This is a genomic window from Burkholderia sp. 4M9327F10, from assembly GCF_005503145.1.
GTDB lineage: Bacteria > Pseudomonadota > Gammaproteobacteria > Burkholderiales > Burkholderiaceae > Paraburkholderia.
The window spans coordinates 1-56,901 of record NZ_SCNV01000045.1 but is presented as its reverse complement, the minus strand read 5'-3'; the positions used below and the strand labels follow the sequence as shown (position 1 = coordinate 56,901).

The following is a 56,901-nucleotide window of genomic DNA, read 5'->3' as shown; positions in this document are numbered from 1 at the left end:
CCGGGCACGCTGTTTCGCGTCGAATGGCAACGCGCGGACGGCAAGATCGGACGTCAGGAAGGCGGGCCGTTTGCGACGGTCGCGTTCATTTCCGACGTCGAAATTCCCTGGACGGATGACGAAGACTGAGGCCGTCCTAGCGCATCATCCTGCGCCGGAACAGCACGGCTGAGATGCAGAACGGCACCACCACGTAGGCGGCCAGCACCGCCACGTGCAGCGTCACGTGATCGAGCGGCCGGCCGAGCATGGCCGGCCGGATCAGATCCACGGCGTGCGCGAGCGGCAGCAATTGCGTGATGAACTGCGCGAGCGGCGGCAACTGCGCAATCGGAAAGAATACGCCGGAGAGCAGCAGCATCGGCGTGAGCGCGAGCGTCTGATAAAACATGAAGAAATCGTAAGACGGGGCGAGCGCGGTCACGATCATCGCCACTGCCGCAAATGCGAGGCCGGTCAGGGCAATCACGGGCAGCGCCAGCAGCATCGACGGGAAGTTCGCATAGCCGAGCGCGCCGGCCACCAGCATGATCGCCGCCCCGGACAGCATCGACTTGCTGCCCGCCCACATCACCTCGCCCAGCACGATATCGCCTAGCGTAAGCGGTGTGTGCATGATCGCCTCCCACGTGCGCTGCACGTGCATGCGCGAGAAGCCCGAGTACATCGATTCGAAACTGGCCGACATCATCACGCTCGAAGCAACGGTGCCAGCCGCGAGAAAGGCGATATACGACACGCCGTCGACGTGTCCGACCATCAGGCCAAGCCCGAAGCCCAGGCCAAACAGGTAGATCATCGGATCGGCGAGATTGCCGAACATCGAGGCAAGCGCGAGCTTGCGCCACACCAGATAGTTGCGGCGCCATACCGCGATCCAGTTGACGGCGTTGGCGGGCAGGGCGGCGAAGGGTTCGGTGGCCGCGGTGGCCTGGCCGGGGGTGTCGTAGCTGCGTGCGTCCATGATTGTTATGTCCTGCTTCAGTCCTGCATTTCACGGCCGGTGAGCCGCAAGAACACGTCTTCGAGATTGGCCGGCCGGTGCAGGTAGCGCAGGTCCGAGCGTTGCTTCAGTCGCGCATGAATGGGTTCTGCATGAGTGACATAGCAGAACAGCGTTTCGCCGCTGATCTCGGTGCGTTCGGCAAGCGGCGCCAGTTCGTCGCGTAGCGCGACGGGGTCCGGCCCATAGATCTCGATGACGTCGCAGCCGATCTCCGAGGCGATCAGGTCATTCGGTGCGCCTTCCGCAATCTTGCGCCCTTCTTCTATGACGCATAAGCGATGGCAAAGCCGCTCGGCCTCTTCCATGAAGTGGGTGGTCAGGAGAATGGTCTTGCCGCGTGCGAGCAGCGAGCGCAGCCGCTCCCAGATCAGATGGCGCGCCTGCGGGTCGAGCCCGGTCGTGGGTTCGTCCATGATCAGCACGTCCGGATCGTTGACGAGTGCGCGGGCCAATGTCAGACGCCGCTTCATGCCGCCAGACAACTCGCCGACCCGTGCGTCGGCCTTGCTTTCGAGGCGGGCGAATTCGAGCAGCGAGGGCACCATCGCATGCGTTTGCGCCGAACTCAGTCCGAAGTAGCGGCCGAACACCAGCAGGTTTTCGCGGACGGTGAAATCCGGATCGAGGTTGTCGAACTGGGGCACCACACCCACGCGCGCCCGTGCAAACCGCGAGCGCACCGGGATCGGCTCACCGCACAGGCGGATCGTGCCCGCATCGGGTGCCGCGATGCCGAGCAGCATGCGCAGCGTCGTGGTCTTGCCGGCGCCGTTCGGGCCGAGCAGGCCAAAGCATTCGCCGCGCCGCACCTGGAACGACAGGCCGTCGACCACTGTCTTATTGGCATAGCGCTTGTGGACTTGCAGGAATTCGATGGCGGCTTCAGACATGGGGTCGTTGGGGATTCCGAAGGACGTTAAAGGCCGGTGCGGCTGCCCATTCTAGGGCATCGGCGGCACCCTGTCGGCGCTCGTGCACCCGCTTTGGCACTGGCAGGGTGCGGGTTCTTGCACTGCCGCATACGCGGTGCGCCGGGCGGAATGTAATGGGCGCGTACTTTGCACGCGGTTAGCGTTTTCCATCCCTTGCAAGCTGAATTGCGGCGCACCATGATTCAGGACACAACCGCGATTGGCGCGGTAGGGAGAACCTCATGGCGAGCTACAAAAAAATCCTGCTGTGTTACGACGGCTCGCGCGAAGGCCGCAAGGCATTGCGTTGCGGGGCCGACCTGGCACTGGACCTGAAAGCGGAAACGCATCTGCTATCAGTGGTCGACATGCGCTCGAGCATTGCACAGAGCGCAGGCCTGCTGACCGATGTGGCTTGCGGCAGCTTCGAGAAAACCGCCCGCGACATTCTCCAGGAAGGGGTCGACTGGCTGACTGAGCGCGGTGTGAGCGCTCAGGGCCATTTTGCATTCGGCCATCCTATCGACGAAATTGCCAACCTCGCTAACGACTTGCATGTGGACCTGGTCGTGGTCGGCCACCGCTGCCGCACGGGCTTGTCACGTTGGTGGATGGGGGCGGGTAATACGCCGTTGCTCGATCGCGTTTCGTGCAGCATCCTGGTGGCGTGCTCGTCGGTTCAGGAGCAGCAGGCCGCTGCGGCCGATGCCGCTGCAGCGACAACTGTCTGACAAGGGGCGCAGCGGCCCGGCTTGCGTGCCGGGTCACTGCGTGCGTAGTACAGGGTTGCTGCGTGCCGGGTTACTACGTGCCCACTCACGCGGGAACCGGTCCCGCCACGCCATAGCACACCGCGTGCCGCCTAGCCGTTCAGATTCACCGCGGCCAGCTTCCACGAAAACAGCCCTTCGCGCCGCAGGATCGCGGAGTAGCGCGTATCGCCCACACCATGCTGATACGTGACTACAAATTCGTTGATGCCGCGATAGCTCGCCGTGGTTTGCGGCGGCTGGGGCGGTGCGTTTGTTCCGGCCGTTTCTGCCGTTGCGGCCGTCTGTGCGGTCGAAGGCGCCGGTGCGGGCGTCACCGCGGCCGGTGTTGAATTCGCGGAATCGCCTGAACTACTTGCTGCCGTATCTTGTGGCACAGGCGGGCGCTGGGTAGGGTCGCCGCGTGGCGGCATGCCGTTCAGCAGCGCAGCGACGCCATCAGGCGTGGCATAGGCATCGACCAGCGGACCGATCAACGCCACGCCGATCATCGCCCCGAGTGCGGCGAGCGGATTGCCGTTGGCGCGCGCCTCGAGCTTGCGCGTGAGCAAAGCGGAAACCTGCTCCTTCAGACTTTCGCGCAGTGCAGGATAGTCCACGTATTCGCTGACGGTTTGCGCATCGCGGGCGTCGGCGGCACGCTTGAGGCGATCCAGTGCGAGATAGGGCGAGGCATAGCCGTAGCCCAGTACGGCCACAATCGCAATCACAAGCAGTGCGACGATCAGCGGCCGTGCGATACCGCCTTTGGCGCGGCGTTTAGAACCGCCTTTGATGCCATGTCTGGCACGTTTTGCAGGTGTGGAAACAGCCATCGGGCGAAGCTCTCCATGAGATGTGATCCTGAATGGACCACATTTGCGCGGAAACGATCCCTGCGTAATCGCCATGCGTCCGCACCCTTGCACTCATTCCACCTGCTTATTCAAACAGCGCGTTCTGCGCCCCGGCGCGTTCTTCAGCGATACAACGGTCGATCATGCGGCACACCGCGTCCACGGTACCCACCATGATGAGGCGCGACGGGCCGTGATAGACCCGCACCGGCGCACGCCGGGCCGGCTCCGCCGTATTGAGCCCGGAATTCAGCGACACCCGTGCGAAAGCCGGCAGCGCCGACGGCAAGGTCGAGCTTTGCGGCTCCGGGGTGTCGAACAACGAAGGAGTAGTGCTGGACGCCTCGATCGGTGCGCAGGGCACCAGATTACGCAAATGGCGCAGACGACCGAACTGGCGGAAGGGCAGCAGGCGGGCAAGGCGTTCCATGAATCTCTCCAGTCTTGTTCAGGGCAGGGTTCAGAACTCGGTAGGGCGAATCAGCCCCACCGCGATGCCTTCCAGTGCGAACTCCGCACTGCCGGCCTGAACGAAGATGTTTTCGTAATCGGGGTTCTCGGCGATCAGCTCGATGCCATTCGGCCGGCGCTTCAGACGCTTGACCGTGACGTCGTCGCCCAGGCGCGCAACGATGATCTGGCCGTCTTTCGCTTCGCTTTTCTTCTGCACGGCGAGCAGGTCGCCGTCGAAAATGCCCGCGTCCCGCATGGACAGCCCGCGCACCTTCAGCAGGTAGTCCGGCTTGCTCGAGAAGAGCGCCGGGTCACAGGCGTAGTGCTGCGAGATGTGCTCCTGCGCGAGGATCGGACTGCCTGCGGCCACCCGGCCGACCAGCGGCAGCGATAACTGCATGATGCTGGGATGCGGCAGCGTGAACTGATGCGGCGCATCGTCCTGATCGGACAGCAGCAGCCGGATGCCGCGCGAAGCGCCTGCCGCGAGCTCGATCACGCCCTTGCGGGCGAGCGCGCGCAGATGCTCTTCTGCCGAGTTGGCCGAACTGAAGCCCAGTTCGGCGGCGATCTCCGCGCGGGTGGGCGGAAAGCCGGTGCGTTCGATGGCCCGGCGGATCAGGTCGAAAACCTCTTGCTGTCGTGCGGTGAGTTTGGTCATAGCGCCACTGTATGGATAGACAGGTGACTGTATTTTTATACAGTATCGAGCGCAATTCAAGCTTTACTTTAAGTTCGTGACCCTGGGTGCCGCTCCAGTGCCGCTGACGGGCGCTTTGGCAGTCGTTTGCACGCCACAGCACCGCGTCCGGCTGTCATTACCACTTTTGGGTATTAAAGAATAAGGAAACATTATTTTTAATGATGAAAGCGGTTCGATAGACTGGCCTCCACGCTGGCGCCGGCAAAGGCGCGGCGCATAACGGACAACACACAGCACACCACATCGGACGCAAGGCGTCTGAACCAACCACAACGCGGAGAAGGTGGATGATCGATCAGGGCACGGGGTTCGCAGGCAAGACCAGAAAACTCATCGCGGCATGCGCGTTCGGCGCAGCCGCGCTGCTTGGCGTCGCGGCGCAAGCCCATGCCGCGGATACCACGCTCCTGAACGTGTCCTACGACCCGACCCGCGAGCTCTATCAGCAGGTCAACGACGCGTTCGGCAAGCAATGGAAGGCCCAGACCGGCGAGAGCGTGACCTTCAAGCAGTCGCACGGCGGCTCGGGCGCCCAGGCGCGCTCGGTGCTCGACGGGCTGCAGGCGGACGTGGTGACGCTGGCGCTCGCCTACGACATCGACGCGCTCGCCAACAAGGGCCTCGTCGACAAGAACTGGCAAAAGCGTCTGCCGGATAACGCCTCGCCGTACACCTCGACCATCGTGTTCCTCGTGCGCAAGGGCAATCCGAAGCACATCAAGGACTGGGACGATCTGGTGAAGCCGGGCGTGTCGATTGTCACGCCGAATCCGAAGACCTCCGGCGGCGCGCGCTGGAACTATCTGGCAGCGTGGGCCTACGCCGAGCATCAGCCGGGCGGCAACGACCAGAAGGCGAAGGACTTTGTCTCGAAGCTCTACAAGAATGCCGGCGTGCTCGATTCGGGGGCGCGCGGCGCGACCACGAGCTTCGTGCAGCGCGGTATCGGCGATGTATTGATTGCCTGGGAAAACGAAGCGTTTCTTTCGGTGAAGGAATTCGGCCCGGACAAGTTCGAGATCGTGGTGCCGTCGGTGAGCATTCTGGCCGAGCCGCCGGTGGCGGTGGTCGACAAGGTGGTGGACAAGCACGGCACGCGCAAGCTGGCCGAGGCCTATCTGAACTTCCTGTATAGCGAGCAGGGCCAGGAGATCGCGGCTGAGAACTTCTACCGGCCACGTTCGGACAAGGTGCCGGCTGCGCTGACGGCGAAGTTTCCGAAGCTGAAGCTGTACACGGTGGACGATACGTTCGGCGGCTGGGCCAATGCGCAAAAGACGCACTTTGCGGATGGCGGCGTGTTCGATTCGATCTACTCGCCGCAGTAACAAAAACGGCGCAACGTGGCGGATGTGCGCCTGAAGCCGGCGCCACGGATTTCACCCTGACAGAGCATCCAGCATGACGACGTTGACCTTCCGCAAGCCAAGCGCGCTGCCTGGCTTCGGCCTGACACTCGGCATCACGGTGGCCTATCTGAGCCTCGTGGTGCTGATTCCGCTTGCGGCGACCTTTCTCAAGACGGCCTCGCTCAACTGGAGCCAGTTCGTGCATGCGGTGGCCGCGCCGCGTGTGCTGGCGTCGTACCGGCTGACGTTTTTCTCGGCGCTCGGCGGCGCGCTGATCAATGCGGTGTTCGGTTTCCTGGTCGCGTGGGTGCTGGTGCGTTACACGTTTCCGTTCAAGCGCCTCGTCGACGCGGTGGTCGATCTGCCGTTTGCGTTGCCTACCTCGGTGGCGGGGATTTCGCTCGCGGCGGTCTATGCGGGCAACGGCTGGATTGGCCAGTTTCTCGAACCGCTCGGGATCAAGGTCGCCTTCACGCCGGCCGGCGTGCTGGTTGCGTTGACCTTCATCGGCTTGCCGTTTGTGGTGCGCACGGTGCAACCGGTGCTCGAAGAGTTCGAGCGCGAGCAGGAAGAGGCGGCCGCGTGCCTCGGCGCGTCGCGCTGGCTGACGTTTCGCCGCGTGGTGCTGCCCGCCGTGGTGCCGGCGCTGCTGACCGGTTTCGCGCTGGCCTTCGCGCGGGCGTTGGGCGAGTATGGCTCGGTGATCTTCATTGCCGGCAACGTGCCGATGAAATCGGAGATCACGTCGCTGCTCATCATCACCAAGCTGGAACAGTACGACTACGCCGGCGCGACGGCGCTGGCGGTGGTGATGCTGATCGTGTCGTTCCTCATGCTGCTCGCGATCAATACGCTGCAGTGGTATCTGCAGCGGCGTACGCGCCGCGGCGCGGCAGCGGGCGCGCCGTCCGGCGCGGTGGCGGCCAGTGTGCCCGGGGGTGTGCAATGAGCCACGATTCGGCCGCTCTGCCGTCCGCCTCGCGCGGAGCCGCGAACGCCGCGGCCCGGCGCTCCGATCCTGTCACTGAGCCGCGCCTCGTGCGCTGGCTGCTGACGGGCATTGCGCTGCTGTTTCTCGCGCTGTTCCTGGTGGTGCCGCTGGTGGCGGTGTTCTATCAGGCGCTCAGCAAGGGCATCGGCTTTTATCTCGATGCGCTGGCCGATCCGGACGCGGTTTCCGCAATCAAGCTGACGCTGCTGACGGCGGCGATTGCGGTGCCGCTGAACCTGGCGTTCGGGCTGGCCGCGTCGTGGTGTATCGCCAAGTTCGAGTTCAAGGGCAAGGCGCTGTTGACCACGCTGATCGATCTGCCATTTTCGGTGTCGCCGGTGATCTCCGGGTTAGTGTACGTGCTGATGTTCGGCGCGCAAGGCTGGTTCGGCCCGTGGCTGCAGGATCACGACGTGCAGATCATTTTCGCGGTGCCGGGCATCGTGCTGGCGACGATCTTCGTCACCTTCCCGTTTGTGGCGCGCGAGCTGATTCCGCTGATGCAGGCGCAGGGCAACGACGAGGAAGAAGCCGCTCATGTGCTCGGCGCTTCCGGCTGGCAGACGTTTCGCCGCGTCACCTTGCCGAACGTCAAGTGGGGGCTGCTGTACGGCGTGATTCTCTGCAACGCGCGGGCGATGGGAGAGTTCGGCGCGGTGTCGGTGGTGTCCGGCCATATTCGCGGCCAGACGGACACGATTCCGCTGCACGTCGAGATTCTCTACAACGAATATAACTTTTCGGCGGCGTTTGCCGTGGCTTCATTGCTCGCGCTGCTGGCGCTCGTCACGCTCGGGTTGAAGCTGCTCGCCGAGCGGCATCTGTCAGCCGAACTGGCGCAAGCGCGCGAGCTTCCTGCGCACGCCGGTCCCGCTATCGCACAGCCGCCCGCGGGGCGTGCACCGGCGCAGCAGCCGATCCGTTAAGCAATCAGTGGCATGGGGCCTGGGTCAGTGCGCGAAGCAGCGCCAGACCGGGTCGACAAGGGAGTAATCAATGGGCATCACCGTTCGTAACCTGCAAAAGCGCTTTGGCGATTTCACCGCGCTCGATGACGTCTCGCTCGACTTCCCGCCGGGCGAACTGGTTGCGCTGCTCGGGCCGTCGGGCTGTGGCAAGACCACGCTGCTGCGCGTGATTGCGGGTCTGGAATTTGCGGACTCCGGCCAGGTCGTGCTGCAAGGACAGGACGTCGCAACCGTAGGCGCACGCGAGCGCCAGGTCGGCTTCGTGTTCCAGCATTACGCGCTGTTCCGGCACATGAGCGTGTTCGAGAACGTCGCCTTCGGCCTGCGCGTCAAGCCGCGCAAGGAGCGGCCCTCGGAGGCCGTGATCCGCGAGAAGGTGCATGAACTGCTCAAGCTCGTGCAACTGGACTGGCTCGCGCAACGCTATCCGTCGGAGCTTTCGGGCGGCCAGCGCCAACGCATTGCGCTCGCTCGCGCGCTGGCGGTCGAACCGAAGGTGCTGCTGCTCGATGAGCCGTTCGGCGCGCTGGACGCCAAGGTCCGCAAGGAACTACGCGGCTGGCTGCGCCGCTTGCATGACGATCTGCATATTTCGACGATTTTCGTCACGCACGACCAGGAAGAGGCGCTGGAAGTCGCGGACCGCATTGTCGTGCTCAACCGCGGTCACGTCGAGCAGGTGGGCAGCCCGCAGGACGTGTACGACCATCCGCAGACCTCGTTTGTCTACGAGTTTCTCGGCGCGGCCAACCGCCTGCACGGCAAGCTTGACCGCAACGGCTTCGTGGTGGAAGGCGCCGCCTTGCCGGTGGCCGCCACGGCGGGTTTCGAAGGTCCGGCTTTCGCCTATGTACGGCCGCATGACCTGCAGCTTTATCCGCAGCACGCCGGTCATCGCGAAGGCATCGTGGTGGATGTGCGGCGCGTCGTGACGCTGGGCGGCTCGGTGCGCGTCGAGCTGGCGGGGCGCGAGGGCAGCGTGCTCGAGGCGGAGCTTGACCGCGAAGCGTGGCGCGCGCTGCAACTGAATATCGGCGACGGCGTGACGGCGGTGCCGCGTGCCTTGCGCGTGTTCCCGGCGCATTGAGCGCGCGCGGACTAACGATTACCCTATCACTTCACTCTGGCCGAACCGGAGACACACAGATGAACTTTCAGCAACTGCGCTTCGTGCGCGAGGCCGTGCGCCAGAACATGAACCTGACCGAAGTCGCGAACGTGCTGTACACGTCGCAGTCGGGGGTGTCGAAACAGATCAAGGACCTCGAGGACGAACTCGGCGTCGATATTTTCATTCGCCGCGGCAAGCGCCTCACCGGGCTGACCGAGCCGGGCAAGGCGGTGCACCAGTTGATCGAGCGGATGCTGCTCGACGCCGAAAACCTGCGCCGGGTGGCGCGTCAGTATGCGGACCAGGACAGCGGCCACCTGGTGGTCGCCACCACGCACACGCAGGCGCGCTACGCGCTGCCCAAGGTGATCCGCCAGTTCACCGAGGTGTTCCCGAAGGTGCATCTGGCGCTGCGCCAGGGTAGCCCGCAACAGATCGCGCAGATGATTATCAATGGCGAAGCGGATATCGGCATTTCGACCGAAGCGCTCGACCGCTTTCCGGACATCGTCACGTTCCCGTGCTATTCGTGGCACCACATCGTGGTCGTGCCGAAGGACCATCCGCTGGTGGGCCGCGAGAACCTGACCCTCGACGAAATCGCCGAGTTTCCGATCGTGACCTACGATCAGGATTTCACGGGTCGCTCGCATATCGACCAGGCGTTTGCGAAGGCGGGCGCGTTGCCCGACGTGGTGCTGACCGCGATCGATGCGGACGTCATCAAGACCTATGTCGAACTCGGCATGGGGATCGGCGTGGTGGCGGCCATGGCCTACGACCCGAAGCGCGATACCGAACTGGTTGCGCTCGACACGCAGCATCTGTTCGAGGCGAGCACGACCCGCGTCGGCTTGCGCAAGGGTGCGTTCCTGCGCGCCTATGCGTATCGTCTGCTGGAAATGTTCGCACCGCAACTGAAGGAAGCCGAGATCGCCGCGCAGTTGCGCGAAGTGGCTTAAGAGCGGCTCGATATTCGCGTTTCAACGCATGGCGGCGAGCGGCGCATCGCTTACAATCGCCGCCATGAATACTTCGACTTCCTCCTCCTCCGGCGCAACGGGCGCCGGTTCCACGGGCGCTGCGGCCACGCAGGCGCAGGCACTGCCGCGCATTGCGGTGCTGGCGACGGGCGGCACGATTGCCGGTTCCGCCGCCGATGTCACCAATACCTCCGGCTATCAGGCCGGGGTGGTCGGCGTCGACCGCCTGCTCGAAGCCGTCCCGGCGCTCTCTACCGTCGCGCAGATTCAGCCTGAGCAGATTGCCAGCGTCGACAGCAAGGACATGGCGCTGGCGCTGTGGACGACGCTTGCGCAACGCGTCAACGCCTTGCTGGCGAGCGACGACATCGACGGCGTGGTGATCACGCACGGCACCGACACGCTCGAAGAAACCGCCTATCTGCTGCATCTGACGGTAAAGGGCAGCAAGCCGGTCGTGCTGACGGCCGCGATGCGGCCCGCGTCGGCGCTGTCCGCCGACGGCCCGCTGAACCTGCTCAATGCCGTGACCGTCGCGGCGAGCGCTGCGGCGCACGGGCAGGGCGTGCTGGTGGCGTTCAACAACCGCATTCATAGTGCGCGCGATGTGGTCAAGACCAGCACCTATGCCGTCGATGCGTTCCAGTCGCCGGAAGTCGGCGCGCTGGGCTGGGTGCAGGACGGCCGGGTGGAATTCCAGCGCAAGGTGGTGCGCCCGCATACCGTCGAGACGGAATTCGTGATTGGCGCGCAGTGGCCGAATGTGGAGATCGTGACGAGCTATGCCGGGGCATCGCGGCTCGGCGTGGATGCGCTGGTGGCGGCAGGCGTGCGCGGCATTGTCGTAGCCGGCACCGGCAACGGCTCGATTCACGCCTCCGTGCAACAGGCGCTCGCCGATGCGGCGGCCCAGGGCGTGGCGGTGGTGCGCTCGTCGCGCGTCGGTTCGGGGCATGTGATGCGTAACGGCGCCGCGCCCGATGATGCGCTAGGCTTTGTCACGGCGGGGTCGCTCAATCCATACAAGGCGCGCGTGCTGCTGATGCTGGCGCTCGCGGGCGGCCACTCGGGGCCGGTGGCGCTGCAGAAGATCTTCGACACCTACTGACCGGCACGAGGTACAGCCGGGCTCAACAAGAGCGGCACGGCATCGATCGCGCCGCGTACGACCTGTGCAATAACGCGTTACGCAATGAAACACGCGGCGATGCGAGCTGACTGCCCGCACCGCCGCGTTGTTGTTTGTGTGACATCAATACCTAAAATCCGACAGCCGGACACCCGACGACGACGTCTGACCGACCAAGGCTTCCCCGACGTCGCCGGGCGCCGCTGCGGACCCCACTTGCCGCTCTCAGCCCAGAGCGGCACGATTTGCCCGGTGCGTTACGCGTGCCGCGCAATGCACCGGACGCCCCACCTGCCGGTTGCCGTGACATCCACGTCAACCGATGTTGCTGCCAGAGACTGCCTGAAGCGTTACGCGGCCTTGGCCTCCGTGCCGGGCGCCTGAGCCACTTCGAAGTTCGCCATGATTTCCAGCGCGCGCACCATGGCCGAGTGATCCCACGCCTTGCCGCCGTTTGCTGCGCAGACGCTGAACAGTTGCTGCGCGCTGGCGGTGTGCGGCAGGGCGATGCCCAGCTTGCGGGCGCCGTCGAGCGCGAGGTTCAGGTCCTTCTGGTGCAGCTCGATGCGGAAGCCCGGATTGAAGGTGCGCTTGGTCATACGCTCGCCGTGCACTTCGAGAATCCGCGACGACGCGAAGCCACCCATCAGCGCACGGCGGACGCGCTCCGGGTCGGCGCCCGAACGCGCGGCGAACAGCAGCGCTTCGGCCACGGCTTCGATGTTCAGCGCGACGATGATCTGGTTTGCGACCTTGCAGGTCTGGCCCGCACCGTTATCGCCGATCAGCGAGATGTTCTTGCCCATCAGTTCGAACAGCGGCTTGGCGAGCGCGAAGGCTTTTTCCGGACCGCCCACCATGATCGTCAGCGACGCTTCACGCGCGCCGACTTCGCCGCCCGAGACCGGCGCGTCGAGGTAGTCCGCGCCCAGCGCGTTGATCTTCTTTGCGAACGCCTGCGTGTCGAGCGGCGAGATCGAGCTCATGTCGATCACCAGCTTGCCGGCGGTGAGGCCGAGAGCGACGCCGTCGTCGGCGAACAGAACATTGGCCACGTCCGGCGTGTCCGGCACCATGATGATGACGATGTCAGCGGCTTGTGCAACGGCGGTCGAATTGGCAACCACCGTGGTTGTCTTGCTGAGGTCTTCCGGCACCGGGTACGCGCCGTTCACGAACAGCGAGTGGCCGCCCTTGATGAGGTTGCGCGCCATATGCGCGCCCATGATGCCGAGGCCGATAAAACCAATCTTTGCCATGTGTCTATGTCTCCAGTGGGTTGGGGTAGAGGGTCGGTGCGGTCAGGCGGCCACGTGCGCCGCGCCGCGTGCCTGGCCGGCTACGCGCTGCACCCAGTCCAGACCTTCCGTGGTGGTCGTGCGCGGCTTGTATTCGCAGCCGATATAGCCGTCATAGCCGAGCGAGTCGAGCAGGTTGAACAGGAACGGGTAGTTGATTTCGCCTGTGCCCGGCTCATTGCGGCCCGGGTTGTCTGCGAGCTGGATATGCGCGATCGACGCCAGGTTTTTCCTGATGGTGGCGGCGAGTTCGCCTTCCATCCGTTGCATGTGATAGATGTCGTACTGCAGGAACAGATTGTCCGAGCCGACCGCGCGGATCACATCGAGCCCCTCGGACGAGCGGTTCAGTGCGAAGCCCGGAATGTCGTACGAGTTGCACGGCTCGACCAGCAGCTTGATGCCTTCCTGCTTCAGTGCGGCCGAAGCGAAGCGCAGGTTGTCGACCATCGTCGCGTGGGCGCGGCCGGCGTCGACGCCCGGGCCGGGAATGCCGACGAGGCAGTTCAGTTGCGGTACTTTCAGGGCCTTCGCGTATTCGATGGCGCGGCCGACGCCTTCCTGGAACTCGCCGACGCGATCCGGCAGGCAGGCAATACCGCGTTCGCCGGCTTCCCAGTTGCCCGCGGGCAGGTTGTGCAGCACCAGCTTCAGGCGGTTCTGCTGCAGGCGCTCGGCAAGTTCAGCGGCCTGATACGGGTATGGGAAGAGGAATTCGACGGCGTTAAAGCCCGCGTCCGCTGCCGCTGCGAAGCGGTCGAGGAACGGGACTTCGTTGAACAGCATGGTGAGATTGGCTGCAAATTTCGGCATGGTGCTGGGGTCTCGCTGGTCGGTCAATGAAACAACTTCGATCAGGCGGGCGGGCGTGAATCACGCGCCGCACCGCCCGACCGGTCAGGTCAAACTGAGGAGGTAACTGGCGAGGCTCAGTCGAGCGCGCTGATGGCGCTCGGTGCATCTTCGCGCTTCGCAGCCAGTTCTTCGAACTCGTTGACGGCGTCGATTTCGGTGCCCATCGAGATGTTCGTCACACGCTCGAGAATCACTTCGACGATCACCGGCACGTTGAACTCGGAGAGCATCGACTGCGCCTTTTGCAGGGCCGGCTTCAGGTCTTCCGGCTTGAACACGCGGATCGCCTTGCAGCCGAGGCCCTCGGCGACCGCGACATGATCCACGCCATAGCCGTTCACTTCCGGCGCGTTGATGTTGTCGAACGCGAGCTGCACGCAGTAGTCCATATCGAACGCGCGCTGCGCCTGGCGGATCAGCCCGAGGTACGAGTTGTTCACCACCACATGCACGTACGGCAGCTTGAATTGCGCGCCGACTGCGAGCTCTTCGATCATGAACTGGAAGTCGTAGTCGCCGGAGAGCGCGACGATCGGACGCTGCGGGTCCGCGGCGCGCACGCCGAGCGCAGCCGGAATCGTCCAGCCGAGCGGGCCCGCCTGGCCGCAGTTGATCCAGTTGCGCGCCTTGTAGACGTGCAGGAACTGCGCGCCGGCGATCTGCGACAAGCCGATCGTGCTCACGTAGCAGGTATCGCGGCCGAACACCTGGTTCATCTCTTCGTACACGCGCTGCGGCTTGATCGGCACGTTGTCGAAGTGCGTCTTGCGCTGCAGCGTGCGCTTGCGTTGCTGGCAGTCCGCGACCCATGCGCCGCGGTCCTTCAGCTTGCCGGCGGCTTTCCATTCCCTCGCCACTTCGACGAACAGTTCGAGCGCGGCTTTCGCGTCCGAGACGATGCCGAGGTCCGGCCCGAACACGCGGCCGATCTGCGTCGGCTCGATGTCCACATGCACGAACTTACGGCCCTTGGTATAGACCTCGACGCTGCCCGTGTGACGGTTGGCCCAGCGGTTGCCGATGCCGAGCACGAAGTCGGAGGCGAGCAGGGTCGCGTTCCCGTAGCGGTGCGACGTCTGCAGTCCGACCATGCCGGCCATCAGCGGGTGATCGTCGGGAATCGCGCCCCACGACATCAGCGTCGGAATCACCGGCACGCCGAGCGTCTCGGCGAATTCGACCAGCAGGTCTTCCGCTGCGGCATTCAGCACGCCGCCGCCGGAGACGATCAACGGCTTCTCAGCGTCGTTGAGCAGGGTGAGCGCGGCTTCGATCTGCTTGCGCGTCGCCTTCGGCTTGTAGACCGGCAGCGGCTCATAGGTGTCGATATCGAATTCGATTTCGGCGAGCTGCACGTCGATCGGCAGATCGATCAGCACCGGACCCGGACGGCCCGAGCGCATCAGGTGAAATGCCTGCTGGAAGGCGCGCGGCACCAGCGCCGGTTCGCGCACGGTGACGGCCCACTTGGTGACGGGCTTGGCGATCGATTCGATATCGACGGCCTGGAAGTCTTCCTTGTAGAGGCGGGCGCGCGGCGCCTGGCCCGTGATAGCCAGAATAGGAATCGAGTCAGCCTGAGCGGAGTACAAACCGGTGATCATGTCGGTGCCGGCGGGGCCGGACGTGCCGATACACACGCCGATGTTGCCCGGCTGGGCGCGCGTATAGCCCTCGGCCATGTGCGATGCGCCTTCGACGTGACGCGCCAGCACGTGGCTGATGTTGCCGGCTTTACGCATGGCCGAGTAGAACGGGTTGATGGCGGCGCCCGGCACACCGAAGGCGGTGTCGATACCTTCTTTTTCGAGCACCAGCACGGCTGCGTCGACGGCTCTCATCTTGGCCATGAATGTCTCCTGAATGTCTATGAATGCGGATCAAGGGGGTTGAGGGCCACTTTAGGCCTGACCCAAAGGTTTGATAAGATCAGTCCGGGTCGCTTATTTCGAAACAAAAAGTATGGGATGGTGGCAGCGGTAAGACAGGCAGGAGACAACAATGGACCGCTTCAAACAGATCGAAACCTTTGTGCGCGTGGCCGATGCCGGCAGTCTGGCCGCGGCGGCGCTGGAAGAGGGCGTGTCACCGGTGATCCTCGGGCGGCGCATCGACGCGCTGGAAAAGCGTCTCGGCGTCAAGCTGATGTACCGCTCGACGCGGCGTCTGGTGGTCAGCGAAGAGGGCGCGGCGTTTCTGGAGCGCTGCCGCGGCTTGCTGACGGAATGGGATCAGGCGGAAAACGAGCTCGCAGCGGGCCGCCGCGCGGTGAGCGGGCACCTGATCGTCTCCGCGCCGGCGGCATTTGGGCGCAAACACGTCGCGCCGCTCGCGCCCGCGTTTCTCGCCGACAAGCCGGAATTGCAGGTGTCGTTCAACCTGACCGACCGGGTGGTGGATCTGGTGCGCGAAGGCTATGACCTGTCGATTCGCATCGGCGGCGCGGTCGATCCGAATTTCGTGGCCGTGAAACTGGCCTCGAACCGGCGCGTGGTGTGCGGTACACCGGAATACTTTCGCAAGTACGGTAAGCCGAAGACGCTCGAAGACCTGCCGCAGCACAACTGCCTCGCCTTCAACCTGCAAGGGGGCCAGAACCGCGGCTGGTACTTCCGGCGCAACGGCAAGCTGGCGACGGTGCGGGTGGGCGGCACGCTCGACTGCAACGACGGCGAGCTGCTGCACCGCTGGGTGTCGGAAGGGCTGGGCCTCGGCTGGCGCTCGACCTGGGAAATCCAGCAGCAGCTTGCACGCGGCGAGCTGGAGACGGTGCTCGATGACTTCGCGCTGCCTGATTACGATATTCTCGCGGTCTATCCGCAGCAGCGTTACGTGCCGGCCAAGGTGCGCTACTTCATCGACTATCTGAAAGAGGTGTACGCGAGCGCGGATTACTGGAATCGCGCCACGTATTAGCGGCACCGGCACCGGCACCGGCCGTACCCGGGGTTCCGGGGCCCTAAATCCTTGAAAATACACCCGAATCAGGCGCTGGATTAACGGGATGTATTGCAACCCGGCCCCAATCGGGCTATACTCTCCGGCTTCTCACTTGCCACACCGGTACCGACGCCCGGGTGGCTTCTATCCAAAAGTCAGCACAAGGAGTGTGTATGCGTCATTATGAAATCGTCTTTATCGTGCATCCCGATCAGAGCGAGCAAGTGCCCGCCATGATCGAGCGCTACAAGAGCACGATCACCTCGCACGGTGGCCAGATCCACCGTATCGAAGACTGGGGCCGTCGCCAACTGGCCTACATGATCGAGAAACTCGCGAAGGCTCACTACGTCTGCATGAACATCGAATGCGACCAGACCACGCTCGACGAGCTGGAACACGCATTCAAGTTCAACGACGCCGTTCTGCGTCACCTGATCGTCAAGCAGAAGAAGGCCGAAACCGGCCCGTCGCCGATGATGAAGGAAGTGCAGCGCGAAGAAGCCAAGAAGGCAGCTGCTACGCAGCCGTCCGAAGCGCAGGCTTAAGACACATTATTTAAGCTACCAGGTTAAGCGTCGCTCTCGTGAACCGGCTGCAACTCACAGCCAGCGTCGTTGAACGCGAACCGGTGCGGTATACCCCCGCCGGCGTTCCGATCGCAAGCTGCACGTTGCAACACCGCACCGAAGTCGTCGAAGCCGGCATTGCCCGGCAGGTTGAACTGACGATGCCCGCGGTGGCGGCCGGCGAGGCGAGCGGCAAGCTGGAAAGCTGTGCGATGGGCGTCGAAACGCTCTTCACCGGCTTCCTGGCAAAGAAAAGCCGCAACGCGAGAACCCTGGTATTTCACATCACAGCATTGCAGGACATTGGAAAGGACTGAACATGCCCCGCCCGACTGGTAAGAAATTCGACAAGCGTCGTCAGCAACAAAACCCGCTCTTCAAGCGCAAGAAGTTCTGCCGTTTCACGGCAGCCGGTGTCGAACAGATCGACTACAAGGACATCGAAACGCTGAAGGACTTCATCGGCGAGAACGGCAAGATCACGCCGGCGCGTCTCACGGGTACGAAGTCGCACTATCAACGCCAGCTGGACACGGCAATCAAGCGCGCACGTTTCCTCGCGCTGATGCCGTACACCGACCAGCACAAGGCCTAACCCGACGACGCGACAAGGAGCATCAGAATGCAAGTTATTCTTCTGGAAAAAGTCGTCAACCTGGGCAACCTGGGCGACATCGTCAAGGTGAAGGACGGTTACGCACGTAACTTCCTGATCCCGAACAAGCACGCACGTCGCGCAACGAAGGACGCAATCGCTGAATTCGAAGTCCGCCGCGCAGAACTGGAAAAGATCGCTGCTGAAAAGCTGGCGGCTGCTCAGGCTCAAGGCGAAAAGCTGGCAGGCTCGACGGTTCAGATCGGCCAGAAGGCCGGTGTCGACGGCCGTCTGTTCGGCTCGGTGACGAACGCTGACATCGCTGAAGCGCTGGTCAAGCAAGGCTTCGCAGTGGAAAAGGCGCAAGTGCGCCTGCCGGAAGGCCCGCTGAAGATGGTCGGCGACCACGCAGTGCAAATCTCGCTGCACACCGACGTTCTCGTCGATGTGACGGTGTCGGTGCTGGGCGAACACGTCTAAGCCGACTGCGTCCTAGCAGCAAAGCAGTATTTGCCAGGTAGTCTGACTGGCGAAAGGCAGGGGCCGGGTGACCGGCCCCTGCCTTTTTTGTCGGCCGATTTTAGTTTTGCCGCGGCCACGCGTTTTGGTTTCCTGCCGCCCGCATTTGCCCGATAATTCCATCCCATGAACGCACCGTCCAAAGATCCCCAGCTCGAGTCGCTAAAAGTCCCGCCGCATTCGATCGAGGCCGAGCAATCGGTGCTGGGCGGCCTGCTGCTCGACAACGCCGCATGGGACCGCATCGCCGACTTCCTGGCGCAGAGCGATTTCTACCGCTACGACCACCGGATCATCTTCGAACACATCGGCAAGCTGATCGCGGCCACGCGTCCGGCCGACGTGATCACGGTCTACGAGGCGCTGGGCACGTCGGGCAAGGCCGAAGAGGTGGGCGGCCTCGCTTACCTGAACGCGCTGGCGCAGAACACGCCGAGCGCGGCCAATATCCGCCGCTATGCGGAAATCGTGCGCGATCGCGCGGTGCTGCGGCGGCTGGTTTCCGTGGCCGACGAAATCTCAGCCGACGCCTTCAATCCGCAGGGCAAGGAAGTCCGCCAGTTGCTGGACGAGGCGGAATCGAAGGTGTTTTCGATCGCCGAGGACGGTGCGCGGGGCACGCAAGGCTTCCTGGAAATCGGGCCGTTGCTGACCCAGGTGGTCGAGCGGATCGATACGCTGTATCACACCGCCAATCCGAGCGACGTGACCGGCACGCCGACCGGCTTTGTCGACCTCGACCGGATGACCTCCGGCATGCACGGCGGCGAGTTGATTATCGTGGCGGGCCGCCCGTCGATGGGTAAGACGGCGTTTTCGATGAATATCGGCGAGTACGTGGCGGTCGAATACGGCTTGCCGGTTGCGGTGTTCTCGATGGAAATGCCGGGCACCCAGCTCACGATGCGTATGCTCGGCTCGGTCGGGCGGCTCGACCAGCACCGTATGCGTACCGGGCGCCTGACCGACGAGGATTGGCCGAAACTCACCCACGCCGTGCAGAAGATGAGCGAAGCGCAAATCTTCATCGACGAAACCGGCGGCCTGAACCCGATGGAACTGCGCTCGCGGGCGCGCCGCCTGTCGCGCCAGTGCGGCAAGCTGGGCCTGATCATTATCGACTACCTGCAGCTGATGAGCGGTTCGTCGTCGGGCGAAAACCGTGCGACCGAAATCTCGGAAATCTCGCGTTCGCTCAAGGGGCTCGCCAAGGAGCTCGACGTGCCGGTGATCGCGCTGTCGCAGTTGAACCGTGGCCTGGAGCAGCGTCCGAACAAGCGGCCGATCATGTCGGACCTGCGCGAATCGGGCGCTATCGAGCAGGACGCCGACGTGATCCTGTTCATTTACCGGGACGAAGTCTATAACCCGGACAGTCCGGACAAGGGCACGGCGGAAATCATTATCGGTAAACAGCGTAACGGCCCGATTGGACCCGTTCGGCTCACGTTCCATGGTCAATACACGAAGTTCGATAATTTTGCGGGCGCGCAAAACTTCTACAGCGAGTAAAGGGCAATAGGGGAAAATCTCGCAGCGCTGTTGTAACGGCGCTTCCAGGGGCACGACGGCATCCCGGTACCGGTACAATGTTGCGGTTTTATGTCAGCCATGACGTGACCAAAATTCCGGGATTCCAATGTTCGGCCGATTCATGCCCACCGAGGGCAAGTTCTTTGAAATTTTTAACGAGCACGCAAAGTGCATCCTCTCGGCCAGCCACCAACTTGAGCTGCTGATCGACAACCTGCAGGACGCAGAGACGCATAAGCAGAACGTGCAGCTGGCCGAAAAGGCCGCCGACAAGCTCACGCACGAAGCGATCGACCTGCTGCACAAGACCTTCATCACGCCGCTCGACCGCGACGAAATCCACAAGCTGATCACCACGATGGACGACATCCTCGATCTGATGGAGGACGTTGCCACCGCTATTTCCCTGTATGACGTGCAGTCCGTGACGTCCGAAGCGAGCCAGTTGGCGCATATCTGCACGGCGGCCACGGAGCGCGTGCAGCACGCCGTCAGCCTGCTGTCCGACATGAAGCAGGCCAGCCAGATCCTGAGGGCTTGCGAAGACATCGACCGTCTCGAATCGGAAGCCGACCGCGTGCTGCGCTCGGCCATGTCGAAGCTGTTCCGCGAGGAGGACAACGTCAAGACGCTGATCAAGCTGAAGGCGATCTACGAGCTGCTCGAAACCATCACCGACAAATGTGAGGACGTGGCGAACATCATCGAAGGCATCGTGCTGGAAAACGCCTGATGCAATCGATACAACTCGCCATCTGGGTGGTCGCCACCCTGGTCGCCGTGTCGCTGGTGTTCGACTTCATGAACGGTTTCCACGACGCGGCGAATTCGATCGCCACGGTCGTCTCGACCGGCGTCCTCAAGCCGCAGCAGGCTGTGGCCTTTGCGGCGGCGTTCAACGTCATCGCTTATTTTGTGTTTCACCTGAAGGTGGCGCAGACGGTGGGCAAGGGCACGATCGATCCGGCCATCGTCGATCACTATGTGATTTTCGGCGCGCTGGTCGGCGCGATCGGCTGGAACATCGTCACGTGGCACTACGGCATTCCGTCGAGCTCGTCGCATGCGCTGATCGGCGGACTCGTGGGTGCGGCGCTCGCAAAGTCGGGCTGGCATTCGCTCAACTTCGACGGGCTGATGAAGACCGTCGCGTTCATCTTCATTTCGCCGCTGCTCGGCTTCGTGCTCGGCTCGTTCTTCATGCTGGCGGTCTCGTGGATCTACTTCCGCACTCCGCCCAGCAAGGTCGACGGACGCTTCCGCCGCTTGCAGCTGATTTCGGCCGGCATGTATAGCCTTGGGCACGGCGGCAACGATGCGCAGAAAACCATCGGCATCATCTGGATGCTGCTGATTGCCACCGGGTATGCGTCGTCGCTTGCTGACGCGCCGCCGCTGTGGGTGATCGGCGCCTGCTATCTGTCGATGGGCCTCGGCACGCTGTTCGGCGGCTGGCGCATCGTGCGCACGATGGGGCAGAAAATCACGAAGCTCAAGCCGGTCGGCGGCTTTTGCGCGGAATCGGGCGGGGCGATCACGCTGTTTATCGCGTCGTTCCTCGGTATCCCGGTGTCCACCACGCATACGATTACCGGCGCGATTGTCGGCGTCGGAGCGACGCAGAAACTCAGCGCAGTGCGCTGGGGCGTGGCCGGCAATATCGTCTGGGCGTGGATTCTGACGATCCCCGCCTCCGCAGTGCTCGCCGCCGCGGGCTGGTGGTTCGGCCACCGCTTCCTGTAATTCGCCGTTCCCCTTCCTTGCGAGGCGGGCGCGCCACGCTCAAATGAGCGGCGCGCGGCCCCCGTCCATCGGGATGATCGCACCGGTCACATAACTCGCCCGGCGGCTCGCCAGAAACAGCGCGACGTCGGCGATTTCCTCAGGCTTCGCGTAACGGCCAAGCGGCACCTGCGCCAGGTTGCGCGCCAGTACCTCCGCCGTATCCACACCTTGCTGGGCGGCTTCCAGTTTCAGCGCTTCCTCGACGCGCTCAGTCAAGGCCGGCCCCGGATTGATCGCATTGATGCGGATGCCGTAGCGCCCGTAGTAATGGGCGAGGCCGACCGTCGCCAGCATCAAGGCGGCGTTGGCGGCGCCGCCTGCGATATGGATATCGCTCGCCACCTTGCCGCCCATGCCGACGATGTTGACGATCGTGCCGGGCTCGGCGCTGGGGTTTGCTTTCGCGCGTTCCGCCATCCGGCGCAGCACTTCCTGCTGCGGATAAATGTACGGAAAGTACTTGCTCTCCATGGTTGCGCGGAAGGCGGCGGCATCCAGGGTTTCCGGGTCATAGCGGCGGGCGCCGCCGGCGCTGTTGACCAGCACGTCGATGGGGCCCAGCGCGGAGCTGACTTCCTCGACGATATCGGCCGCGCCGTGCGGCTCGTGCAGGTCGGCACGCGTGAGATGCACGTGCAGCCCCTCGCTTGCCAGTTGCTCGCGGGCGCGGGCTAGATTGGCCGGATCGCGCGAGACGATCGCGATCCGGGCGCCCTCCAGCGCGAAGGCTCGCGCACAGGCGAGGCCGATTCCCTTGCTGCCGCCCGTGACCAGCACCACTTTGTCTTTCAGTCCAAGTTCCATGGTGAGCACCCGCCGTCTGAGGAATATCGAAGACGATAGCAGATAGCTTGGTCGTGCGTGTTTGGCGGGCCGGATGGTTGGCTGCCCGAAGCAGAGACTCGCTACGCCCTGTCAGATGCCGTCAGAAGTTGCCGTTGGCGAAGTGCGCGATCGGATCGTCGCTGGACTGCGTGGGGGCGGGGACACCGCGTGAACCGGTCGAGGCGCGAATGATCTGCACGCCGTTCGCTGAACCAGCGGAACTGGTGGCGCCTGCCTGCTGTTCCTGGCGAACAGCGACGGAGGCGGGCGGTGGTGGTTCGAAGGCGTCGGCTGCGGCGTCGATCGGGTCCTCTGCGTGCGCGACACTGGCGGGTACGGCGGAGCGCACCGGCGCGTATGCCGTGGAAGCGGGTGCGGTCATCGCCTCTGCGTTGGCTTGCGACCGTTCGGCAGGAGGAACCGTAGCCGGTGCAACGGAACCCGCCTCACGCGCCTGCATTTGCGCGGCGCTCATGGCCGGAGGCGGCGGCTCGAAGGCATCGGCCGGAGCAGCAGCCGGCTCGACAGCCGGCTGGGCGGCGCCTGCCGTCAGCGGGGCGCGCGTCGTGGCTGCAAAGCGTTGCGGCTGCTGCTGTTGCAACGGCGCTTCAGCAGGCGCTGCCGCATAGGCCGGTTGCGGCTCCGCTGCCAGTTGGGCAGGGATCACGGCTGCACCCGCATAAGATGCTTGCGGCGCCGCCGGCACCCCCTTCTCCGGCGGGCTCGACGCCTGATAGGTCGGCGCCTCGAACGGCGTCGGCGCGTGGGTCGGCGCGGCGACCCGGCGAATGCCGTCGAAGTGTTTGGCCCAATAGGGATTGGTCAGGTAATCGATCCGCACCGTGCCGCCGGTCGACGGCGCATTGACGAAGCGCAGCTTGCCGACGTAAATACCGACGTGCGAATGCGGGCGTCCGGTGGTGTTGAAGAAGATCAGATCGCCGGGCGCGACTTCATCCGGCTCGATTGACTCGCCGCTCCCGCTCATGTCCGCAGTCGTGCGCGGCAGATTCACCGAGGCCGCGCGCGCCACCACATAGCGAACCAGGCCGCTGCAATCGAAGCCGCTATCGGGCGTATTGCCACCCCAACGGTAGGGAATGCCGACAAGGCTCATCGCCTGAATGGAGATTTCTTCGCGTCCGACGCTGTGATCGACGAAGTTCGGGAAGCCGGGTGGGGTGGTGCGATAGGCGCCGCTGCTGGACGCATATGAAGAGCCACTTGGGCCGCGCGAAACCCGCTGCGGCGCGCTGGAACAGGCGGCAAGCAGCAGGAGAACCAGCAGCGAAAACCCAAGTCGGCGCATACAGACAAGGCGAGCGTAAACACTCGCTTAAAGCGGGCGATGTCGCGATGGTAGCCGGTCCACCGTAGCCTGAGCAAGCAAAGTTGATAAATTACTTGAAGTTTACGCGCTAAATGTTGTTTGGCCGGGACGCAAACGCCGGGCGTTCCGGCTTTTTCAAGGCCGGCAAACACGCTAAAGCACAGACAAAAAAAAGCCGCGCCTGGCGTGACCCGGGCGCGGCTTTTGAACGACTCAGCGGTTAAAAAACGCGTCTTACAGAATATCGGACGCGTAATCGGCAAGGCGTGAACGCTCGCCGCGCGCCAGCGTCACGTGCCCGCTGTGCGCCCAGCCCTTGAAGCGGTCCACGACGTAGGTCAGACCCGAGCTGCCTTCCGTCAGGTACGGCGTATCGATCTGCGCGATATTGCCCAGACAGATGATCTTCGTGCCCGGACCGGCGCGCGTCACCAGCGTCTTCATCTGCTTGGGCGTCAGGTTCTGCGCCTCGTCGATGATCAGGTACTTGTCGACGAAGGTCCGGCCGCGCATGAAGTTCATGCTCTTGATCTTCAGGCGCGAGCGGATCAGTTCCTGGGTCGCTGCGCGCCCCCATTCGCCCGCTGCATCGTCGGTTTTCTGCAGGACTTCGAGGTTGTCGTCGAATGCACCCATCCACGGCTGCATCTTTTCCTCTTCCGTACCCGGCAGGAAGCCGATGTCCTCTCCGACCGGCACGGTCGCCCGCGTCACGATGATCTCGTTGTAGCGCTTGTCGTCGAGCACCTGCGCGAGACCCGCCGCCAGCGCGACGAGCGTCTTGCCGGTACCGGCCTGGCCAAGCAGCGTGACGAAATCGATCTCCGGATTCATCAGCAGGTTGAGCGCGAAATTCTGCTCGCGATTGCGCGCTGTGATGCCCCACACGTTGTTCTTGTGGTGGCCGTAGTCGCGCAAGGTTTGCAGCAACGCGGTCTTGCCGTTCAGCTCGCGCACCAGCGCGTGGAACGCCGGCTCGCCGTTCTGCGGCTCCAGATAGACGAACTCGTTGACCAGCATCGAGGCGCACAGCGGTCCGGTCACACGGTAATACGTGGTGCCCGTCTTGGTGTCCTGCCAGCTCTCCATGCCCTTGGCGTGCTTGGTCCAGAAGTCCTGCGGCAGGGCGCGGATACCGGAATAGAGCAGGTCCTTGTCTTCGAGAACCTGGTCGTTGAAGTAGTCTTCAGCGGGCAGGCCCAGCGCGTGCGCCTTGATGCGCATGTTGATGTCTTTCGACACCAGCACGACCTGGCGGTCGGTGCGGTCGCGCTGCAAGGCGCGCACCACGCCGAGAATCTGGTTGTCCGCCTTGCCTTGCGGCAGGCCTTCAACCGGCTCGATATCCGTCAGCTTGGTCTGGAAATACAGGCGTCCGGCGGCTTCGCGGCTGCCCAGGCGCGACAGCGAAATGCCGTCCGCCATGTTGCCGCCGTTGGCGACCAGCGCGTCCAGCGTGCGGCTCACCTGACGCGCGTTACGCGCGACTTCCGACATGCCCTTCTTGTGGTTGTCGAGTTCTTCCAACGTCATCATCGGCAGATAGACGTCGTGTTCCTCGAAACGGAACAGGCAGGTCGGATCGTGCATCAGCACGTTGGTGTCGAGCACGAACAGCTTGCGGATGTCGACCTGATCGGCCGAGCCGCTGCGCTTTTTGGCGCTGCCGCGGGCGGTTGCAGCGGGGGTAGCCGCGGGGCTGCTGGCCGGCTGCTTGCCGGCGCGCGCCACGACCGGTTCGGCGCTGGCCGGTTGGGCGGGCTCGGCACGAGCCGGTTCCTGACGGGCGGCAGGCGTGGGCACCGGCTGCAGCAACGCGGCGGTCTGCTTGCTTTTGCGGCTGCGCGTGGGAGCAGCCTTCTCGACGGAGTCGGAAGGAGAAGAGGCTGGAACCGGCCGCAGGGTAGTGGCGGCATTGGCCGCGCGCGCCATGGGTGTGGCGACGCTGGCCTGGCCGAAATCGGCCGACTCTGCTTGCTCCCCTTCGACCGCCTGTTTTCGGGCGGAGCGGGCCGGCGTGGCTTTGGCCTTGTATTCGTCAGCCGGTAAGAGATTGCCGAGCTTGCTGGGTGCGGTAGGCAAAGGCATGGTTTCCCTCAAAAAAATCGGGTCACATATCGTGCGCCGCCTGTCGCATTCTGCCGGTGGGCCGGATAGGTCCACGCAGTTTGCGCCCGGAGGCGCGCTTTCGGTCTAGAAATGCCGGTTCGCCTGGTTTTCGATCGGCTCCTTGACGAGAGCGCGTGGCCGAAGAAATGAACGGCTTCGCGCAATTAAAAAAGCCGCCGCCCCGGCAAACGGGGCAAGCGGCTCGACTTCGGTCATCGCGTTGCGCCTCACTGCCTCAACCACAGAGGCGTGATATGCGGCGCAGCCGCGGAAAGAATGGGGTGGACAGGCACTCATTGCAGCCCAATATAACGCGCCTCACAGCGCTTGTACAGCCTCCAGAATTTCATCGACATGACCTGGTACTTTCACGCCGCGCCACTCCTGGCGCAGGACGCCCTCGCTGTCGATGACAAACGTGGATCGTTCGATTCCCCGTACTTCTTTGCCATACATTTTCTTCATTTTGATGACGTTAAAGAGCGCGCAGAGCTTTTCTTCCGCATCGGAGATCAGCGGGAAGGGCAGTTCGAGTTTCGCCCTGAAATTGTCATGCGAGCGCAGGCTGTCGCGCGAGACGCCGAGAATCTCGGCGCCGGCCTTCTTGAACTTCGGATACAGGTCGCGGAACTGCAGACCTTCGGTCGTGCAGCCTGGCGTGTTGTCCTTCGGGTAGAAATACAGCACCACCTTCTTGCCCCGAAGGCTGGACAGCGTGATGTCGCCACCGGTTGCGGGGGCGGTAAAGTCGGGGACGGGTTGGTCGACTGCGATGGGCACGTGGTTCTCCGGTTGTTATGGCCGGTGGCGCCGCCTTGCAGCGGCATCGCCGGACCTGGCATCGAGGCTGGGGGGAGGTGACCGGTACGCGCGAGGCGCGGGCCAGCCGGAAGCCAGTTAGCAGGGTGACGGTTGGTCAGGCCGAAACCACTGCGGCAGTCTCACGACGGCTGGATGATCAGTTCGCCGGAGCGGCCAGGAATTTCACCCCAGGTGACAGGGTACGATGGCAGCGTGTCGCGGTCCAGCGCGGCGTGATAGTCGCCCATGGTCGCAAACGTGTGGCCTTGTGCGCGCCAGCCTTCGAGCAGTTGTTCGAACACCGGCGCGAGCTTTTGTCCTTCGAGTTCTGCGTGCAGCGTGAACACCTGGTCGTGCGGATTGTTCTCGGTGCGCTTGAGCATCCTCGCGGCAACGTTGCCCAGATCGACACCGTCGACGCCGAGCACTTCGTCGAGCGTGGGCAGCGTGGTGGGCATCTGCACATGCGAAAGCGTCTTGCCGTCCACCACCGGGAAATACGGCGAATGACCGCGCCCGTCGGACGCGTAGTGCATGCCCCACGCGTCGATCTGCTCGAACGCATGGCCGTTCATCTGCCAGCCCGCGGCGCCGTGCGTGACGGGCGGCGCGCCGAAGATCTCGATGAAACGCTCGTGGCTCGCCTGCATCTGCGCGACGGTCCAGTCGCGCGCGCGGTGACGCACGTTGTCCTGCCAGTACACATGGTCCCACGTGTGGATGCCGCATTCGAAGCCGGCTTCGTGAATCGCGCGCATCTCGGACGCCGCCCGCGCGCCGATATCCGGCCCCGGCAGCAGCACGCCGTACATCAACTGCCTGATGCCGTAATGCTCGACCACCGAGGTACGCGACACCTTCTGCAGGAACCCGGGCCGCAGCACGCGGCGCATCGCCCAGCCGGTGTGGTCGGGCCCGAGGCTGAACAGGAAGGTGGCGCGCGCCTTGAAGCGGTCGAAGATGCGGGCGAGGTTCGGCACGCCTTCGCGGGTGCCGCGCAGCGTGTCGACGTCGATCTTCAGAACGATACGAGGCAAGACGGGCGCCCTTATTGCTGTTCGACGAGGGCGCGCGCTTCCGCGACGTGGCCGCGGTACGCTTCAAAAATCTTGCGCAGCGCTTCGTCGAAAGTCGACTTGGGCGCCCAGCCAAGATCCTGCATGGTGTTGTCGATCTTCGGCACGCGGTTCTGCACGTCCTGGTAGCCGTTGCCGTAGTACGCGCCCGACGAGGTCTCGACCAGTTGCACCTGCTTGGCGGTCTGTGCGTATTCCGGGAATTCCGCGGCCAGCGCCAGCATCTTGTGCGCGAGCTCACGCACCGAGAAGTTGTTGGTCGGGTTGCCGATGTTATAGATCTTGCCGGTGGCGACGCCGTCCTTGTTCTCGATGATCTTCATTAGCGCGCCGATGCCGTCGTCGATATCCGTGAAGGCGCGTTTTTGCGCACCGCCGTCCACGAGGCTGATGTTCTCGCCGCGCACGATATGGCCGAGGAACTGCGTGACCACGCGCGAGCTGCCTTCCTTCGGCGTGTAGATCGAATCGAGGCCCGGGCCGATCCAGTTGAACGGACGGAACAGCGTGAAATTCAGGCCCTCCATGCCGTAGCCCCAGATCACGCGGTCCATCAACTGCTTCGAGCACGCGTAGATCCAGCGCGGCTTGTTGATCGGGCCGTAGGACAGTTGCGACTCTTCCGGGTCGAACTGCTCGTCCGTGCACATGCCGTACACCTCGGAGGTGGATGGGAACACGAGGTGCTTGCCGTACTTGACCGCTGAACGGACGATGGGCAGGTTCGCCTCGAAGTCCAGTTCGAACACGCGCAGCGGCTGCTTCACGTAGGTGGCCGGCGTGGCGATGGCGACGAGCGGCAGGATCACGTCGCACTTCTTGACGTGATACTCGACCCACTCCTTGTTGATCGTGATGTCGCCTTCGAAGAAATGCATCCGCTCGTGATTGACGAGGTCGCCGAGGCGCTCGGTCTGCATGTCCATGCCGAACACTTCCCAATCGGTCGTTTCGAGAATGCGTTTGGACAGGTGATGGCCGATGAAGCCGTTCACACCCAGAATCAGGACTTTTTTCATGAATGACGGGAAGATTGAATGAACTGGGTGAATTCGGCTGGGGAGACGACGGGCTCTTCACCATCGTGCTGGCGCCGCAATTCGTGGATGGCGATGGCGCGGCCATCGCCGCACACCGCAAAAACGGCATTATCGCTTACGTGGAGGCCCAGGGGCAAATCCGAGCGGAGCGCGCCGGGGCGGGCCAGACGCGCCTGCGCGACGATAAAGCGCTGGCCGTCGATCTCGGTGAACGCGCCGGGATAGGGCGGCGCGACTGCGCGAATCAGGTTGTAGACGTCCTGGGCCGGCTGGCTCCAGTCGATCTGGCCGTCTTCCGGCTTGCGCCCGCCGAAGTAGCTGCCGTGCGCCAGATCGTTCGGCAGATGCGGCGCCTCACCGGCGAGCAGCGCCGGCAGCACGCGCCAGAGCGTCTGCTCGGCGGCCACGGTCACCTTGTCGAACACCTGCGCAGCCGTGTCGTCGGGCAGGATCGGCACCGGCGTCTGGGCGACGATGGCCCCCGCGTCGGGCTTGGCCGCCATTTCATGCAGCGTGGCCCCGGTTTCGGTTTCGCCTTTCAGGACCGCCCAGTTGGTCGGTACGCGGCCGCGGTACTTGGGCAGGAGCGAGCCGTGCATGTTGTAGGCGCCGCGCGCGGCCAGCGCGAGCAGCTCGACCGGCAGCATGTGGCGGTAATAGAACGAGAAGATGAAGTCGGGCCGCGCGGCGCTGACCGCGGCGCGCAGCTCGTCGCTGCGCGGATCGGCCGGCGTCACGGTGGGAATGCCGTAGCTCGCCGCCACCGCGGCGACGCTGCCGAACCAGATGTTTTCGCTCGGGCTGTCCTCGTGGGTGACGACCAGCGCCACGTCGACGCCGCGCGCGAGCAGCACCTGCAGGCAGCGCACGCCGACGTTGTGATACGCAAATACCACCGCGCGTGGCTTCATGAGTTGGGTCCCTGATTGACGAGCGGGGCCGGCTGGACGGCTTGCACCAGCGTCTGGCGCGGCGCTTCGGCGACGGTCGTGCCGTTGCGCTGTTCGAGAATCGTCTGCACCAGATAGCGGGGGCGCGCACGCACCTGCTGGTAGATCCGGCCAATGTACTCGCCGAGCAGGCCGAGCGCGAAGATGATCACGCCGAGCAGGAAGAACGTAATGGCGAACAGCGTGAACACACCCTGTACTTCCGCGCCGATGATGAAGCGGCGAATCAGCAGCAGCACGAACAGGGCGGCGGAGCCTAGCGAGAGGATCACGCCGATGAACGACAGCCACTGCAGCGGCACCACCGAGAAGCCGGTCACGAGGTCGAAGTTCAGACGAATCAGGCTGTAGAGCGAATACTTCGATTCACCGGCAAAGCGCTCTTCGTGGGCGACTTCGATTTCAACCGGGTTCTGCGCGAACGTGTAGGCCAGCGCCGGAATGAAGGTGTTGATTTCGCCGCAACGGTTGATGGTGTCGATGATGTGGCGGCTGTAGGCGCGCAGCATGCAGCCCTGGTCGGTCATCTTGATGCGGGTGATGCGCTCGCGCAGGCGGTTCATCGCGCGCGAGGCCTTGCGGCGCCACAGGCTGTCCTGGCGCTGCAGGCGGATCGTGCCCACGTAGTCGTAGCCCTCGCGCATCTTCGCGACCAGCTTGCCGATTTCTTCCGGCGGGTTCTGCAGGTCGGCGTCGAGCGTGATGACGATCTCGCCGCGCGACTGTTCGAAGCCCGCCAGGATCGCCATGTGCTGGCCGTAGTTGCCGTTCAGCAGGATCACGCGGGTGGTGTCCGGCCGGTTGCGGAACTGCTCGGCCAGCAGCGCGGGGGACTTGTCGCGGCTGCCGTCGTTGATGAAGATCACTTCATAGCCGGTGCCGAGCGCATCGAGCGCCGGGTAGAGGCGCGCGAACAGCGCGGCCAGCCCGGCTTCCTCGTTGTACACCGGGATGATCACCGAGACTTCCGGCGTATCAGACATCGGGGAGCGATGTTCCGTTTGACTCATTTCCGCTTATTTTCCGTATTGTTCGCAAATTTCATTGACCGCGTGGCAGACCCGCGCCACGTCGCCTTCGTTCATCAGCGTGAACAGCGGCAGCGTGACATTGGTGGCGCCGAAGCGCTCTGCGTGCGGGAACATCCCTTCCTTGAAGCCGCGCGCGCGGTACAGCGAGAACAGGTGGATCGCCGGGTAATGTACGCCCGAACCGATGCCGCGTTCCTTCAGCTGGCCCATGAAACCGGCGCGGTCGAGCGACAGTTTCTCGAGCGGCAGCGTGATCTGGAACATGTGCCAGTTGCTGTTTTCAAAGTCAGCAAACGGCAGACCCACGCCCAGCTTGACCGCCGCGCCGCCTTCCAGGCCCGCGAAGTAGGCGCGCACGAGCTTCTTGCGCTGCTCGAGAAAGCGCTCCAGATGCGGCAACTGGCCGAGGCCGACGCGCGCCGCCACATCCGTCAGATTGTATTTGCCGCCGAGCACGTCGCAATCCATGCCGTCGAAGCCCGTGCGGGTAATGCCTTGCAGGCGGTATTTCTGGGCGAGGATGGCTTCTTCCTCGTTGTTCAGCACCAGCGCGCCACCTTCGATCGAAGTCAGGTTCTTGTTGGCGTGGAAGCTGAACGACACCATGTCGCCGATCTTGCCGATGCGCTCGCCTTTCCAGGTCGAGCCGAAGGCCTGGGCCGCATCCTCGATCACGCGCAGCTTGTGGGCGCGGGCGATGGCGTAGAGGCGGTCCATGTCGACCGGCAGTCCGGACAGATAGACCGGGATGATGGCCTTGGTGCGCGGCGTGATGGCCTTCTCGAGCAGCTCCAGATCGATGTTGCGGGTCTTGGGGTCGATATCGGCGAACACCGGCGTCGCGCCCGTTTCGTAGATCACGTTGCTGGTGGACACCCACGAGGCGGGCGTGGTGATGACTTCGTCGCCAACGCCTACGCCGGCAATGCGCAGGCCGATCTCCAGCGTCGCCGTGCCGGAATTGAAGGTGCGTACGGGACGGCCGCCGCAGAATTCCGACAGCGCGGCCTCGAACGCCTGGTTCTGCGGGCCGGTCGTGATCCAGCCGGAGCGCAGCACCTCGGCTACGCCCTGGATGGTCTCTTCATCGATTTCCGGACGGACAAACGGCAAAAACGGGACTGATGACTGGCTCATGAATGCTTCGCTCGAAAGAAATAGGGCGGCACCAAAAAAGGGCAGCAAAAAGCAGCAAAGGGCGACAACGGCGCCGCAAGCCGGCAAGCATACTTCGGCAGGACCGGGCGGCGTTGTGCGAGAGTTTAAGTCCTCCGCGCGTGCTGCTTACGGTCCCTTACGCCAGCCTAGCTGCGCGCCAGCACGACCACACCGATCAGGATGATGCCGATACCGACGAGCCGCTGGACCGACAGCACCTCGCCGAACAGATACCAGGCGGCGATCGCGTTGACCACATAGCCGAGCGACAGCATCGGATAGGCAATCGACACGTCCACGCGCGACAGCCCGACCACCCACACCGCCACGCTGATCACATAGCAACCCAGCCCGCCGATGATCGGCAGTTGGGTAGCCAGCTTGAAGCCGATGGGCAGGATGTTCGCACGGGTGAATTCGAAGTGTCCAACGGCATTCGTGCCGGCCTTCAGCAACAACTGCGCGCAGGCATTCAGCGTGACGCCCGCCAGGATACAAAAGAGCGAAATCGGATTCATCAAGGGTTTAGATCCTGATATGGGGTCATTGCTGCGGTTTTGCCATGGCTGGGCTGGCCGCATCGGGTTGTGCGGCGCCAGTCCCGGCGGCGCCGGGGTTTTCTGCGCTGGGTTTTTCCACGATCACGCGTCGCGAGTCGCGCGCGACAACCTGCATTGGCACATGCTGCGCCAGCAGATTTTCGTAGCGGTCCGGCGGGATCAGCGCGAGCGCATAGCGCTCCGCGTCCCAGCGCTGCACCCATTGCGCCACTGTCGGCACCCACTTTTGCGGTTCGACGGAGACGCCGAAGGCCAGTTCGTCGGGATGCTCGACCATGATCATGGTGTGGTCGACGTAGAACGGCAATGTGTGATCGAGCACGCCGACCGAATAGAACGGTGTGTCGGGCGGCAGCCTGGCAAGCGCCGCCTTGATGGCCGGCGCGAGCGGCGCGCCGGAACTGAGGCGGCCGAAAACGTCGTGTCCGGTGCCGGCGATGGTGCCGAGCAGCAGCCATGCGGCGCCGAACATGGCGACGGCGCCGCCGATGCCGTTGCCGATGCTGTTGCTGTTACCGATGCCTTTACCTGTGCCGTTGCCGCCGCGGTTGCCGCTGCGGCGATTCAGCCACAGCGCGGCAAGCGTCAGCACAAAGGCGACACCGAGCGCGGCCACCACCCAGCTCCGGTAGGCGACGTACAGCTCGTTCGGATTGCGGGAGTCGCCGAAGCGGCCCATGAACAGCAGTGCGCCGAACCCCGCGAGCAGCAGGAACACCGCGTAGCCCACCAGGTGGCGGCGCAGCATGGCGGGTGTGACGAGCGGCAGATACATGCCGATCAGCAGCGCCAGCGCCGGGGCGATCGGCAGCGTGTAGGACAGCAGCTTCGAATGCGATGCGCTGAAGAACAGGAAGATGAACACCGCCCACACCAGCATCATGATGACCGGGGCGAAGCCGTTCGGCTGGCGCGGCACGCGCAGCGCATGGCGCACGCTCTGCACGCTCACCGTCAGCCACGGCAGGAAGCCCACGAGGATCACCGGCACGAAGTAGTAGAACGCGCCGGGGCGGTTCTGCTCAGGCGTCAGATAGCGCTTGAACTGCTGAACGATGAAGAAGAAGTTGAGGAATTCCGGGTTGCGTTGCTGCACCAGCACAAACCAGGGCGTGGCGATCGCGAAGAACAGGATCAGGCCGCCGATCAGGTGCAGGCGCTTCCAGAGCGCCCAGTCGCGGGCGACCAGCGTGTACAGCACCAGCACCGCGCCCGGCAGGATCACGCCGATCAGGCCTTTGGAGAGCACCGCGAGCGCCATCGACGCCCAGCAGACCCACATCCACAGGCGCACCTGGCCGGTGGGCAGGTTGGGGCGCTGGGCCAGCAGCAGCGAGCACAGCGTCAGCTCCATCCAGAACGACAGGCCCATGTCCAGCGTGTTGAAGTGGCCCATCAGGTTCCAGTACGGCGAGGTCGCAAGCACGATCGCCGCGAACACGCCGGTGGCGGCGTTGAACACGCGTGCGCCGGTGTAGCCGAGCAGCAGGACGCCCGCGAAGCCGGTAAGCGCCGTGTAGAGCCGCGCCTGCCATTCGCCGATGCCGAACCACGCGAAGGTCAGCGCGTTGGCCCAGGTTTGCAGCGGCGGCTTTTCGAAGTACTTGTAGCCGTTGTAACGCGGCGTGATCCAGTCGCCGGTCAGGAACATCTCACGCGCCATTTCGGCGTAGCGGCCTTCGTCGCTTGGCAGCAGATGGCGCCAGCCGAGCGGCACGAACCAGATCAGGGCAAGGACGAGCACCAGCAGCAGGAGGGCGGTGCGGTTGAGCGGTAGCCGGGACGGCGTATCGTTCATGGATGGTTAGCCTGTTCTTTTGCGACGCCGCACAGGCGGCGTGTTGGTGTTGTTAGGAGCGGACCTCTGGCTGCGCAGGGCCGGTTGCGGACGGCCGGTTGCGGACGGCCGGTCGCGGAATGCCGCTTGCGCAGGGCAACTTGCGACCAGCCCGGCGCATACGGCGAGTCACGCGCGGCCCGATGGGCCGGGTCGGCCGCCGGCGGCTGACGCGCAGTTTACGATACCGGCGCAACAAGACCGCAACCGAGCCGCGGATTACGCTTCGATCAGCAAGGCGGCCGCAACCTTGCGGCCCTCGGCCATCAGAATGTTGTAGGTGCGGCAGGCGGCCTTGAAGTCCATCGTCTCGACACCGATCCGATGAGCCGCGAGCGCCGCGGTGAGCCGCGGATGCGGAAAACGCAGCCGCTCACCGCTGCCGAAAATGACCACTTCGGGCGCCGGCCCGACCAGCATCGCGAAATGCTCCGGGCTCAGCGCTTCGAACGAAGCCACCGGCCAGGGAATGACGCCTGCCTCCGGCATCACGAGGATGCTGCCCACATGGCGCTGCAGATTGATTTCGACATAGCCGGCGCCGTAGCCGGTCACGGTGTTGAGGGCGCCGCTCGAATCCTGGTGTAATTTCAAATTCGTTTTCCGAAGTCGTTCTTGCCGATTCTTGCCGAATGAGTGCCCCAAAACCTGTCGCAAAGGCGTCGCGCAATGAATGCGAAGGGGCCGAAAGGGCGTCTGCATGCACTTGGTGCATTGCGGAAGTCGGCCAAAATCCGCTAAATTATAACTTTTTAGCCGGGGAGCGGCGCCCCCCGCTTCGCGTGCCGCCATAAGCAGCACCTGAAGCCACACCCGAAGCCGCTGCCGGCCACCCGGCCAAACGCGCCGGGTCAGTGCAGGGTGAAGCAGCCTATCAGGCGCTCCTTAAGGCTGGCTGAGGGCTGCTTCAAGGAACCTGACGGTGCCTGAAGGTGCCTCTGGAGGCACTTGAAGGCGCCCTCGGGTACCTGATCAGGCACCCGAGGCTGCCTCAGGGTTCCCGGAAGGCTCCCTGAGAGGCCCCAAAGGGACCTTGAACGATTTCCTTTCAGCATCCTGGCGCACCCGGCGTAACCCGCCGCGAGCACCAGTCAGACAAGCCCGCGGGCGCCGCGCATGAATCGGCCGCTTCGCATTCAGATGCCTTTCCACCCGTGACCAGTGTGTTGCGGGCGGCTCCCTAGGTTCCTTATCAGGCTGCCTGTTAGCCCCCTACTTACCCAGGATGAAGTGTCCGCCGTGAAACCGATTCTCAAATCCAACAAACTGTTGAACGTCTGCTACGACATCCGCGGGCCGGTCCTTGAGCATGCGAAGCGGCTCGAAGAAGAGGGCCATCGCATCATCAAGCTGAACATCGGCAATCTCGCGCCGTTCGGCTTCGAGGCGCCTGACGAGATCATCCAGGACATGATCCTGAATCTGCCGGGCTCGTCGGGCTATTCCGATTCGAAAGGGGTGTTCGCCGCGCGCAAGGCGATCATGCATTACACCCAGCAAAAGGGCGTGCATGGCGTCGAGCTGGACGATATCTACATCGGCAACGGCGCCTCGGAACTGATCGTGATGGCGCTGCAGGGGCTGCTCAACGACGGCGACGAAGTGCTGCTGCCCGCGCCTGACTACCCGCTGTGGACGGCGGGCGTGAGCCTGTCGGGCGGCACGCCCGTGCACTACACCTGCGACGAAGCGAATAGCTGGATGCCGGATCTGGACGACATCCGCGCCAAGATCACGCCGAACACGCGCGCACTGGTCGTCATCAACCCGAACAATCCGACCGGCGCGCTATATTCGGACGAACTGCTGCTCGGCCTGATCGAGATTGCGCGCCAGCATGGCCTCGTGATCTTCGCCGACGAGGTCTATGACAAGATTGTCTACGACGGCAAGCAGCATACGTCGATGGCGGCGCTCTCCGAAGACGTGCTGACGGTGACCTTCAACAGCCTCTCGAAGAGCTACCGCTCGTGCGGCTATCGCGCCGGCTGGATGTTCATCTCGGGGCTGACCGGCGAGAACCGCCGCCGCGCCAAGGATTATTTCGAAGGGCTCGGCATTCTCGCCTCGATGCGCCTGTGCCCGAACGTGCCCGGCCAGTATGCAATCCAGACCGCGCTGGGCGGCTACCAGAGCATCAACGACCTGATCGTGCCGGGCGGCCGCCTGTACAGGCAGCGCGAGCTCGCCTACGACATGCTCACGGCCATCCCCGGCGTCACCTGCGTGAAGCCGGAAGCGGCGCTGTACATGTTCCCGCGCCTCGATCCGAAAATGTATCCGATCGAAGACGACCAGCAGTTCATTCTCGAACTGCTGCTGGCCGAACGGGTGCTGCTCGTGCAGGGTACCGGTTTTAACTGGAAGACGCCGGATCACTTCCGTGTGGTGTTCCTGCCGAATGTCGACGACCTGGCCGATTCGATCAACCGGATCGCCCGTTTCCTCGACGGCTACCGCAAACGTCACGCAGTCTAAAGTAGTATCGAACCGTATCAGGCAGTATCAAGCAGTATCAAGCGCACGACAGACGCTGAAAACCGTTTCCCTTAATCCTTACTCGAACACACACGCTGCATGGAACCGATCAAAGTTGGACTGCTGGGCTTCGGCACGGTGGGCAGCGGCACCTTCACGGTACTGCGCCGCAACCAGGAAGAAATCAAACGGCGCGCCGGTCGCGGCATCGAGATTGCGCGCATTGCCGTGCGCAATCCGGCCAAGGCCACGGCGGCGCTCGGCAGCGCGGCCGGCACGGTGGAGATCACCGATAGCTTCGACGCCGTGGTAGACGATCCGTCGATCGACATCGTCGCGGAAATGATCGGCGGCACGGGCATTGCGCGCGAACTGGTGCTGCGCGCCATCGCCAACCGCAAGCACGTGGTAACGGCCAACAAGGCGCTGCTCGCGGTGCACGGCACCGAAATCTTCGAAGCGGCACGCGCCAACGGCGTGATGGTGTCGTTCGAAGCGGCCGTGGCGGGCGGCATTCCGATCATCAAGGCGCTGCGCGAGGGGCTGACGGCGAACCGGATCCAGTACATTGCCGGCATCATCAACGGCACGACGAACTACATCCTGTCCGAGATGCGCGACCGCGGGCTCGACTTCGCGACGGCGCTGAAGGCCGCCCAGGAACTGGGCTATGCCGAGGCCGATCCGACCTTCGACATCGAAGGCGTGGATGCCGCGCACAAGGCCACCATCATGAGCGCGATTGCGTTCGGCGTGCCGGTGCAGTTCGACAAGGCTTATGTCGAAGGCATCAGCAAGCTGGCGGCAATCGACATCAGATATGCGGAAGAACTCGGCTACCGTATCAAGCTGCTGGGCATCGCGCGCCGCACCGACAAGGGCATCGAGCTGCGCGTGCATCCGACGCTGATTCCGGAAAAACGCCTGCTGGCGAATGTGGAAGGCGCGATGAACGCGGTGGTCGTGCATGGCGACGCGGTCGGCACCACGCTGTACTACGGCAAGGGCGCTGGCGCGGAGCCGACGGCTTCGGCCGTGGTGGCGGATCTCGTCGACGTGACGCGCCTGCATACGGCCGATCCGGAGCATCGCGTGCCGCATCTGGCGTTCCAGCCGGACAGCCTGTCGAACACGCCGATCCTGCCGATCGACGAAGTGACGAGCGGCTACTACCTGCGTCTGCGCGTGGCCGACGTGACCGGCGTGCTTGCCGACATCACACGCATCCTCGCCGACACGGGCATCTCGATCGACGCCCTGCTGCAAAAGGAATCGGAGCAGGTCGACGCCAACGGCAAGGGCGAGACCGACATCATCCTGATCACGCACGAAACGGTTGAAAAGCACGTGAACGCGGCGATCAGCAACATCGAGGCACTGAAGACCGTGGTTTCGCACGTGACCAAGCTGCGCATGGAAGCGCTGAACTAGGCCAGAGACTGATATGAACTACCTTTCCACGCGCGGCGCCGGAGCCGGCGAGCGCCATACGTTTTCCAACATCCTGCTGGGCGGTCTTGCCAGCGACGGCGGCCTGTACCTGCCCGCGCAATATCCGCGCGTCTCGGCCGACGAGCTGAGCCGCTGGCGCACGCTTTCGTACGCGGATCTCGCGTTCGAGATCCTGTCGAAATTCAGCGACGACATTCCCGCTGAAGACCTGCGCATGCTCACGCGCCGCACCTACACGGCAGCCACCTACTGCAACGTGCGCGACAACGAAAGCGCTGCGCAGATCACGCCGCTCAAGACGCTGGGCGTCGAGAATGGCGCGCCGCTCTCGCTGCTCGAACTCTCGAACGGCCCGACGCTGGCGTTCAAGGACATGGCGATGCAGCTGATCGGCAACCTGTTCGAGTACGCGCTGGCGAGGAACGGCGAGACGCTGAACATCCTCGGCGCCACCTCGGGCGACACCGGCAGCGCGGCCGAATACGCCATGCGCGGCAAGCAGGGCATTCGCGTTTTCATGCTTTCGCCGCACCAGAAGATGAGCGCGTTCCAGACAGCGCAGATGTACAGCCTGCAGGACCCGAACATTTTCAACCTCGCGGTCGAAGGCGTGTTCGACGACTGCCAGGACATCGTCAAGGCCGTCTCGAACGATCACGCGTTCAAGGCGAAGTACAAGATCGGCACGGTCAATTCGATCAACTGGGCGCGCGTTGTCGCTCAGGTCGTCTACTACTTCAAGGGCTATTTCGCCGCTACGAAGTCGAACGACGAGCGGGTTTCGTTCACCGTGCCGTCGGGCAATTTCGGCAACGTCTGCGCAGGCCATATTGCGCGGATGATGGGCCTGCCCATCGAAAAGCTGGTCGTCGCGACCAATGAGAACGATGTGCTCGATGAGTTCTTCCGCACCGGCATCTACCGGGTGCGCAAGGCGGCCGAGACGTATCACACCAGCAGCCCGAGCATGGACATTTCGAAGGCGTCGAATTTCGAACGCTTCGTATTCGATCTGCTGGGTCGCGATCCGGCGCGCGTGCTGCAACTGTTCCGCGACGTCGAAGAGAAGGGCGGCTTCGATCTGGCGGCGAGCGGCGATTTCGCGCGGGTCAGGGAATTCGGTTTCGTCTCGGGCCGCAGCAGCCATGCGGACCGCGTCGAGGCGATCCGCGACGTGTTCGAGCGCTACGACACGATGATCGACACCCACACGGCCGACGGCCTGAAGGTGGCGCGCGAGCATCTGCAGCCGGGCATCCCGATGATCGTGCTGGAGACGGCGCAGCCCATCAAGTTCGGTGAGACGATCCGCGAAGCGCTGCTGCGCGAGCCGGAACGGCCGGCGGCGTTTACCGGCCTCGAGTCGCTGCCGCAGCGCTTCGAAGTGCTGCCGGCGGACGTGCAGCGCGTGAAGGACTTCGTTGTCGCACATACCGGCGCTTAAACCGGCGCTTGAGGCCTTGTTTGACCAGGGGGCGGGCGCCGGCGTGGCGCCCGGCAAAACCTCCCCATAAGGCCGGGCCTCCCCCGGCCATCCCCGCGGCCCGCTACAATATTCTTTTCCGTTCTGCGGGCCTTCCCCTCGATGTCCACGCCCACTTCTCCGGCGCCGCGCGCCCCGATGCTCTCCACCGCCGATGCGCTCGCGACGCTGCTCGGCGCGGCCAACGCCGTGGCCGGCACGGAAACACTGCCCACGCTAGCGGCGCTGAACCGCGTGCTGGCTGTCGACGTGGTTTCGCCGCTCGACGTGCCGCCGATGAACACCAGTGCGATGGATGGCTACGCAGTGCGGATTGCCGATCTCACCCAGGGCGAACGGCGCTTGCCGGTCTCGCAGCGCATCCCGGCCGGCCATGCGCCGCAGCCGCTCGCAGCCGGCACGGCCGCGCGCATTTTCACGGGGGCGACAGTGCCGCCGGGCGCCGATGCGATCGTCATACAGGAGCAAACCGAAGCCAGTGGCGACGCAGTGACGATCCTGCATATGCCGAAGGCGGGCGAATGGATCACGGCACAAGGTGCGGACATCCGCAGCGGCGCGGTGATCCTGCCGGCGGGCACGCGTTTGACGCCGCAGGCCCTGGGGCTGGCGGCATCGGTCGGTTGCGCGGAGCTCGCGGTCGTGCGGCGCGTCAAGGTGGCCGTGTTCTTCACCGGCGACGAGCTGACCATGCCCGGCGAGCCGCTCAAGCCCGGCGCCATTTACAACTCGAATCGCTTCACGCTGAGCGGATTGCTCGAAAAGCTCGGCTGCGAGGTGACCGATTACGGCATCGTCGCCGACCGGCTCGACGCGACGCGCGAGACCTTGCGCGAAGCCGCGCAGGCCCACGACCTGATCCTCACCTGCGGCGGCGTCTCGGTGGGCGAGGAAGACCATGTGAAGCCCGCGGTCGAAGCGGAGGGGCGTCTTTCGATGTGGCAGATCGCCATGAAGCCGGGCAAGCCGCTCGCGTTCGGCGCGGTGCGGCGTGGCGGTACGGCGGATGCGGCCGGGGCTGTTGGCGGTTCAGTCGGCGGCCCCGCTGGCGGCTCCGGCGATGCCTCAGCCGCGCCTGCCCCGGCCGAAACCTTCTTCATCGGCCTGCCGGGCAACCCGGTGTCGAGCTTCGTCACCTTTCTGCTGTTCGTGCGGCCGTTCCTGCTGCGCCTGTCCGGCGTGCGCACCGTGACGCCGCGCGCATTGTCGCTGCGCGCCGATTTCGCGCAGTCCAAAGCCGACCGGCGCAACGAATTCCTGCGCGCGCGCATCAATCCGGCCGGCGGCCTCGATCTGTTCCCGAACCAGAGTTCAGCCGTGCTGACTTCGACGGTGTGGGGCGACGGCCTGATCGACAATCCGCCCAATCATGCAATCAGCGCCGGCGAGACCGTGCGCTTCATTCCCTTTTCCGAACTGTTGAACTGACGTGATGCCGGCGGTACCCGGCGGCGAACCCGATGAAGATTGATCTGAAGTATTTTGCCAGCGTGCGCGAAGCGCTCGGTACGGCCGCGGAGACGGTCGAGGTGCCCGATAGCGTCGCCACGGTGGGCGACGTGCGGATCTGGCTGCGCGTGCGCGGCGGCATCTGGGCGGAGACGCTCGCCGAGGGCCGCGCGCTGCGCATGGCCTGCAACCACGAGATGACTGACGCCGGCACGCGCATTACCGACGGCTGCGAAGTCGCGTTCTTTCCCCCGGTCACGGGCGGTTAAGGGCGAAGGAACCAAGGGCAAGGGAGCATGCGATGACCGTTCGCGTCCAGACAGAAGACTTCGACCTGAGCACCGAAGTAGCAGCCTTGCGCGCACAAAATCCGAAGATTGGCGCGGTGGCCTGCTTTGTCGGCACGGTGCGCGACCTGAACGACGGCAGCGCGGTGCAAACCATGGAGCTCGAGCACTATCCGGGCATGACCGAGAAATCGCTTGGCGCGATCGTCGAGGCCGCGCGTGGGCGCTGGCCCGGCGTCGAGGTGCTGATCGTTCACCGGGTCGGCAAGCTGATGCCGCTCGACCAGATCGTGCTGGTGGCGACCACCGCGGCGCATCGCGGCGACGCGTTCGCTTCCTGCGAGTTCGTGATGGACTATCTGAAGACCGCAGCGCCGTTCTGGAAGAAGGAAAAGACCGAGCAGGGCGAGCGCTGGGTTGACGCTCGCGTGACAGACGACGCTGCGCTTGCACGCTGGGGTATTGATCTGACGAATACCCAGTCCACGAAGCCCGAATAGCGTGTCTCGCGCTGCGCCCACCTGCGTGGCGGCGTTTCAGTCCTCGCTTGAGCTCCCGATGATCTTTGCCGGAAACGGCTCGCCGCGCGCGCTTCTGGCCGGGGGGGTCTCCGGGTGCGCATGTTCGGCACGCTCGCGCCGGGCCGGCGCTACCCGCGCGAGCAGGGCCTGTTGCTCGGCGGGAATCGTGTACTCCCAGCCAAACCGGCTCAACTGCAAGCTCTGCGCGATGCGCAAGGCCGGTTCCATGAAGCGGACTGCCGCGGCGGGCTCGTAGCGCGACTCCACGGTATCGAGAAACAGATACAGCCAGTGGCTGAAATGCTGCGGCTCGATGCCCGGCAACGGCTGGTGCGCCTGCTGCACATTGCCGCGATACTGCTTCGCGCCGAGCACGAGGCTTGCCCAGAAGGTGCACATCTTCGGCAGATGCTCGTCCCAGCGTCCTGCCAGCGCCTGCTCGAAGATGGGGCCGAGCAGGGAGTCGGCGCGCACCCGGTCATAAAACGCGTACACGAGTTCGCGGATATTGGCTTCGTCGGGTGCGGCGTGTCGCGGCGCAGCGGCCGCCGGCGTAAAGATTGGCTTCATGCAGTGGTCACAGGGAAACGCAGAGGCGACAGGGGCGGTAAGAAGTCACACGCCTCAATCGCAATGACCAGGTATCAGGTATGGGTCTGACATTGATCAGAAAAACAACGATGCGAGCAAACGATACCATTCAGAATGAGAAGGATTACGGAAAGTCCACGCCTTTAACATGCGCAGCCCCTGCATGTTATGGCGTAGCGGCTACACCGGCAACCCTCGCGCCGACAAGGTCTTCCAGCGGATCGTCGTCGCTCATCATGATTTTGCGACTATGAGACTGACCGACTACACGGATTATTCACTACGCGTCATGCTGTATCTGGCGGTACGCGGCAAAAGCTTGTCGACGATCCAGGATATCTCGGATGCCTACGGGATTTCGAAGAACCATCTGATGAAGGTCGTGCAACGGCTCGGCGAACTCGGCTGGGTCGAAACGGTGCGCGGCCGTAACGGTGGCCTGCGGCTCTTCGAGCACTCGGGCACGCTGACGGTGGGCGAAGTGGTGCGGGCCACCGAAACCGATTTCGCGCTGGTGGGCTGCTTTCCCGACGAGCGCGGCACCCACCGCCATTGTGTGATCGAGTCGCAATGCCGCCTGAAAGGGGTGCTGGAGGTGGCACGGCATGCATTCCTATCCGAGCTCGATCGGCATACGATCGGGGAGTTGGCCGAGCCTGCGGGCCCCCTGGCGGCGCTGCTCGGCATGCGCGCAATTATCCCCATCGAACTGGCCGCACCCGGCGACGCCGGGGCGGCGCCTGCCGATTGACCAGAGCAAACCGGTTGTTCGTCTCAATTGTTAAATACTTGCTGTCGCATGCAAAAAAGCGCTTGAAACCCGCAGAAAACGCCTCATTTTGGTGATATTCGAAAATTGGAGGTCTCTTGATGAGAGTCGACAAGCTCACCACTAAATTCCAGGAAGCGTTGGCGGATGCGCAGAGTCTGGCCGTCGGCCATGACAATCAGTACATCGAGCCGGTTCATCTATTGGCGGCGCTGATCGCACAACAGGACGGCTCCGCGCGTTCGTTGCTGTCGCGCGCCGGCGTGCATGTCCAGGCGCTGCAAACGGCGCTGAACGACGCGATTACGCGTCTTCCGCAGGTGCAGGGCACCGACGGCAACGTGCAGATCGGCCGCGATCTGACCGGTCTTCTGAACCAGGCCGACAAGGAAGCGCAAAAGCTCAACGACACGTTTATCGCCAGCGAAATGTTCCTGCTCGCAGTGGCTGACGACAAGGGCGAGGCCGGGCGCCTCGCGCGTCAGCACGGCCTGTCGCGCAAGTCGCTGGAATCGGCCATTGCCGCCGTGCGCGGCGGCTCGCAGGTACATAGTCAGGACGCCGAAAGCCAGCGTGAAGCACTGAAAAAATACACCGTCGATCTGACCGAGCGGGCCCGCGCGGGCAAGCTCGATCCAGTGATTGGCCGCGACGACGAGATTCGCCGCTCCATCCAGATCCTGCAGCGCCGCACCAAGAACAACCCGGTGCTGATCGGCGAGCCGGGCGTGGGCAAGACCGCTATCGTGGAAGGCCTCGCGCAGCGCATCGTCAACGGCGAAGTGCCGGAAACGCTCAAGGGCAAGCGTGTGCTCTCGCTCGATATGGCGGCACTGCTGGCCGGCGCCAAGTACCGCGGCGAGTTCGAAGAGCGCCTGAAGGCCGTGCTGAACGATATCGCCAAGGACGAAGGCCAGACCATCGTCTTTATCGACGAAATTCACACCATGGTCGGTGCGGGCAAGGCCGAAGGGGCCATGGACGCAGGCAACATGCTCAAGCCTGCATTGTCGCGCGGCGAGCTGCACTGTGTCGGCGCCACCACGCTCGACGAGTATCGCAAGTACATCGAGAAGGATGCGGCGCTCGAGCGGCGTTTCCAGAAAGTGCTGGTCGACGAGCCTTCGGTGGAGGCGACCATCGCGATCCTGCGCGGCTTGCAGGAAAAGTATGAGCTGCACCACGGCGTGGATATCACCGACCCGGCGATCGTCGCGGCGGCGGAACTCTCGCATCGTTACATCACGGACCGGTTCCTGCCGGACAAGGCCATCGATCTGATCGACGAGGCGGCCTCGAAGATCAAGATGGAAATTGATTCGAAGCCCGAGGAGATGGACCGGCTCGACCGCCGTCTGATCCAGCTCAAGATCGAGCGCGAAGCCGTCAAGAAGGAAAAGGACGAAGCCTCGCAGAAGCGCCTGCAACTGATCGAGGAAGAAATCGAGCGTCTGAATCGCGATTATTCGGACCTCGAAGAAATCTGGACTGCCGAAAAGGCGGCGGTGCTGGGCAGTGCGCAACTGAAGGAAGAGATCGAGCGGACCCGTGCGGAAATCACGCGCCTGCAACGTGAAGGCAAGCTGGAGAAGGTCGCCGAGCTGCAGTACGGCAAGCTGCCGGGGCTCGAAGCGCAACTGAAGGAAGTCACCATGGCCGAGGCGAAGGAGCAGAACAATCCGACCCGGCCGCGCTTGTTGCGCACGCAGGTGGGCGCCGAGGAAATCGCCGAAGTGGTGTCGCGCGCAACCGGCATTCCGGTTTCGCGGATGATGCAGGGCGAGCGCGAAAAGCTGCTGCAGATCGAAGAAAAGCTGCACGACCGCGTGGTCGGTCAGGACGAAGCCATTTCGGCCGTCGCCGATGCGATCCGCCGTTCGCGTGCGGGTCTAGCCGATCCAAACCGTCCGTACGGTTCGTTCCTGTTCCTTGGCCCGACTGGCGTGGGCAAGACCGAACTGTGCAAGGCGCTGGCGTCGTTCCTGTTCGATTCGGAGGATCATCTGATCCGCATCGACATGAGCGAGTTCATGGAGAAGCATAGCGTCGCGCGGCTGATCGGCGCGCCGCCGGGCTACGTCGGCTATGAGGAAGGCGGCTATCTGACCGAAGCGGTGCGTCGCAAGCCGTACAGCGTGATCCTGCTCGACGAGATCGAAAAGGCTCACCCGGACGTCTTCAATGTGCTGCTGCAGGTGCTCGACGACGGCCGCATGACCGATGGCCAGGGCCGCACCGTGGACTTCAAGAACACGGTGATCGTGATGACGTCGAACCTCGGTTCGCAAGTGATCCAGGCGATGGTCGGCGAGCCGCAGGAGGCCGTGAAGGATGCGGTGTGGGAAGAGGTGAAGCTGCATTTCCGCCCCGAATTCCTTAACCGGATCGACGACGTTGTCGTGTTCCATGCGCTCGACCGCTCGAACATCCAGTCGATTGCGCGGATCCAGTTGCAACGGCTGCAGGAGCGGCTCGCGAAGCTCGACATGCAACTGGTGGTGTCGGAAGACGCGCTGGAGCTGATCGGCAAGGTCGGCTACGACCCGCTGTTCGGCGCCCGGCCGTTGAAGCGCGCGATCCAGCAGGAGATCGAGAATCCGGTTGCGAAGCTGATTCTGGCCGGCAAGTTCGGACCGAAGGATGTGATTCCGGTGGAAGTGGACGACGGCAAGCTGGTGTTCGACCGCGTCGTGCATTAAGCGGTGTTGGGCATGAGCGGTGGCGCTTGCCACAAGCTCGGCAGGTTCGGCAGGGCGGCTGAGTTTGAGCCACCTTTAGCGGACGAACGGTGAAATGAAAAAGGGCAACGAAGCTTGATTCGTTGCCCTTTTTACTTGTGGTGCGGCGCGCGCCATTCAACGCGGCGGCCGCCGCTACGTCAAGCGTTATGCGTTGCCCTTGCCGAACAGCGACGACAGGCTGCCGAGTGCGCCAAGCACGCTGCCCGTATCCACCTGGCCGGCGGCGGGCACTTCGCCATTGGGCGTTGCCGCATTGACGACGTGCGGCAGGATCTGCGACAGCAGTCCTGTGACCTGATCGGGTTGCACGCCGGCCTTGGCAGCCAGATTGGCGACCGTGTCCGAGCCGAGCACGCTATGCAGCGCGTCTGCCGAGATCGGCTGATTCTCGCCGTTGCCGACCCACGAACTGATGATGTCGCCGGCGCCTTTGTCCTTGAACTGCTGGATCAGGCCATTCAGGCCGCCCGGCTGGTTGTTGACGAATTCAAGCGCGGTGCTGATAAGGGCCTGCTGGTTGCCGCCGCCTTCGGGCGACTGGCCGAGCAAGGAACCGAGGGTGTCGAGTAGGCTCATGACGGTCTCTCTTGAATGCCGGCGTTCTGTCGAGACGCCGGCGGGTGAAAACGCCGCGCGGTTGCGCGGCACCGGATGGATGTGAAGCAGGGCGTTCGCGATACCGCATCGCAGGGCTCAGGCGGACTGTGTCACGCCGTTGCACCCGACGAATCTCACGTGCCCGAAGCTGCGGCAGCCGATGCTGCGGCAGCCGACGCTGCCTTGCTCTTCCTGGCCTTCTTCGACTTGGTGGCCTGGCTGCCCGATGCATCTGCCGGCGCGCTTGCAGCGGCTGTGGCAGGAGCAGAGGCAGCGGCCGCGTCCGAGGCCGCCTTGCTCTTTTTCTTCGACTTCGAAGCCTTGCCACTTGACGCTGCTGCAGGGGCACTCGCAGTGGCAGCAGCCGGTGCGGCCGTCGTCGTAGCGGCCGTGGTGGCTGCGGCCGGCGTCCTGGCTGCCGGCGCGCTCGTGCTCGTGGTGTTGCCAGCGTTCGCCGTGCTCGACTTGGCTGCGGTCTTCGCGCCGGTCGGTGCTGCTGAAGAACCGTTAATCGTGAGGCCGGCTGCTTCGAGGTTGCTCACCGATTTGGTGCCGAGGCCCTTCACGCGCGAGGCGAGATCGTCGGCATCCTTGAACGGGCCGTTCTTGGTGCGCTCGTCGATAATGGCTTTGGCATGCACCGGGCCGATACCCTTGACTGTTTCGAGCGTGGCCTGATCGGCGGAATTGACTTCGACCGCGGCGGCGAAACCGGCTGACAGCGACAGGGCGAGAGCGAGGCAAAGCATGAGCAGCTTCTTCAGCATGGCAAGCACTCCATTGAGGGCAAAAAAGTTAGCCGGGAACGGACGACGCGCTCAGTCAGCATGCGCTGCGCTTAAGCATAGGACAAATTGCGCGCCCTTTTTATGAAAGCCGACGTTTTATACCGATCGATTCGTGACAAGTAAATCACTTGGACAGTATTTGAACCTTTTGCCTATTGCGTAGGCTGTTTGGGTGCGCCGGGTGTCTGAGCCGTGCGGGCCACCGCGCCACGTACTTCGAAGCGCACCGAATCGGCGACGCTGCCGTCGGCATTGACGAGCTCCAGCAGATGATGTCCGGGCCATGGCAGCCACGGCACGCGCGGCGCATGACCGAGCGTCTTGCCGTCGAGCCGCCATGTGCTGAGCGTCGAGGCGCCGCTCGCACGTTCGAATGAAACACGTTGGCGCGCGGCGGGAATATCGGGGTCGAGCGCGAAGATCGTGCCGTCGGTGGGCGTGCCGATGCGCACCGCGCCGCGCGTCGAAATGCGGCGCGCGCTGTCGTCCGCGTTCGCTGCGAGTTCGACCCGCGGCGTCTCGGTGCCGCGTACGAACCACTCGTTGCGCGCCGGTTCGGTATTGTTTTCAAACGTGACGCGTGTCTCGATCACGCCGGGTGGCATGGCGGGCGGCGTGCTCGGCAAACGCCGATGCAGGTAGCCGACAATCGCGGCCCACACGGGCGCCGCGCCGGTCACGCCCGAGACGTCCCACATCGGCGTGCCGTCCGCATTGCCGACCCACACGCCCACCGTATAGCGCGAGGTGAAGCCGACCGTCCAGTTATCGCGCATATCTTTGCTGGTGCCGGTTTTGACCGCGGAAAAGAAGCGTGTGGCGAGCGGGCTGTCGAAACCGAAGGTGCGCGTGCGGGCGTTGTTGTCCGACAGCACGGTGGTGATGATGAAACTGGCATCGGCGCTGAAGACACGCTGCGCCGGTTTCGCTTCGGCCTGCTGAGGCGCGTTTGCATCAGGCGACGCATTGGGCCGCACGCCGGACTGCGCGACGGGACGATGCGGCAGATCGGCAGCAGGCGTCGCGAGACCGCCATTGGCGAGAGCCCGGTAGGCATTGGTCAGCGCAAGCAAGGTGACGTCGGCGCTGCCGAGCGCAAGGCTATAGCCGTAGTAATCGCCGCTTTGCGTGAGCGGAAGTCCGAGCTCGGTGAGCGTTTTCGCAAAGCGATGCGGCGTCACCATGACGAGCGTGCGGACGGCCGGCACGTTCAGCGACGAGCCGAGCGCCGTGCGCACGCTGACCCAGCCCTTGAAGTCCTTGTCGTAATTCTGCGGGATGTAGAGGCCGCCACCGGCGGCCAGGTCGAGCGGTGCATCGTCGAGCAGCGACGCGCTGGTGAGCCGCCGCTCGTCGATCGCCTGGGCGTACAGGAAGGGCTTGAGCGTCGAGCCGGCCTGGCGCAGCGCGAGCACTGCGTCGACGTCGCGGGCGCCCGAGAGCGCGCCCGACGAACCGACCCAGGCGCGTACTTCGCCGCTCGCGTTATCGAGCACCACCACCGCGCCGTCCTGCACATTGCGCGGATGCGCGCGGGCGTTCAGTTCGAGCAGGGTGCGGGTGAGCGTGTCGCGGGCGAAGCGTTGCAGGTTGGCGTCGAGCGTTGAGGCGATGCGATCGCCGGCGAGCGGATGCACTTCGGCCGCCACGCGTCGCGCGAAGTGCGGCGCGAGCGATTCGTCCCCGGATGCCAGCGACAGTGACGCGGGCGCAGGGCGCGCGAAAGCCAGTTGCACGAACCCGCCGAGATTCGCGCATTGGCCGGCCGCCTGCATGTCGCGCAGAATCCGGCAGGCGCGTTCGCTGACCTTCGCATAGGGGGCGTTTGGTGCGCGGATCAGCGCGGCGGCGACTGCCGCCTCGCGCTCGTCGAGACCGGACGGCGCCTTGCCGAACAGGGTCATGGAGATCGCCGACAAACCGATCGTCTCGCCGCGAAACGGCACCAGATTCAGATAGGCCTCGAGGATCTGGTCCTTGCGCCACGTCCGTTCGAGCCACAACGCCTTGACGGCCTGGTTGGCCTTTTGCACGATCGAACGTTGTCCTGAACGCTGCGGGTCGTCGTCGAGCAGGCCGGTCAACTGCATCGTCACGGTCGAGGCGCCGCGCGTGCGGGTATTCCACAAGTTGGCCCAGGCGGCGCCGGCGGCGCCGCGCCAGTCGACGCCGCTATGCTCGTAGAAGCGCTTGTCTTCCGACACCACGATCGCCTGGCGCAACGCCGGCGAGACATCGGCGAGCGCGATCCAGTCGCCGCGCCGCTCGGTGTTGTCGATGCGGGTGCGCTGCAGCGGTTCGCCGTCGCGCGCGAGCAGCACCCAGTCCGAACTGCGCCAGTGTGCGTGGACCTGGTCGAACGAAGGCAGGGCAAACGCGCTCATCGAACTGCTGAGCAGGCCGATGCACACTGCCGTGCGGACGAACGCAAGCGCCACGCTTCACCTCACTTCGACGCCGCGGGCGCAGTGCCCGCAGCAGGCTGCACCACCAGCGCCGCATTCGGCAGCGCGCCGAATGTCGACGGCGCATAGAGCGCCTCGACGCGCGTCGGCGGCAGGCCGAACGTGCCGACGTTATTGAGCCGCACCGTGTACTCCACCGAGAATTTGCCCTTCGGCACATAATCGTAGTACGCGCGGTAACCGTCGAAACCGCGCTCGATAAACGCCGGCCATGCACTACGTTCCGCGTCTGCGCCGCTATTTTCGCCTTGCGTTGCCGCCTCCGAGTCGCGTCCCAGACCCGAGCCGAGAATCGTTGCACCGGCCGGCACCGGATCGTTGACGACCACCCACGTCATGTCGGTCTGCGCATCGATGTCCAGATGCACGCGCACCACATCGCCGCGCGTGTAGACGCCTTTGACCGCCGGGTCGAGCGGCGTGACGGTTTTGGTGATCCGATAGCCCGCCGCGAACGGTGTTTTCAATGGCACGGCAGCGAGGCTTTCGATCGTCGCCCATGGCTTGCCGGTGCCGTCATGAGTCAGCGTCAACGGCGCGGCCGTGCCCTGGTTCGCGGGCGGCCACGGCAGAAGCTGGCTGTGGCTGTCTTTGGTCTGCGTGGCGGGTGTCGCGGGTGTGGCGGATACCGCCGTATCCGCGGCCGGCACGGCAGCCTGCCTCCACGAGATCGTCTTGTCGAGCGGGCCGAGTTGCAGCCGTGTCTGTCCGGTCACGGGCGTGCTCTCGAAGACCTGCGAGAAGCGTTGCACCGCGAGCGAGCCCCACACGTTGGCGGTCGTGGTCTGCCATGCGCCGTTGCGTTGCAGCGCCAGCAGCCCGGCGACAAGACGCGGCATCTCGTCTTTCCACGCGGGGGAGTCGACGAAGGTCAGCGCGGTGCGCGCCGCGTTGTCTTCAGTGCCGGTCATGAGCCACCAGAGATCATCGTCGGCTTCGGTCGAGAAGGTGAGGCGGGTGCCCTGATAAGTAAGCCGGGCGCGCAGGATCTGTTCGAGCTGGGCGCGCTTGTCCTCGCGCTGGGGAATGCCCTGTACGCGCGACAGGATCGCGTAGTAGTCGAGCAGCGCCGAAGTTGGCCACTGGTTCGGCGCAATTTCAATCGATTCGAGCATGCTCGGCTGCGCCATCCCATAGCGCGACAAAGCTTCGAGCGCTTCGAGCTTGCGCAGCTCGAGATCCTTGCGCGGCGCCCATACGTCGCGCTGGATCTTGCCCTGCACGAAGCTCACGAGCCCCGCTTCGAGTTTGCCGCGCAGATCGTCGGGCAGGGTGAAGCGCGGATCGAGCTTGGCGGTTTCGTCGGTGACGGCGAGCAGATAGGCGCTTAGCGTCGTGCTGCCGTGGTTGCCGCTATCGTCGCTTGGCGGGAAGTAGTTGGCGAGGCCGTCGTGGTCCAGGTACACCGGCATGCGCGCCACCACTGCCTGCCATTGCGCCGGGTCGCGCAGACCGATCGCCCGCGAGGTCTGCTGTTCGAGACAGTTGTACGGATAGCGTTCGAACCAGCGGCGCACACCCGGCAGCCCGTCGGAGAGCTTCGACTGCAGCGACACCGCAATGCCGCCGCGGATCGCCCCGGCCTGAGTCGTGCTCGCGTCCGGCGGCGCGGCCACCGGCAGCGACAGCGTGCCGTCGACCTGCGCGAGCGTCGCTTGCTGAACCGTGACGGGTACGGCAGCCGTGACGCGCTGCGCGATTTTCAGCGCATCGCTCGCATGCGGGCCGCCTTGCTCGGCCGCGCTCACGTTCCACGTCAGAGCACCGGACGGCGTATCGGAGAGGCCATCGGGCGGGGTCACGGTCCATGCGATTTCGCGTGCCGAGTCCGCGGCGAGATCGACTGTTTGCGTGGCAAGCGTGAGGCCTGGCACGTTCGGCGTGACGACCACTTTCATGGCGCGGGCCGTGGTATTGCGCACGGTGAACTGTGCGCGGAACACGTCGCCTTCGCGCACGAGCGGGGGCAGGCCCGAGATCAGTTGCAGATCCTGGGTGCTGCGAATCGACGTGCTGCCGGTGCCGAACATGCCCGGGCCGACCGCGGCGATCGCGACGATCCGGAAGCTCGTCAAGGCGTCGTTGAGCGGAACGTCGAGGCTGGCATCGCCGTTGGCGTCGAGCGTCACGCGCGGGTTCCACAGCAGCAACGTGTCGAACAGTTCGCGCGTCGCGCTGTGGCCGCCGCCACCGCCGGCCGGCACGGCCTTGCGCCCGAAGTGGCGCCGGCCGATGATTTCCATCTGTGCAGTCGACGTTTCGACACCGTAGGCGCGCCGCTCCAGCATGGCGTCGAGCAAGTCCCAGCTCTGGTTGGGCATCAGTTCGAGCAGGGCTTCGTCGACGGCCGCCACGGCGATCTGCGTGCCGGCCGGCGCGGGCTTGCCGCCTGGCATCTGCACGTGCAGCTTGACGTGCGCCTTGCCGCGCACGGTGTAGGACGTCGCATCCGGCGTGACGCTCACCGCCAGCTTGTGGGCGGCCGTGCCCACCTTGATCTCGGCCATGCCGTAGCGGAAGGCCGGCTTCGACAGATCGACGAGCGGCGTGGGCGCCTCATAGTGACGGCCCTCGTACCAGAACGCGCGCGCCCATTCGAGCGGGGCCTTCCAGCCCCACGTGAAGAACGAGTACCACGGCACTTCATGAATCCGTCCGCGCAAGGCCAGCACCGACACGTAGACGTTCGGCCCCCATGCTTCATTCACTTTCAGCTCGACGGTCGGATCCTTGCCGTCCAGTTGGACGACGTGCGTTTCGATAATGCCCTCGCGTTCGACCGCGACCAGCGCGGTGGCGAAGCGGAACGGCATGCGCACCTGGAAGCGCGCGGTCTCGCCCGGTTCATAGGAGGGCTTCTCGGGCAGCACGTCGATGCGGTCGGTGTTCTCGCCGCCGAACCACAACTCGTCTTCGCGCGTGACCCATACCGAACTGCTCGCCGTCGACACATTGCCGTCGCCGTCTTTGGCCGTGACGACGAGATCGATATTGCCCGCGTCGCGCAGCTTCGCGTCGCAGGCGAGCAGGCCGTGGTCGTCGCTCGTGCCGCTGCACAGCGAACCGAGGTCCTTGGTCTCGGTATGGTTGTCGTAGGCGTAGAAGCCGCCGACCATGCGTTTTCTCGAGGTCGTCGTGATGCGCGCGTAGCCATGCACGTCGAGCGCCACGCCGGCGCGCGGCTTGCCTTGCAGATCCACGGCGAGGGCCTTGACCGGCACCGTGTTGCCCACCGACACCCATTGTCCCGACTTGATGCCCGCCACCACCGCTGCGGGCCATAGCGTCGCGCCGCCGGAAATGGTCTGCACCTCGCCGTTCGGATCGGCGAAGGTCGCCTCCAGCGCGAGGCGTTTGGGGGCGTCGACATGCGGCAGGTTCTTCAGCGTGAGGCCGCCGGAACCGTTGCGATCGAGCGTGACGGCTTCCTTGTCGGCGACCAGCTTGGCGCCGTCGTCGGCGGGTTGCTGCGCGTCGCTGTCTTCGTCGTCCGAGGCCGAGGTGTCGTCACCGGTTTGCGGCGTGTAGGGCGTGAAGCTGAAGTCCGGGAAGTTGTCGGTGAAGCCCGGTGTCGTGCTCCTGAGCAAGGCCGACACCTGCACCGGCAGATTGGCCGCCGCGCCGCCCGACACATAGTCGATCTGCAGCGTGAGCGGCGCCTGTTTCGCGGCGACCAGCGGATGGGTCTTTTCATCGCGCACGGCAATCGTGCCCTTGAAGACCGGCAAGCGGAATTCCTCGACACGGAAGCTGCCGGACTCGTAGCTCATGTGCGGCGAAGCGCTGTTGCTGCTGTTATCGCTGTCGTCGGCATTGTCGCCATCGTCGCTGTCGTTTCCGTTTGCCGCGCTGGAGGACGCGGTTGCATTCGGATCGCCGTCGTCGAGCGTGACGCTGTATTCGCCGAGTTTTGCCGCCACCGGAATCGTGAAGCTCGAATCCGCGCTATGGTCGGCGGACCATTTGAGCGGCAGATGATAGGTCTGGCCACTGCCCAGATGACGGATTGTCACCCGGGTCGGATACTTCTGCGGATACGCGAAACCGTGCAGCGTCTCGACGCGGATCAGATGCTTCATCGAAACCGTCTCGCCGGCGCGCAAGAGCGTGCGGTCGAACACGGTATGGGCACGCACCGTCTGTTCGATGCTGGTGTCGGTAGGCACGTTGAAGCGCCAGGACTCGATGCCGCGATTCCAGTCGGAGCGCACGAACGCCATGTCGGCGCCGGTCTTCGGATCGTCGACGCGGGCCGATACGAAGAAGCCTTCGAAGCTCGTGTCGCCGCATTCCTTCACCGGTGCGAGCGCCTTGTCGATGGTCAGCACGCCATGCGCGTCGGTCTTGCCGGAGGCGAGGTCGGCGCCATTGCAGTCGCTGACCTGGATGACGGCATTCGGCACCGGCTGGCCCTTGTCGAGCGAGGTCACCCACACCACGCTATTTTCGCGCCCTTGCTTGAAGTGCACGCCCAGGTTGGTGACGAGCACCGCGGTGCGCACGTACATGGGCGCCTTCTTGCCGAGCAGCGAGGCGCCGAGCGCGGGGGAGGCCAGCTCTATCACGTAGAAGCCGGGCTTCGTCACCGGTACGCCGACCACTTCGAACGGCCGCAGGGCCTTCGGGTCTTCCTTCGGCAACGCCAGTGTTTCGACACCGCGCTGTCCCGCGAGCAGCGAGAGCGAGCGGATGTCGATCTCCGGGTCCTTCCTGTTTTCGTCATCGGCCGCCTGGCCGGGCGTGCGCTGCACATAGACCGGATTCTGCGAGCGTTGCAGCAGGCCTGGCATCAGCGAGTCGATGGTCGAGCGGTTCATCGAATAATCGTCGAAGCGCTCGACAAGACGCATCCACTCGCGGATATCGGTGTCCGCATCGACGCGCAGTTTGCTGAACTGCGCGTCGCCCGCATTGAGGCCGGCCACATGCAGGTCGGCTTCGACGTTGCGCAACGTCACCGGCACCAGCGCGGGCATGTCCGGCTCCGCGAAACGCTCGACAATGCCGAAGGTCCCCGACGAGAACTTGGCAAGAGGCGGCATCGGCGCCGTGGTGGTCTTGAGCGGAAACAGATTGGCATTGGTGAGCGCACGGCCGCTGACGTCTTTCAGGTTCGCGGGGATGTCGATGGTGAGCTCGGCGTGCTCGGGCAGCGGCGCGGCGAATTCGACCGCCGTCGTTTCGGAATCCTTGTCGTCGGGCTTGAAGGTCGGTGAAATCGTGCCGCCGGGGCCCTTGAGCGTGAGCTTTTCGGCATCGGCGCGGCTGATCGGCGCGTTGAACTGCACCTGCACCGGACGCAACGGTGTGCACGGCGCCTTGGCATTCTCGCGCTCGCACGAGAAGCTGGCGGCAAAGGGATCGCGCACGGTGTAGTCGAAGCGGCGCTCCACGTCGTTGGCAAGGCCGCTCGGACTCGCCACGCCTACGCCGTACACCAGTTGCATCTTGGCCGAGGAGGGCAGCGTCTGCTGACATTGAAGCGTCAGGACGCGAGCAGCATCCTTTTGCAGATGGAAATGCTTGAGGAGCGCCGCGCGCGCCGTGTCGTCGAGTTTCTTGACGGGGATGCGATTGCCAAGGCCGCTCGATTCGCACCACACATGATCGTGCACCGACGCATCTGTCGCCGGTCCATTCAGTTGCAGCACGAACGCCTGGTCTTCTTCGATCTCGCCGTCATCGGGCCGGGCATTCTGCACGAACGGACCGCCCGTTTGAAACGCATAGCGGTGCGGCCCCGTGATAGCGTGGCCGGCAAACGATTTCAACCCGTCGTTGAGATCGACCGTGCAACTGAGGCCGGGCGGCAGGTCCGCGGTGAAATCCCACGCCCAGGTCTTGTCGTCGATCCAGTGCGCCTGGCCGCCACTCGCGGCTGCATCGTTGCAATGCACCTGGGCAGGCGCCGCGGCCGCTGCCGAGCCGAACGCGATCATCGCTTCGTCGAACTTGACAACCACTTGCCGGACCTGTGCGACCTTGCCTTGCGGCGAAACGCTCGTGATGCGTGCTGCATCGGCTCGCCACGATGACGCGCTCAGCAAGCCGAGCGCCGCTACCGTCGCCCACATCCACTTCCGTTTGAGTGTGCCGCTTCGCATCGACCGCGCTCCTGTCGCTTTCAGATTGCTGGCGATTCTACCGGACGATCCTCAGTATCCCCAACCTTGTCGGATCTCAAAAAACAACTCGATTGCGGATGACGAATGACATCGTATGCCGCTTGACTTAGAGTGCACTCGAAGTCCTAACCTGAGTTCCGTCATGTCACAAGCACTCACCATTGGCCAGGTCGCCGCAGCAACCGGCGTCTCCACTCACACGCTGCGCTATTACGAGCAAGCGGGCCTGATCCGGGCCGTCGGACGCACTGGGGCGGGACACCGTCTCTATTCGCCCACGGACCTCGACTGGCTGCAGTTCGTGATGCGCTTAAAGGCAACCGGCATGCCGATCGCCGGGATGCAGGCGTTTGCCGCGTTGCGTGCGCAAGGGGAGACGACCATTGGCGCGCGGCGCGAATTGCTGGTCGAGCATCGCGATGCGGTGCTCGCGCATATCGCCGAACTGCAGACCAGCCTGGAGGCGATCGTCGACAAGATCGCTTACTACGAGGCGGCTGAGCGCACGGTGACACGACAAGCCGATGACACCCAATCAGACAAGGACTCACCATGGAATACGCACAGAACGACCGCTACACCCGGGGCTGGAACAAGCTGAAGGAAATCGACGGCGCCGCCGGCGAAATGGTGATCGCCGCGCTCGCGCCGATCGCTCCGGATTTCGGACGGTTGCTGATCGAGTTCGGCTTTGGCGATATCTACAGCCGGCCGCAACTGGACCTGCGGGCGCGCGAGATTGCGACGATTGCGTCGCTGGCGACACTCGGCTGTGCGCAGCCGCAGTTGAAGGTGCATATCGAAGCGGCGCTCAATGTCGGCTGCACGCGTGAGGAGATCGTCGAAGTGTTTATGCAGATGGCGCTCTACGCCGGCTTCCCGGCGGCGCTCAACGCACTGTTTGCCGCGCGCGAGGTGTTCGAGCGGCACGATGCACAAGCGCACGGCGGCGAGGCGCCGGGCGGAGCGGCGTGATGGGGTGGTGTGCCCGGGCAGGATGAGTTTGCCGGTGGCGAGACAGGGGAGGGAGGAGGCCAGGGTGGGGCTTGGGACGCGTGCGGCGTGGCGGGTCTCGGGATGAAACGCAACTAACGGTCCGACATTGCGGCGCCCCCCGATAAGCGGGACAGTGCG

Annotated in this window: 52 protein-coding genes (1 of these 52 only partly in view); 26 read left to right on the top strand and 26 right to left on the bottom strand. The window is 64.2% G+C overall.

The features are described 5' to 3' along the window. A protein-coding gene (locus FFS45_RS30115) for a hypothetical protein (protein ID WP_137958283.1) crosses the window boundary here: on the top strand, window positions 1-129 show its final stretch. 294 nt of this gene lie to the left of the window's left edge; only the last 129 of its 423 coding nucleotides appear in the window; the start codon falls outside the window, past its left edge; it ends in the stop codon at window positions 127-129. 7 nt (window positions 130-136) lie between these two features. On the opposite strand, the gene FFS45_RS30110 is transcribed toward FFS45_RS30115, so the two are convergent. Together FFS45_RS30110 and nodI are read right to left on the bottom strand one after the other, a co-directional pair. Then, window positions 137-964, bottom strand: coding sequence for an ABC transporter permease (locus tag FFS45_RS30110; RefSeq protein WP_137958282.1), 828 nt, complete (start codon window positions 962-964; stop codon window positions 137-139). A 17-nt stretch (window positions 965-981) separates the two neighbouring features. Then, window positions 982-1,896, bottom strand: coding sequence for a nodulation factor ABC transporter ATP-binding protein NodI (nodI, locus tag FFS45_RS30105; RefSeq protein WP_137958281.1), 915 nt, complete (start codon window positions 1,894-1,896; stop codon window positions 982-984). A gap of 263 nt (window positions 1,897-2,159) precedes the next feature. Between nodI and FFS45_RS30100 the strand changes: the two genes are divergently transcribed. Further along, complete coding sequence (locus FFS45_RS30100; RefSeq protein ID WP_137958280.1) at window positions 2,160-2,648, top strand: universal stress protein; 489 nt, start codon at window positions 2,160-2,162, stop codon at window positions 2,646-2,648. A 131-nt stretch (window positions 2,649-2,779) separates the two neighbouring features. On the opposite strand, the gene FFS45_RS30095 is transcribed toward FFS45_RS30100, so the two are convergent. The 3 genes from FFS45_RS30095 to lexA form a co-directional block, all read right to left on the bottom strand. Further along, complete coding sequence (locus FFS45_RS30095) at window positions 2,780-3,502, bottom strand: DUF2939 domain-containing protein (RefSeq protein ID WP_137958279.1); 723 nt, start codon at window positions 3,500-3,502, stop codon at window positions 2,780-2,782. Between the two features lie 106 nt (window positions 3,503-3,608). Next, complete coding sequence (locus FFS45_RS30090) at window positions 3,609-3,953, bottom strand: hypothetical protein (protein WP_137958278.1); 345 nt, start codon at window positions 3,951-3,953, stop codon at window positions 3,609-3,611. 30 nt (window positions 3,954-3,983) lie between these two features. Further along, on the bottom strand, window positions 3,984-4,637 hold the full coding sequence (gene lexA, locus FFS45_RS30085; protein WP_137958277.1) for a transcriptional repressor LexA: 654 nt from the start codon (window positions 4,635-4,637) through the stop codon (window positions 3,984-3,986). Window positions 4,638-4,966: 329 nt separating this feature from the next. On the opposite strand from lexA, the gene FFS45_RS30080 reads away from it, so the two are divergent. From FFS45_RS30080 to FFS45_RS30055, 6 genes are all read left to right on the top strand, one after another. After that, on the top strand, window positions 4,967-6,007 hold the full coding sequence (locus tag FFS45_RS30080; protein WP_137958276.1) for a sulfate ABC transporter substrate-binding protein: 1,041 nt from the start codon (window positions 4,967-4,969) through the stop codon (window positions 6,005-6,007). A 73-nt stretch (window positions 6,008-6,080) separates the two neighbouring features. Further along, a complete protein-coding gene (cysT, locus tag FFS45_RS30075; protein WP_137958275.1) occupies window positions 6,081-6,977 on the top strand; it encodes a sulfate ABC transporter permease subunit CysT in 897 nt (298 codons plus the stop codon). Continuing rightward, complete coding sequence (gene cysW, locus FFS45_RS30070; protein ID WP_137958274.1) at window positions 6,974-7,945, top strand: sulfate ABC transporter permease subunit CysW; 972 nt, start codon at window positions 6,974-6,976, stop codon at window positions 7,943-7,945. The genes cysT and cysW overlap by 4 nt, the downstream gene beginning before the upstream one ends. 70 nt (window positions 7,946-8,015) lie before the next feature. Further along, window positions 8,016-9,074, top strand: a complete 1,059-nt coding sequence (locus FFS45_RS30065) for a sulfate ABC transporter ATP-binding protein (protein WP_137958273.1) — start codon at window positions 8,016-8,018, stop codon at window positions 9,072-9,074. Between the two features lie 59 nt (window positions 9,075-9,133). Continuing rightward, entirely contained in the window at window positions 9,134-10,060 is a 927-nt protein-coding gene (locus tag FFS45_RS30060; RefSeq protein WP_137958272.1) for a CysB family HTH-type transcriptional regulator, read from the top strand. A gap of 28 nt (window positions 10,061-10,088) precedes the next feature. Beyond that, window positions 10,089-11,189, top strand: a complete 1,101-nt coding sequence (locus tag FFS45_RS30055; RefSeq protein ID WP_137958271.1) for an asparaginase — start codon at window positions 10,089-10,091, stop codon at window positions 11,187-11,189. A gap of 371 nt (window positions 11,190-11,560) precedes the next feature. On the opposite strand, the gene FFS45_RS30050 is transcribed toward FFS45_RS30055, so the two are convergent. The 3 genes from FFS45_RS30050 to gcl form a co-directional block, all read right to left on the bottom strand. Beyond that, window positions 11,561-12,469, bottom strand: a complete 909-nt coding sequence (locus FFS45_RS30050) for a 2-hydroxy-3-oxopropionate reductase (RefSeq protein WP_137958270.1) — start codon at window positions 12,467-12,469, stop codon at window positions 11,561-11,563. A gap of 42 nt (window positions 12,470-12,511) precedes the next feature. Next, complete coding sequence (otnI, locus tag FFS45_RS30045; RefSeq protein ID WP_137958269.1) at window positions 12,512-13,321, bottom strand: 2-oxo-tetronate isomerase; 810 nt, start codon at window positions 13,319-13,321, stop codon at window positions 12,512-12,514. A gap of 116 nt (window positions 13,322-13,437) precedes the next feature. Further along, window positions 13,438-15,213, bottom strand: a complete 1,776-nt coding sequence (gcl, locus tag FFS45_RS30040; RefSeq protein WP_137958268.1) for a glyoxylate carboligase — start codon at window positions 15,211-15,213, stop codon at window positions 13,438-13,440. 151 nt (window positions 15,214-15,364) lie between these two features. Here gcl and FFS45_RS30035 point away from each other — a divergent pair, with 151 nt between their 5' ends. The 8 genes from FFS45_RS30035 to FFS45_RS30000 all read left to right on the top strand — a co-directional run bounded on the left by FFS45_RS30035 (window position 15,365) and on the right by FFS45_RS30000 (window position 21,262). Continuing rightward, entirely contained in the window at window positions 15,365-16,279 is a 915-nt protein-coding gene (locus FFS45_RS30035) for a substrate binding domain-containing protein (RefSeq protein ID WP_137958267.1), read from the top strand. 197 nt (window positions 16,280-16,476) lie between these two features. Beyond that, window positions 16,477-16,851: a 30S ribosomal protein S6 gene (rpsF, locus tag FFS45_RS30030; protein ID WP_137958266.1), complete on the top strand. Its 375-nt coding sequence runs from the start codon at window positions 16,477-16,479 to the stop codon at window positions 16,849-16,851. A gap of 38 nt (window positions 16,852-16,889) precedes the next feature. Beyond that, window positions 16,890-17,189 carry a primosomal replication protein N gene (gene priB / locus FFS45_RS30025; protein WP_074264855.1) on the top strand — a complete coding sequence of 100 codons (300 nt, stop codon included), beginning with the start codon at window positions 16,890-16,892 and terminating at the stop codon, window positions 17,187-17,189. Window positions 17,190-17,191: 2 nt separating this feature from the next. Then, complete coding sequence (gene rpsR, locus FFS45_RS30020) at window positions 17,192-17,467, top strand: 30S ribosomal protein S18 (protein ID WP_075157349.1); 276 nt, start codon at window positions 17,192-17,194, stop codon at window positions 17,465-17,467. Between the two features lie 27 nt (window positions 17,468-17,494). Continuing rightward, the gene (rplI, locus tag FFS45_RS30015) at window positions 17,495-17,947 is read left to right on the top strand and encodes a 50S ribosomal protein L9 (protein ID WP_137958265.1); all 453 of its coding nucleotides are present in this window, start codon (window positions 17,495-17,497) and stop codon (window positions 17,945-17,947) included. 165 nt (window positions 17,948-18,112) lie between these two features. Further along, window positions 18,113-19,498: a replicative DNA helicase gene (locus tag FFS45_RS30010; RefSeq protein WP_137958264.1), complete on the top strand. Its 1,386-nt coding sequence runs from the start codon at window positions 18,113-18,115 to the stop codon at window positions 19,496-19,498. A 127-nt stretch (window positions 19,499-19,625) separates the two neighbouring features. Next, a complete protein-coding gene (locus FFS45_RS30005; RefSeq protein WP_137958263.1) occupies window positions 19,626-20,252 on the top strand; it encodes a DUF47 domain-containing protein in 627 nt (208 codons plus the stop codon). After that, a complete protein-coding gene (locus tag FFS45_RS30000; protein WP_137958262.1) occupies window positions 20,252-21,262 on the top strand; it encodes an inorganic phosphate transporter in 1,011 nt (336 codons plus the stop codon). Before FFS45_RS30005 ends, FFS45_RS30000 begins: the two co-directional genes overlap by 1 nt. Before the next feature lie 39 nt (window positions 21,263-21,301). Here FFS45_RS30000 and FFS45_RS29995 read toward each other — a convergent pair whose 3' ends face one another. The 13 genes from FFS45_RS29995 to FFS45_RS29940 form a co-directional block, all read right to left on the bottom strand. Continuing rightward, window positions 21,302-22,108 (bottom strand): SDR family oxidoreductase, encoded by an 807-nt coding sequence (locus FFS45_RS29995; protein ID WP_137958261.1) that lies wholly within the window; start codon window positions 22,106-22,108, stop codon window positions 21,302-21,304. 121 nt (window positions 22,109-22,229) lie between these two features. Continuing rightward, a complete protein-coding gene (locus tag FFS45_RS29990; RefSeq protein WP_137958260.1) occupies window positions 22,230-23,438 on the bottom strand; it encodes a C40 family peptidase in 1,209 nt (402 codons plus the stop codon). 255 nt (window positions 23,439-23,693) lie between these two features. Continuing rightward, the gene (locus tag FFS45_RS29985; protein ID WP_137958259.1) at window positions 23,694-25,547 is read right to left on the bottom strand and encodes a PhoH family protein; all 1,854 of its coding nucleotides are present in this window, start codon (window positions 25,545-25,547) and stop codon (window positions 23,694-23,696) included. Window positions 25,548-25,652: 105 nt separating this feature from the next. Beyond that, window positions 25,653-25,784, bottom strand: a complete 132-nt coding sequence (locus FFS45_RS42795; protein WP_279607915.1) for a hypothetical protein — start codon at window positions 25,782-25,784, stop codon at window positions 25,653-25,655. Window positions 25,785-25,886: 102 nt separating this feature from the next. Beyond that, window positions 25,887-26,348, bottom strand: a complete 462-nt coding sequence (locus FFS45_RS29980; protein ID WP_137958258.1) for a peroxiredoxin — start codon at window positions 26,346-26,348, stop codon at window positions 25,887-25,889. Between the two features lie 161 nt (window positions 26,349-26,509). Further along, window positions 26,510-27,406: a polysaccharide deacetylase family protein gene (locus tag FFS45_RS29975; protein ID WP_137958257.1), complete on the bottom strand. Its 897-nt coding sequence runs from the start codon at window positions 27,404-27,406 to the stop codon at window positions 26,510-26,512. A gap of 11 nt (window positions 27,407-27,417) precedes the next feature. After that, window positions 27,418-28,464, bottom strand: coding sequence for a bifunctional UDP-4-keto-pentose/UDP-xylose synthase (locus FFS45_RS29970; RefSeq protein WP_137958256.1), 1,047 nt, complete (start codon window positions 28,462-28,464; stop codon window positions 27,418-27,420). After that, entirely contained in the window at window positions 28,461-29,396 is a 936-nt protein-coding gene (locus FFS45_RS29965; protein WP_137958255.1) for a formyltransferase, read from the bottom strand. The genes FFS45_RS29970 and FFS45_RS29965 overlap by 4 nt, the downstream gene beginning before the upstream one ends. After that, window positions 29,393-30,445, bottom strand: a complete 1,053-nt coding sequence (locus FFS45_RS29960; RefSeq protein WP_137958254.1) for a glycosyltransferase — start codon at window positions 30,443-30,445, stop codon at window positions 29,393-29,395. The genes FFS45_RS29965 and FFS45_RS29960 overlap by 4 nt, the downstream gene beginning before the upstream one ends. Window positions 30,446-30,451: 6 nt before the next feature. Further along, window positions 30,452-31,603: a DegT/DnrJ/EryC1/StrS aminotransferase family protein gene (locus tag FFS45_RS29955; protein ID WP_137958253.1), complete on the bottom strand. Its 1,152-nt coding sequence runs from the start codon at window positions 31,601-31,603 to the stop codon at window positions 30,452-30,454. A gap of 167 nt (window positions 31,604-31,770) precedes the next feature. Beyond that, on the bottom strand, window positions 31,771-32,142 hold the full coding sequence (locus FFS45_RS29950; protein ID WP_137958299.1) for an SMR family transporter: 372 nt from the start codon (window positions 32,140-32,142) through the stop codon (window positions 31,771-31,773). Window positions 32,143-32,167: 25 nt separating this feature from the next. Next, the gene (locus FFS45_RS29945) at window positions 32,168-33,982 is read right to left on the bottom strand and encodes a glycosyltransferase family 39 protein (RefSeq protein WP_137958252.1); all 1,815 of its coding nucleotides are present in this window, start codon (window positions 33,980-33,982) and stop codon (window positions 32,168-32,170) included. Between the two features lie 258 nt (window positions 33,983-34,240). Beyond that, complete coding sequence (locus FFS45_RS29940) at window positions 34,241-34,615, bottom strand: Mth938-like domain-containing protein (RefSeq protein ID WP_137958251.1); 375 nt, start codon at window positions 34,613-34,615, stop codon at window positions 34,241-34,243. A 636-nt stretch (window positions 34,616-35,251) separates the two neighbouring features. Between FFS45_RS29940 and FFS45_RS29935 the strand changes: the two genes are divergently transcribed. From FFS45_RS29935 to FFS45_RS29910, 6 genes are all read left to right on the top strand, one after another. After that, window positions 35,252-36,499, top strand: coding sequence for a pyridoxal phosphate-dependent aminotransferase (locus FFS45_RS29935; RefSeq protein WP_137958250.1), 1,248 nt, complete (start codon window positions 35,252-35,254; stop codon window positions 36,497-36,499). Window positions 36,500-36,598: 99 nt separating this feature from the next. After that, window positions 36,599-37,930 carry a homoserine dehydrogenase gene (locus FFS45_RS29930; protein WP_137958249.1) on the top strand — a complete coding sequence of 444 codons (1,332 nt, stop codon included), beginning with the start codon at window positions 36,599-36,601 and terminating at the stop codon, window positions 37,928-37,930. A gap of 13 nt (window positions 37,931-37,943) precedes the next feature. Beyond that, complete coding sequence (gene thrC, locus FFS45_RS29925) at window positions 37,944-39,395, top strand: threonine synthase (RefSeq protein ID WP_137958248.1); 1,452 nt, start codon at window positions 37,944-37,946, stop codon at window positions 39,393-39,395. A gap of 141 nt (window positions 39,396-39,536) precedes the next feature. Further along, entirely contained in the window at window positions 39,537-40,862 is a 1,326-nt protein-coding gene (locus FFS45_RS29920; RefSeq protein ID WP_171029792.1) for a molybdopterin molybdotransferase MoeA, read from the top strand. A gap of 32 nt (window positions 40,863-40,894) precedes the next feature. Next, the gene (moaD, locus tag FFS45_RS29915) at window positions 40,895-41,152 is read left to right on the top strand and encodes a molybdopterin converting factor subunit 1 (RefSeq protein ID WP_137958247.1); all 258 of its coding nucleotides are present in this window, start codon (window positions 40,895-40,897) and stop codon (window positions 41,150-41,152) included. Window positions 41,153-41,184: 32 nt separating this feature from the next. After that, window positions 41,185-41,670 (top strand): molybdenum cofactor biosynthesis protein MoaE, encoded by a 486-nt coding sequence (locus tag FFS45_RS29910; RefSeq protein WP_137958246.1) that lies wholly within the window; start codon window positions 41,185-41,187, stop codon window positions 41,668-41,670. A gap of 36 nt (window positions 41,671-41,706) precedes the next feature. Here the strand turns inward: FFS45_RS29910 and FFS45_RS29905 are convergent, their stop codons facing one another. Then, window positions 41,707-42,261: a group III truncated hemoglobin gene (locus FFS45_RS29905; RefSeq protein WP_137958245.1), complete on the bottom strand. Its 555-nt coding sequence runs from the start codon at window positions 42,259-42,261 to the stop codon at window positions 41,707-41,709. Window positions 42,262-42,532: 271 nt separating this feature from the next. On the opposite strand from FFS45_RS29905, the gene FFS45_RS29900 reads away from it, so the two are divergent. Continuing rightward, the gene (locus tag FFS45_RS29900) at window positions 42,533-43,033 is read left to right on the top strand and encodes an Rrf2 family transcriptional regulator (protein WP_137958297.1); all 501 of its coding nucleotides are present in this window, start codon (window positions 42,533-42,535) and stop codon (window positions 43,031-43,033) included. Window positions 43,034-43,152: 119 nt separating this feature from the next. Beyond that, complete coding sequence (gene clpB / locus FFS45_RS29895; protein ID WP_137958244.1) at window positions 43,153-45,750, top strand: ATP-dependent chaperone ClpB; 2,598 nt, start codon at window positions 43,153-43,155, stop codon at window positions 45,748-45,750. 186 nt (window positions 45,751-45,936) lie between these two features. On the opposite strand, the gene FFS45_RS29890 is transcribed toward clpB, so the two are convergent. From FFS45_RS29890 to FFS45_RS29875, 4 genes are all read right to left on the bottom strand, one after another. Beyond that, a complete protein-coding gene (locus tag FFS45_RS29890; RefSeq protein ID WP_137958243.1) occupies window positions 45,937-46,368 on the bottom strand; it encodes a YidB family protein in 432 nt (143 codons plus the stop codon). A 155-nt stretch (window positions 46,369-46,523) separates the two neighbouring features. Next, entirely contained in the window at window positions 46,524-47,156 is a 633-nt protein-coding gene (locus FFS45_RS29885; RefSeq protein WP_137958242.1) for a helix-hairpin-helix domain-containing protein, read from the bottom strand. A gap of 173 nt (window positions 47,157-47,329) precedes the next feature. Further along, window positions 47,330-49,561, bottom strand: coding sequence for a penicillin-binding protein 1C (pbpC, locus tag FFS45_RS29880; protein WP_137958296.1), 2,232 nt, complete (start codon window positions 49,559-49,561; stop codon window positions 47,330-47,332). A 62-nt stretch (window positions 49,562-49,623) separates the two neighbouring features. After that, window positions 49,624-55,746, bottom strand: a complete 6,123-nt coding sequence (locus FFS45_RS29875) for an MG2 domain-containing protein (RefSeq protein WP_137958241.1) — start codon at window positions 55,744-55,746, stop codon at window positions 49,624-49,626. Window positions 55,747-55,909: 163 nt separating this feature from the next. Here FFS45_RS29875 and FFS45_RS29870 point away from each other — a divergent pair, with 163 nt between their 5' ends. Both FFS45_RS29870 and FFS45_RS29865 read left to right on the top strand, forming a co-directional pair. Continuing rightward, the gene (locus FFS45_RS29870; RefSeq protein WP_137958240.1) at window positions 55,910-56,368 is read left to right on the top strand and encodes a MerR family transcriptional regulator; all 459 of its coding nucleotides are present in this window, start codon (window positions 55,910-55,912) and stop codon (window positions 56,366-56,368) included. After that, a complete protein-coding gene (locus FFS45_RS29865) occupies window positions 56,320-56,742 on the top strand; it encodes a carboxymuconolactone decarboxylase family protein (RefSeq protein ID WP_137958239.1) in 423 nt (140 codons plus the stop codon). Before FFS45_RS29870 ends, FFS45_RS29865 begins: the two co-directional genes overlap by 49 nt. Window positions 56,743-56,901 lie beyond the last annotated feature (159 nt).

What these genes read in the sequence shown, in the direction of transcription:
- FFS45_RS29905 (WP_137958245.1), bottom strand. Translation starts at nt 42,261, where the DNA reads ATGAAGCCAATCTTTACGCCGGCGGCCGCTGCGCCGCGACACGCCGCA.
- FFS45_RS30005 (WP_137958263.1), top strand. Translation starts at nt 19,626, where the DNA reads ATGTTCGGCCGATTCATGCCCACCGAGGGCAAGTTCTTTGAAATTTTT.
- FFS45_RS30100 (WP_137958280.1), top strand. Translation starts at nt 2,160, where the DNA reads ATGGCGAGCTACAAAAAAATCCTGCTGTGTTACGACGGCTCGCGCGAA.
- pbpC (WP_137958296.1), bottom strand. Translation starts at nt 49,561, where the DNA reads ATGAGCGCGTTTGCCCTGCCTTCGTTCGACCAGGTCCACGCACACTGG.
- FFS45_RS30095 (WP_137958279.1), bottom strand. Translation starts at nt 3,502, where the DNA reads ATGGCTGTTTCCACACCTGCAAAACGTGCCAGACATGGCATCAAAGGC.
- clpB (WP_137958244.1), top strand. Translation starts at nt 43,153, where the DNA reads ATGAGAGTCGACAAGCTCACCACTAAATTCCAGGAAGCGTTGGCGGAT.
- FFS45_RS30035 (WP_137958267.1), top strand. Translation starts at nt 15,365, where the DNA reads ATGGACCGCTTCAAACAGATCGAAACCTTTGTGCGCGTGGCCGATGCC.
- FFS45_RS29910 (WP_137958246.1), top strand. Translation starts at nt 41,185, where the DNA reads ATGACCGTTCGCGTCCAGACAGAAGACTTCGACCTGAGCACCGAAGTA.
- FFS45_RS30110 (WP_137958282.1), bottom strand. Translation starts at nt 964, where the DNA reads ATGGACGCACGCAGCTACGACACCCCCGGCCAGGCCACCGCGGCCACC.
- FFS45_RS29965 (WP_137958255.1), bottom strand. Translation starts at nt 29,396, where the DNA reads ATGAAGCCACGCGCGGTGGTATTTGCGTATCACAACGTCGGCGTGCGC.
- FFS45_RS29945 (WP_137958252.1), bottom strand. Translation starts at nt 33,982, where the DNA reads ATGAACGATACGCCGTCCCGGCTACCGCTCAACCGCACCGCCCTCCTG.
- FFS45_RS29990 (WP_137958260.1), bottom strand. Translation starts at nt 23,438, where the DNA reads ATGCGCCGACTTGGGTTTTCGCTGCTGGTTCTCCTGCTGCTTGCCGCC.
- FFS45_RS29970 (WP_137958256.1), bottom strand. Translation starts at nt 28,464, where the DNA reads ATGAAAAAAGTCCTGATTCTGGGTGTGAACGGCTTCATCGGCCATCAC.
- lexA (WP_137958277.1), bottom strand. Translation starts at nt 4,637, where the DNA reads ATGACCAAACTCACCGCACGACAGCAAGAGGTTTTCGACCTGATCCGC.
- FFS45_RS42795 (WP_279607915.1), bottom strand. Translation starts at nt 25,784, where the DNA reads ATGACCGAAGTCGAGCCGCTTGCCCCGTTTGCCGGGGCGGCGGCTTTT.
- FFS45_RS29985 (WP_137958259.1), bottom strand. Translation starts at nt 25,547, where the DNA reads ATGCCTTTGCCTACCGCACCCAGCAAGCTCGGCAATCTCTTACCGGCT.
- FFS45_RS29960 (WP_137958254.1), bottom strand. Translation starts at nt 30,445, where the DNA reads ATGAGTCAAACGGAACATCGCTCCCCGATGTCTGATACGCCGGAAGTC.
- FFS45_RS30080 (WP_137958276.1), top strand. Translation starts at nt 4,967, where the DNA reads ATGATCGATCAGGGCACGGGGTTCGCAGGCAAGACCAGAAAACTCATC.
- moaD (WP_137958247.1), top strand. Translation starts at nt 40,895, where the DNA reads ATGAAGATTGATCTGAAGTATTTTGCCAGCGTGCGCGAAGCGCTCGGT.
- FFS45_RS30010 (WP_137958264.1), top strand. Translation starts at nt 18,113, where the DNA reads ATGAACGCACCGTCCAAAGATCCCCAGCTCGAGTCGCTAAAAGTCCCG.
- FFS45_RS29890 (WP_137958243.1), bottom strand. Translation starts at nt 46,368, where the DNA reads ATGAGCCTACTCGACACCCTCGGTTCCTTGCTCGGCCAGTCGCCCGAA.
- cysT (WP_137958275.1), top strand. Translation starts at nt 6,081, where the DNA reads ATGACGACGTTGACCTTCCGCAAGCCAAGCGCGCTGCCTGGCTTCGGC.
- FFS45_RS30050 (WP_137958270.1), bottom strand. Translation starts at nt 12,469, where the DNA reads ATGGCAAAGATTGGTTTTATCGGCCTCGGCATCATGGGCGCGCATATG.
- FFS45_RS29995 (WP_137958261.1), bottom strand. Translation starts at nt 22,108, where the DNA reads ATGGAACTTGGACTGAAAGACAAAGTGGTGCTGGTCACGGGCGGCAGC.
- FFS45_RS30065 (WP_137958273.1), top strand. Translation starts at nt 8,016, where the DNA reads ATGGGCATCACCGTTCGTAACCTGCAAAAGCGCTTTGGCGATTTCACC.
- thrC (WP_137958248.1), top strand. Translation starts at nt 37,944, where the DNA reads ATGAACTACCTTTCCACGCGCGGCGCCGGAGCCGGCGAGCGCCATACG.
- gcl (WP_137958268.1), bottom strand. Translation starts at nt 15,213, where the DNA reads ATGGCCAAGATGAGAGCCGTCGACGCAGCCGTGCTGGTGCTCGAAAAA.
- FFS45_RS30090 (WP_137958278.1), bottom strand. Translation starts at nt 3,953, where the DNA reads ATGGAACGCCTTGCCCGCCTGCTGCCCTTCCGCCAGTTCGGTCGTCTG.
- FFS45_RS30060 (WP_137958272.1), top strand. Translation starts at nt 9,134, where the DNA reads ATGAACTTTCAGCAACTGCGCTTCGTGCGCGAGGCCGTGCGCCAGAAC.
- FFS45_RS29885 (WP_137958242.1), bottom strand. Translation starts at nt 47,156, where the DNA reads ATGCTGAAGAAGCTGCTCATGCTTTGCCTCGCTCTCGCCCTGTCGCTG.
- FFS45_RS29870 (WP_137958240.1), top strand. Translation starts at nt 55,910, where the DNA reads ATGTCACAAGCACTCACCATTGGCCAGGTCGCCGCAGCAACCGGCGTC.
- FFS45_RS29865 (WP_137958239.1), top strand. Translation starts at nt 56,320, where the DNA reads ATGGAATACGCACAGAACGACCGCTACACCCGGGGCTGGAACAAGCTG.
- FFS45_RS29900 (WP_137958297.1), top strand. Translation starts at nt 42,533, where the DNA reads ATGAGACTGACCGACTACACGGATTATTCACTACGCGTCATGCTGTAT.
- FFS45_RS29955 (WP_137958253.1), bottom strand. Translation starts at nt 31,603, where the DNA reads ATGAGCCAGTCATCAGTCCCGTTTTTGCCGTTTGTCCGTCCGGAAATC.
- FFS45_RS30000 (WP_137958262.1), top strand. Translation starts at nt 20,252, where the DNA reads ATGCAATCGATACAACTCGCCATCTGGGTGGTCGCCACCCTGGTCGCC.
- FFS45_RS29875 (WP_137958241.1), bottom strand. Translation starts at nt 55,746, where the DNA reads ATGCGAAGCGGCACACTCAAACGGAAGTGGATGTGGGCGACGGTAGCG.
- FFS45_RS29930 (WP_137958249.1), top strand. Translation starts at nt 36,599, where the DNA reads ATGGAACCGATCAAAGTTGGACTGCTGGGCTTCGGCACGGTGGGCAGC.
- FFS45_RS30055 (WP_137958271.1), top strand. Translation starts at nt 10,089, where the DNA reads ATGGCGGCGAGCGGCGCATCGCTTACAATCGCCGCCATGAATACTTCG.
- otnI (WP_137958269.1), bottom strand. Translation starts at nt 13,321, where the DNA reads ATGCCGAAATTTGCAGCCAATCTCACCATGCTGTTCAACGAAGTCCCG.
- rpsF (WP_137958266.1), top strand. Translation starts at nt 16,477, where the DNA reads ATGCGTCATTATGAAATCGTCTTTATCGTGCATCCCGATCAGAGCGAG.
- nodI (WP_137958281.1), bottom strand. Translation starts at nt 1,896, where the DNA reads ATGTCTGAAGCCGCCATCGAATTCCTGCAAGTCCACAAGCGCTATGCC.
- rplI (WP_137958265.1), top strand. Translation starts at nt 17,495, where the DNA reads ATGCAAGTTATTCTTCTGGAAAAAGTCGTCAACCTGGGCAACCTGGGC.
- FFS45_RS29950 (WP_137958299.1), bottom strand. Translation starts at nt 32,142, where the DNA reads ATGAATCCGATTTCGCTCTTTTGTATCCTGGCGGGCGTCACGCTGAAT.
- cysW (WP_137958274.1), top strand. Translation starts at nt 6,974, where the DNA reads ATGAGCCACGATTCGGCCGCTCTGCCGTCCGCCTCGCGCGGAGCCGCG.
- rpsR (WP_075157349.1), top strand. Translation starts at nt 17,192, where the DNA reads ATGCCCCGCCCGACTGGTAAGAAATTCGACAAGCGTCGTCAGCAACAA.
- FFS45_RS29920 (WP_171029792.1), top strand. Translation starts at nt 39,537, where the DNA reads ATGTCCACGCCCACTTCTCCGGCGCCGCGCGCCCCGATGCTCTCCACC.